Origin of the sequence: Pseudomonas sp. Pseusp3 (genome assembly GCF_047304225.1) — a bacterium.
Lineage (GTDB): Bacteria > Pseudomonadota > Gammaproteobacteria > Pseudomonadales > Pseudomonadaceae > Aquipseudomonas > Aquipseudomonas fluorescens_CD.
This window is the reverse complement of sequence record NZ_JBGLYV010000047.1, coordinates 1-50,332: the sequence shown is the minus strand read 5'-3', so window position 1 is coordinate 50,332 and position 50,332 is coordinate 1. Positions and strand designations below refer to the sequence as shown.

The window sequence follows — 50,332 nt, the reverse complement described above, 5'->3', positions numbered from 1 at the left end:
GGGGTATAGCGCAGTCCGGTAGCGCGCCTGCTTTGGGAGCAGGATGTCAGGAGTTCGAATCCCCTTACCCCGACCATATTAAAAATCCTCGTATCGAAAGATACGGGGATTTTTTTTGCCTGCGAGAAACTCAGGGTGTCGCAAAACCAGTGTGGGAGCGGGCTTGCTCGCGAAAGCAGTGTGTCAGTCGACATAAATGCTGAATGACATGGCCTCTTCGCGAGCAAGCCCGCTCCCACAAGGGGGGGTTAGTGCAGCTTGAGCCTTGGCTCGGTGCCACGTCCGATCTTGCTACCGAGCATCAGCATCGCCGTGCGGAACGGTCCGTACAACGCCATCTGGTGCATGCGGTACAGCGACACGTAGAACATCCGCGCCAGCCAGCCTTCGAGCATCACGCTGCCGGTGAGGTTGCCCATCAAGTTACCCACAGCCGAAAAACGCGACAGCGAGATCAGCGAGCCGTAGTCGGTGTACTTGTACTCCGGCAGTGCCTTGCCTTCGATGCGCAGTTTCAGCGATTTGGCCAGCAACGAAGCTTGTTGGTGAGCGGCCTGGGCACGTGGCGGCACATTGCGGTCGCTGCCTGGTTGAGGGCAGGCGGCGCAGTCACCGAACGCGAAGATGTTCTCGTCGCGGGTGGTTTGCAGGGTTGGCAGCACTTGCAGCTGATTGATGCGGTTGGTTTCCAGACCATCGATGTCCTTGAGGAAGCCCGGTGCGCGAATCCCCGCGGCCCAGACTTTCAGGCTGGCCTTGATTTCGTTGCCGTCGGCGGTGATCAGGCTGTCCGCCGTCACTTCGCTGACAGCGGCATTGGTCATGACGTTGACCCCGAGTTTCTCCAGGGTTTTATGCACAGGTCCGCCAATCCGCTCTGGCAGCGCCGGCAGGACTCGTGGTCCGGCTTCGATCAGGGTGATGTGCATGTTTTCCGGCTTGATCCGGTCCAGGCCATAGGCCGCCAGTTCATGGGCGGCGTTGTGCAGCTCGGCGGCCAGCTCGACCCCGGTGGCACCGGCACCGACGATGGCCACACTGATTTGCTCGACCGTGTCGGTCTGACCGGCGTGAGCCCGCAGGTAGTGGTTGAGCAGTTGCTGGTGGAAACGCTCGGCCTGTTTTCGGGTGTCGAGGAACAGGCAGTGTTGTGCGGCGCCCTGGGTACCGAAATCGTTGGTGGTGCTGCCGACGGAGATTACCAGCGAGTCGTAAGGCACTTCGCGGGCTGGCACCAGTTCCATACCGGTTTCGTCATAGGTGGCGGCCAGCTGGATTTTTTTCTTCGCGCGATCGAGTCCGCTCATGCGCCCCAGCTGGAACTCGAAGTGGTTCCATTTGGCCTGGGCGACATAGTTGAGTTCGTCTTCGGAAGAGTTCAGGGAACCGGCCGCCACTTCGTGCAACAACGGTTTCCAGATGTGGGTCAGGTTCGCGTCGACCAGCATCACACTGGCCGTGCCACGCTTGCCCAGAGTCTTACCCAGACGGGTAGCCAACTCCAGACCGCCGGCGCCGCCGCCAACGATGACAATACGATGAGTCATGGGGATATCTCGCAAGGCTAAAAGAAATCGGTGCAATTACCCGAGCGAGCGCAAGGCAGCTCATAGCGTCAGGTAACTGATAAGGCGGCTCAACAGGCCCAGACCAATGGTCACTGCCAATACCAGTACAAGGAGCATCCACGGCCGGAAAGGCCGGCGCTCGACTTGGTGCTGGGACAACAGCAGGTACTCTTCGACATGCTTTTGGTCGTCGGGGTTCAGGCGGCTGGTCATAAAGGCCTCGTCAGGTAGACGTAGCTAAATGTGTAGAAGCTACAGGCTGATTTAACGAACGTTGAACGGAGCATAGCCGCTGTCCGCAAGGGGCTCGACGCTCACCGTATCGTCCAGGCGAATGATTCCACTTTGTAACACTCGGGCAGTGATTCCGCCATGTCCGCGCACGGCCTGAAAGGTGCCGATGCCCAGGTTGCTTTCAAGACGCGCGCAGGGCTGGCACCAGCCGGTGGTTTCGAACGTTGCCTGGCCAATCCGGAAGCGGCGGCCCTTGAGGCTGAACAGATTGATGCCACTGATAACGAGATTGCGCCGTAGATCTTCAGGCCTGACCGGATGATCGTGCGCACGCCCCATCAACGAACTGATCACCGCCAGGTGCTCCCACTGAATCAGCGTGACCTGCCGCGCATTGCGCACGCCGGGGCGGGCGTGGTCGCCGGTCAGGCCGGCCTCGAGGCGCGCTTCCACGGCCTCGAGTGCAAGCATCGGCGAATGTGATTGCGGGCGCACGCCGATCCAGCGTACGCGTCCTTGTTGCGGCACCTCGGCGATCAGTTCCTGCAACGGGCTCACAGGCTGATCCCGACGTCAAAAACAATGCTGCGCCCCAGGTTGCTGCGCAAGAAGTCCGGGGCATCCGGGTGAGCGAACAGAACGCGGGCAAATGTCGGCCCGACCAATGACAGCGAGCGCCAGCCCTGGCGCAGGTATTCGGTCGGCGGCGGGAAATGGCTGTTGAGATCCAGCACTTCGCGTTTGAGGCTGGCGAAGGCAATGATGTCCAGTTCACCCAGATCCATGCCGCGTTCTTTGTAGTTGTGCGCTTTTTTGCGCAAGGTCGGCGCCAATCGCAGCAAGAATTCGTTGGCGGGGATGCGTCGTGGCTTGGCCTCGCGGCGCACCAGTTGGCTCAGGGAAAACGCGCTGCGCCGGCGTTGCAGTTCGTCGCGCCATTCATCGTTGAGGCGCCGGCCTTCGTCGAGCACGAAGAACACCTCGAAACTGGCATCGCGAAACAACACATCCGGTGGCTCCCCGGCGGGGGTGAATTCATCGGCACGATAGGGAATGTTCAAGCCTTGCAGCAGGCGCTGGCAAACCCAACGCTCACGCTCCCATTTGCGGGCGTTGGACAGGAACGCGTTGGCTTGCTCGGCCGCGATGGTCAGCAGGCGTAAATAATCTGAGTCATCCATAGGCCCAAGCTTAGCGTTCAAATGTGATCGCAAAGAAGACAATTTGTCGGAGAGGCTCTTAGCCTTCCGTTCCCATGCCCGTTCCAGGGCCCTGCACAAAACGGATAGTGATCTGCGCTCACTGGCTATTGCCACGTATCGGGCGGCTCTACCCTCGGCTGTACGGACGTAAGCCGTGTTACCGCCGCTCTAAAAAAACAACAACAAGAGATATATGCCATGCGCAAGATCGACGTACATGAGGTTATCGACAACGCTCGCTTCAACCGCTTTCACTGGATGGTGCTGTTCTGGTGTGCCCTGATCATCATCTTTGACGGTTACGATCTGGTGATCTACGGCGTGGTCTTGCCGATGCTGATGAAAGAGTGGGGGCTCAGTCCTTTGCAAGCCGGTGCACTGGGCAGCTATGCACTGTTCGGCATGATGTTCGGCGCGCTGTTCTTTGGCCCGTTGTCGGACAGGATCGGCCGCAAGAAGGCCATCACGATCTGCGTGATGCTCTTCAGTGGCTTCACCGTGCTCAATGGTTTCGCACGAAACCCCACCGAGTTCGGCCTCTGTCGCTTCATTGCCGGGCTCGGCATTGGCGGTGTGATGCCTAACGTCGTGGCACTGATGAACGAGTACGCGCCGAAAAAAATCCGCAGCACGCTGGTCGCGATCATGTTCAGCGGTTACTCGGTGGGCGGCATGCTGTCCGCCGGACTGGGCATTGTGCTGATCCCGGGTTTCGGCTGGCAGTCGGTGTTTTACGTGGCGGTCCTGCCGTTGCTGTTGTTGCCGCTGATCATGTATTTCCTGCCCGAATCGGTGGGCTTCATGTTGCGTCAGGGGCGTAATGAAGAGGCGCGCAATATTCTTGAGCGGATTGATCCGGCCTACGTCGCGCAAACGTCTGACCAATTGCACATGGCCGAAGTGAAAGGCTCGGGCACTCCTGTGTTGCAGTTGTTCCGTGAAGGCCGTGCGCTACGCACGCTGATGCTGTGGCTGGCGTTTTTCTGCTGCCTGTTGATGGTGTACGCGCTGAGTTCCTGGCTGCCAAAACTGATGGCCAACGCCGGTTACAGCCTGGGCTCGAGCCTGTCGTTCCTGCTGGTGTTGAACTTCGGGGCGATCTTCGGCGCGGTCGGTGGCGGGGTGCTGGGCGACAAACTCAATCTGCCGAAAGTGCTGGCGGTGTTTTTCGCCATGGCGGCGGTGTCGATCACTCTGCTGGGCTTCAACAGCCCGATGCCGGTGTTGTACCTGCTGATCGCCGTTGCGGGTGCCACCACCATTGGCTCGCAGATTCTTTTGTACGCCTGCGCCGCGCAGTTTTACTCCATGACGATTCGCTCTACCGGTCTGGGCTGGGCGTCGGGCATTGGGCGCAACGGGGCCATCGTCGGTCCGCTGCTGGGTGGTGCATTGCTCGGGATCAGCTTGCCCCTGCAACTGAACTTCATGGCGTTTGCCTTGCCTGGCGCGGTGGCGGCCCTGGCCATGACCGTGTTCGCCGTCAGCAGCCGACGCAGCGCTGCTGGCGTCAGCCCAGCGTTGTCAACGACCGGTGCCTGAATCATGAAAGCGTTTTTCCAGGACTTCTCGTTGTCAGCCGCCGTGGCCGGATTCATTGCCACGGTGATTTCCTATGCCGGCCCGCTGGTGATCATCTTTCAGGCGGCAGAAGCGGCACATCTTTCGCGGGAAGTGCTGTCGTCCTGGATCTGGGCGATCTCCATTGGCAGCGCTGTGCTCGGTATCGCTTTGAGCCTGCGCTACCGCGTTCCGGTGATCATCGCCTGGTCGGCGCCGGGCTCGGCGTTGCTGGTGACGCTGTTGCCGGAAATTTCCATGGCAGAGGCGGTGGGGGCTTATCTGGTCAGCAGCCTGATCATTTTCGTGGTCGGCATCTCGGGCGCTTTCGACCGGATCATCGACAAGCTGCCCGCAGCCATCGCGGCGGCGATGCTGGCGGGGATCCTGTTCAGTTTCGGCACCGGGTTGTTTGTGTCGATGCAGCACAAGCCGTTGCTGGTCCTGGCGATGTTTGCCTGCTACCTGATCTGCAAGCGTGCGATGCCGCGTTATGCGGTGATGATGGTGCTGCTGGTGGGTTGTTCGATTGCCGCGTTCACCGGTGAATTGCATCGTGAAGCACTGGTGATCGGCCTGGCCACGCCGGTGTGGATCACGCCCGAGTTCAGCCTGGGCGCGATCCTGAACATCGCCTTGCCGCTGGTGATGGTGGCGCTGACCGGTCAGTTCGTGCCCGGCATGGCGGTGCTGCGCGCCAGTGGGTATCCAGTGCCGGCGAGCCCGATCATCGCCAGCAGTGCGCTGGGCACGGCACTGTTGGCGCCGTTTGGTTGCCATGGACTGAATCTGGCGGCGATAACCGCGGCGATCTGCACCGGTCGCGAATCCCACGAAGATCCTCGCAAACGCTACGTGGCCGGGGTCGTCGGCGGCCTGTGCTACCTGATGCTGGGGATCTTCGGCGCCACGTTGGTCTCGCTGTTTTCAGCGTTCCCCAAAGAGTTGATCGCGGCGCTGGCCGGGCTGGCCTTGTTCGCCGCCATAGCCGGAGCATTGACGGGAGCGATGGCGGTGCCGAGCGATCGCGAAGCCGCGCTGGTGACCTTTCTGGTCACGGCTTCGGGCATGTCGTTGTTCGGGTTGTCCGCGGCGTTCTGGGGGCTGATTTTCGGCATGGTCACCCATGTGCTGTTGAGCGCCCGTCGTTCCGTTTCCCGTCGCAAATCCACTGCAACTGAAGCCCTTCATCCAGTCGATCAATAACAATAAGAGAAAAACGATGAAACAGATTCTCCCAACAACCGGTTCGGCGTTGTCCCTAGCTGTCGTCTCGGGTTTTTCCACAGGCACGATGGCCGCTGAAAAAGGCTTTATCGAAGACACCACCGCGACGTTGCAGGCGCGCAATTACTACTTCAGCCGTGACTATTCCGACATCGTCGGCGCGAACCGGCAATCGAAGGCCGAAGAGTGGGCCCAGGGTTTCATCCTCAACGTGAAGTCCGGATACACCCAGGGCACCGTCGGGTTTGGGGTGGATGTCATCGGCCTGCTCGGCCTCAAGCTCGACAGCGCTCCGGACCGGACCAATACCGGTTTGCTGCCGGTGCAGGATGACGGCCGCGCGCCGAACGACTACAGCCGCCTGGAGGGCGCGTTGAAGATGCGCTACTCCAGAACCGAGCTGAAAGTCGGTGAGCTGCAGCCCAATCTGCCGGTGTTGGCATTCAGCGATATTCGCCTGCTGCCACCGAGTTATCAGGGCGCAAGCATCACCTCCAACGAGATCAATGGCCTGACGGTGCAGGGTGGTCACTTGAGTTCAACCAGCCTGCGCAACGAAGCCGGCGACGAAAAGATGCAAGCGATGCTGGGTCACGTGCCGCAGCGTCAGGTCAGCAGTGACGGTTTCAATTTTGCCGGCGCTGATTATGCGTTCAATGACAAGCGCAGCTCGGTCAGCGCCTGGTACGGGCAACTGGAAGATATCTACAACCAGCGTTTTCTGGGTTTAAAACACAGTGAGCCAGTGGGCAACTGGATCCTTGGCGCCAACCTCGGTTACTACGATTCGCGCGAGGACGGCAAAAAACTGCTGGGCAATATCGACAACCAGGCGTTCTTCTCGTTGCTGTCGGCCAAGCGTGGCGGCCATACGTTTTACGTCGGCTATCAGGGCATGTTCGGCGACAGTGCATTTCCACGGGTATTTGCCAACATCTCGCCTCTGGGCAACGAAGTGCCGACCTATGAGTTCGCCTTCACCGATGAACGATCCTGGCAGGCGCGCTACGACTACGACTTCGCAGCGCTAGGCGTACCGGGGCTGACCAGTACCGTGCGCTATATCAGCGGCAACAATGTTGATACCGGAAAGGGTTTCGAAGGCAAGGATCGCGAGCGTGACCTGGACATCGGCTATGTGTTGCAGAGCGGCAGCTTCAAAGGTCTGGGCATTCGCGTGCGCAATGCGATGGCGCGTTCCAACTACCGCAGTGACATCGACGAGAACCGCTTGATCCTCAGCTACACGTGGACCTTGCTGTGAGCCCATCGATCACAGGTTGCTGGTGCAATCACCCATGACGTCGTAGGTCACGCGGTGGGTCTGGCCCTGATGATCGACATACACCATGGTCGCCGGTACGACCCCGCACGCGGTCGCGGTGTCCGACACAGAAACCACGCTGGCGATGTCCAGTGGCTGCGCCGGGTTGTACAGGACCGCGAGGGGCTCGTTGTCGGCGGCCATGGCCGAGGTGGCGATGACGGTCAGCAACAGGCTGATCAACGTTTTCATGTTGGCGTGCTCCGTGTCGGTTCTGATGTCTGAATTTTAGTCTTTGCCACCGACGGATAAAGGGGCGAACGGCGGATGCAGCCTTACATAAAACGTAACAGTCATCGCCCGAGGAGGGCTTATGGACGTGCTTAACAACTTGCGTGTGTTCATCCGGGTGGTGGACTGCGCCAGTTTCACCGGGGCTGCCGATGCGCTGGATCTGTCGACCGCGCAGGTATCCCGATTGGTGGCGGATCTGGAGGAACATGTACAGGCGCGTCTGCTGCAACGCACCACGCGGCGCTTGAGCCTGACCGATGCCGGCGAACGCTTCCTGCTGCGCAGCCGGCAAATCGTCGAAGCCATGGATGAGGCGACGGCTGAGGCTCGTGGCGCTCATATCAATCCGGCCGGGCGCCTGCGGGTGCACAGCATGAACGGCCTGGGTGTGCTGCTCACGCCGTTGATCGCCCGCTACAGCGAGCTTTATCCCGATGTGGTGTTCGAGCTGACCTTGTCGCAGCGCAATCCCGATCCGCTGGAGGAGGGGCACGATGTGGTGATTTCGATAGCTCCGGAACTTGCCGACTCGCAAATGGTTGCGCAGGCCGTCGGGCAAATCTACAGCGTACCCTGTGCCTCCCCGGACTATCTGCACCACCGGGGCGTGCCGCAGCATCCGCAGGCGCTGAGCGATCATCAATGCCTGCGCATGCTCGACCCGTTGTACAGCGATCAATGGCTTTTCCAGGACGAGCACGGCGAGCACGCCGTCAGCCCGGCCAAGACCTTTCAGTGCAATGTTGCCGAGTCGATGGTCAAGGCTTCGGAGGCGAGCATGGGCATCAGCCTGCTGCCGTTCTACACCGCGACGGGGCCCTTGAGCGACGGTACTTTGCTGCGCGTGCTACCTGCATGGCGCCTGCGCGAACGCCATGTGTATGCGCTGTATCCTTCGCGACGCTTTCTCGATGCCAAGGTGCGCACCTGGGTGGACTTTCTCAAGTCTGAACTGCCGAAGCTGTTCGCCGAGCATGACTCGGTGATGAACGATCCGCGGCATTGGGCTTGAAGTCGAAGGGCCTGCGAGCGGCGGTGTAGACTGAGTGTCTGTTGTCTTTCGCCAAGGAGTCGCGCGTAGATATGCACACCAGGGTCAGCGGGCATCGTGCCATGGCGCACACGGGAGTGTGTTGAACCATGATCGGTGCGCAGTTGCTGTCATCGGAAACCCTTGCGGCCGGCTGGCTGATCTATGTGCCGGTGTTGGTCTGGGCGGTTTGTCGTGCGCCGTGGGTTGAACTGTTCACCGACAGCCGTCGTCAGCATCTGCTGTTTGGAACGGTGTTTGCGCTGTTTCTGCTGTGGCTGGTGCGGCAGGATTTCGATACCGGCGTGTCTTATCACCTCATCGGCATGACAGCGGTGACGCTACTGCTGGACTGGCCGCTGGCGCTGGTCGGCGGGTTGGTTGCCCAAACGGGGCTGGTGTTGCTCGGTCGACAGGATTTGGCGGCGGTCGGGGTCAATGGTGCGCTGTTGATTGCGCTGCCGGTGCTGGTCACCGAGTGCTGCGCCATTCTGGTGGAGCGTGCGCAGCCACGAAATCTATTCGTGTATATCTTCGTTTCCGGATTCTTTGCCGCCGCGCTGTCGGCGTTGCTGTGTCTGCTGCTGGGACTGTGGTTGCTGTGGTTCGATGAGCGTTTCGAAATGCCATATTGGCTCGAGGACTTTGTCGGTTACCTGTGGCTGATCATTTTTCCCGAGGCGTTTATCAACGGCATGATCGTCAGTGCGCTGGTGGTGTTTTGTCCGGAGTGGCTTGAGACGTTCAACCGCACACGCTACCTCTCGGCTCCCTGGAAGGACGACGATCCCAAGTCCTGATCCCCATCAAAACCTGGAATCGCCCACTCGAAGGATCAGTGACGCGGGTCGAAATCACCGCTGAACAACTCGTCCTCGGCATCGGGAGCCACTGGAATCTTGTGTTCTTCGGACGCCCAGGCGCCCAGGTCGATCAGTTTGCAGCGGTCGGAGCAAAATGGCCGGAATTTGCTCTCTGCGCTCCATTCCACGGGGGCGCCACAGGTTGGGCATTCGACGGTTGTTGGTTGGCTCATGACTGGCCTCCACGCAAAGTAAGATAAAAGTGATGCAGGCGTTCGACCTCGCTGTGCAGCCAGGCAAGGTCGCGGTCATTGATCACGACGTCGTCGGCATGGCTCACGCGATCCTGGCGGCTGGCCTGGGCCTTGAGGATTGCCTGGACTTGCTGTTCGCTGGTCTGGTCACGTTGCAAGGTGCGTTCAACCTGCAATTGTTCCGGGGCATCGATCACCAGCACGCGTTGGGTCATGGTGTATTGCCCGGACTCGATCAGCAGTGGCGAAACCAGAATCGCATAAGGCGATTTTGCCAGCGCCAGGTGGTGAGCGATTTCCTCGCCGATCAGTGGATGCAGGAGGGCCTCCAGCCAGCGGCGTTCTTCAGGCACTTCGAAGATCAATTTGCGCAGCGCTGCGCGGTCCAGTTGTCCGTCGCTCTGCAACACGCCGGGGCCGAAGTGCCCGGCGATCAGTGCCAGTGCCGGGCGGCCAGGCTCAACGACCCAGCGAGCGGCATGATCGGCGTCGACCACATGCACACCCAGATCGATGAAGTGCTGGGCGGCCGCGCTCTTGCCACTGCCGATGCCGCCGGTCAGGCCGAGAATCCAGGGTTTTTCCACAGGGCTATTCATTTCAAACCGACAAACTGCCAATAGAGGTCGGTTATTTGACCACCCCAGAGCAACGCAATCCAGCCGGCAATGGCCAGATAGGGACCGAAAGGGATCGGCGTCGAGGTTTTTGCATTGCGCCAGCGCAGCAGCATCATCCCGATAATGGCACCCACCAGCGAGGACAGCAGGATAGTCAGTGGCAAAATCTGCCAGCCACCCCAGGCTCCCAGCATCGCCAGCAGCTTGAAATCACCGTAGCCCATGCCGTCCTTGCCCGTGATCAGCTTGAACAGCCAGAACACCGCCCACAGCACGCTGTAGCCGGCTATTGCACCCCAAAGCGCCTCGTGTAACGACACGAACAGGCCGAAACTGTTGACGATCAACCCCAGCCATATCAACGGCAGCACCAGTACGTCCGGCAATATCTGATGTTCGGCGTCGATCAGGCTCATCGCCAGTAACCCCCAACTCAGGATCAGCATCAGGCAGGCTGGCCAACCGAAGCCGAAATGCCAGGCCACAAACGCCGACAGCGCACCACAGGCCAGTTCGATCAACGGATAGCGCGGGCTGATCGCTGCTGCGCAGGCTGAACAGCGCCCGCGCAACAACACATAACTGAGCAGCGGAATGTTTTCCCAGGCGCGGATCCGGTGACCGCAATGCGGGCACTGGGAATGGGGCAGCAGCAGGTTGTAGGTCGGCACCGGCGTTTCGCCGGGCAGCCCGAGAATGTCATGGGCCTGCACACGCCACTCGCGTTCGAGCATTTTCGGCAGGCGCCAGATCACCACATTGAGGAAACTGCCGACCAGCAGGCCGGTGATTCCCGCGAGAAGGACAAAGGCCAGCGGATAGTGAATCAGGATTTCATTCAAGGGCATGTCAGATCGCTGAGCCGAGTTGGAAAATGGGCAGGTACATGGCAACTACCAGTCCACCGACGATAACACCCAGCACCACCATGATGAACGGCTCCATCAGGCTGGTGAGGTTATCGACCATGTTATCGACGTCGTTTTCGTAGAAATCCGCGACTTTTTCGAGCATACCGTCCAGGGCGCCGGACTCTTCGCCGATGGCGGTCATCTGTATGGCCATGTTCGGAAACACGCCAGAGGTACGCATGGCGAAATTCAATTGCATGCCGGTTGAAACGTCTTGCCGGATGCGCAACACGGCGCGCTTGAACACGATATTGCCGGTCGCACCGGCCACTGATTCCAGGGCCTCCAGCAGTGGCACGCCGGCAGCGAATGTAGTCGACAGTGTACGGGCGAACCGGGCCACGGCGGACTTGTAAGTCAACGTGCCCACCAGCGGCAGTTTCAGCAGCCAGGTGTCCATCCGGTCGCGAAAGGCCGGGGATGTCCTGAGGGCGTGACGCACACCGAAGGCCATTGCGATCAGCGCGCCAAGGACCGTCCACCACCAGGCCTGCATGAATTGCGACAAGCCAATGACCATCACGGTGAAGGCCGGCAGTTCGGCGCCAAAGCTTTTGAACACCGATTCGAACTGCGGTACGACGTTGACCAGCAGAATCCCGGTGACAATCGCCGCGACGAACACCACCACCAGCGGGTAGGTCATGGCTTTCCTGATCCTGGCCTTGAGGCTTTCGCTTTTTTCCTTATAGGTCGCGACCCGCTCCAAAAGGGTGTCGAGGGCTCCGGCCTGCTCGCCGGCATCCACCAGGTTGCAATACAGTTCATCGAAATACCGGGGCTGCTTGCGCAGGGCGGTGGCGAAACTGTTGCCGGCCGCGACTTCCTGTTTCAGTTCGTCCACCAGCTGGCGCATGGCCGGATTGTCGAAGCCTTCGCCGATGATGTCGAACGACTGTAACAAGGGCACGCCGGCCCTCATCATCGTTGCCATTTGCCGGGTGAACAGGGCAATGTCCTGGGCCTTGATGCGCTTGCCCATGTTGAAAACCGCTTGGTTTTTCTTGCGAACCTTGCCCGGATTGATGCCTTGTTTGCGCAGTTTCGCCTTGAGCAGTGCCGGGTTTTGAGCGCTGAGCTCACCGGTTACCTTTGTGCCTTTGCGGTCGATGCCTTCCCATGCGTACACGCTGATTTTCGCTGCCTTGACCGCCATGTTCAGTCCTGGGTAATCCGCTTGAGTTGCTCTTATAGCCTAGTCAATCAACGGAGCCAAACCAGCAAGGGTGAGGTGACAAAAAACGTCAGATAGTACTGATCCTCGTCGTATGGAAGGACTTTGCCGCCGCCACGACCCCAGTCAACAGGGGGCTTTTGCCTTGGCACAGGCTGTGCTGCCAAGGGGCAGGTCATGAGCTTTCGACTCATGCATGGAGCCTGTATATGAATCAAAAAGGTTTTACCCTGATCGAGTTGCTCGTCGTGGTGGCGATCATCGGGATCCTGGCAACACTGGGTCTGCCGATGTATTCCAAATACCAGGCTCGGGCCAAAGTCACGGCGGCGCTGGCCGAACTGACTGCGATGAAAGTGCCGTTCGAGGATGTGATCAATCAGGGGGACACCCCGACAATTGCCAACGTGGCGCCCGCCGGCGCGTCATCGACTACCCACTGCGCCCTGGCGGTGACTGCTTCGACTCCGGAGGGGGCGGGATCGATCGTTTGTACATTGCAGAATGCCCCGGGGGTGGTCCTGGGCAAAACCGTTGTCCTGACACGGGATGAAACCAAAGGCTGGTCGTGTAAAAGCACCGTATCCCGGGATTACTTGCCGAAAGGGTGTTCCGCGACATGAATCGCTGAATCAAGTCCTGCCATTGCGGTGGTACTGTTCAGTCAAGGATTCTGTAGGAGCGAGCTTGCTCGCGATGGACTCAAGAGCGCTGCGTTCAGTCAGTAAACACGCGGCATCGTTAACGACCATCGCGAGCAAGCTCGCTCCTACAGCGGATCATTACCGCCATTGCGGGGTTCGACCCCTCGTCAAAAGCTTCAGAGAAAGCGTAGAAATTCAGGATCTTAGGAACTTTCCACAAACCCGCAACTTGCACGCAGCGTTTCGGCGTCTCGTGCATTTTGCATGATTCCGAAAAACGGCTAACTTTGTAAGTGATTGATCTATAAGGGTTTGTTATCTATTTCAAAATTGGCACAGCGTTCGCAATACCCTTGGTAACCCTGCCGACATGACACCCGGCAGACTTTTCAGAAAAACAGGAGTTACTCGTATGAAGAAGTTCGCTATCGCTGCCGCTACTGCTACCGTGCTGACTCTGACCATGGCAAATGCGGCATTCGCCCAGACCACTCAAGCCACCCAGTCTCCAATGACCCTGGCGGCGGGTGAAATGACCAAGGCTAAAGAAGCTACTTCCGATACCTGGATCACCACCAAAGTCAAAGCCGACCTGATGACCGAAAAAGGCATTCCAGGTACCGACATCAAGGTTGAAACCAACAAAGGCGTGGTATCGCTGTCGTCGACCGCTGCCGTGACCGATTCGCAAAAAGACATGGCTGTGGCCATCGCCAAGAAAATCAAAGGCGTCAAGGCAGTCTCCGCTGACGGCCTCAAAGCCGAATAAGGCAGGCTTCTCGCCTGGACCGGGAGAGGGCGCGACAGACGGGCCGAGTCATACGTCTGTTGCAACCTGAGAGTTCATGCGAGCGGCCAAACGGAGTTTGGCCACCACAGGCCCCGCGCATTTTTGCCGGGGCCTGTTTTATTTACAGCGGTGCCAATCAACGGTGGGGGCGTGCCTGATCAATTGCCGCGTTTGCTGGTGATCTGTTTCAGCCGATTACCTTCGAACCGCAAGTATTGATACATGCCGCCATTCGGTCCGTAGGTCCATTCCTCGACCTGAAACTCCTCGCGCCGGTCTGCACTGCGTTTGTAACCCAGCAAGTCGCGACTGACCGGCTCACCGCATTTCTGCAGAACCTCACTCGAACGATCACCGACGCTGATCAATTGGCTGCCACAGCGCAGGGTATCGGCTGCCCAGGCCTGACTGGCGGCTAGTGCCAGAATCAGGCCTTTCAGCATCTGTCGAATCATCACTCGGCATCCAGATGCATCGGTGTCACCACACGGCCGTCACTTTCTGCCTCGCCCAGATTGGCGTCGATGAAATACACCCGGTCATCTTCCAGCTGGGCCTTGTCGACCAGGTAATCCTTGATGCTGCTGGCGCGCTCCTGGCCCAGTTGGCGCAACAGCACGTCGCTGGAGCTCCAGAACTTGATCACCTCAGCACGCATTTTCGCGGTGCGCTCTTCCTTGCCCAGGTCTTTCCATTCGGCAGGGGGCTGGGTTTTCAGGCGGGTGCGGTAGATACCTTCGAGCAGCGGGCCTTTTTCCCCGTCCGGCACTTCCAGCAACGAAGCCTGGGCCGGGACCTTGTCACCGCGGCGCTGGAGCATTTTGTAGTAGTTGTACTGATACTCACGTTCCAGGCGTTGTTCGGCGATCAACGGGCCATCGCTGCTCTGGGCGGCGGTGCCTTCGATTTCCAGGCGCAGGGCCGGGCGTTCCTTGAGGGCCTTGGACAGTTTGTCCAAAGCGCCTTCGGCGTCCTTGCTCAGGTCGCTGGAACCCGCTGCGAACGACACACTGCCCAGATCTTCCGCGCCCCCACCGCTGACCAGCCCGCCAATGAGCTTGAACGGTGCTGCCGCCGCTTTGACGATCAGGTTGCGCAGGGTCTGCCAGATAATCGGCATGACACTGAACTGGGGGTTGTTCAGGTCGCCGGTCACCGGCAATTCGATGGAGATCTTGCCGTCGACGTCCTTGAGCAAGGCAATGGCCAGTTTCAGCGGCAGGCTCACGGCATCCGGGCTGTCGACTTTTTCACCCAGTTGCAGTTGTTCGACCACTACTTTGTTTTCAGCTTTGAGTTGGCCCTTGGTGATCTGGTAGTGCAGGTCGAGATTGAGCCGGCCCTTGCGGATACGGTAGCCGGCGAACTTGCCGGAGTAGGGCGTCAGTGTGGTCAGTTCCACGCGCTTGAAGCTGGTGGCGATGTCGAGGCTGGCCATCGGGTCGAACGGATTGACGGCGCCCTTGATGGTCACCGGCGCATAGCGATCGACCTTGCCCTTGACGTCGACAGCGGCCGGTTTCGGCTGGCGGCTGTCGATGGTGCCGATCTGCCCGTTGAGTTGCTGGATGGCGGTGGCGAAGTTCGGGGTCAGGCTGAAGTCGGCGAAGTTGGCCGATCCATCATTGATGAAAATGCCGCCAATGTGGATGCCCAACGGTTTTTCGTTGCTGGCCGGTTTGTTCGCTGCCGGTTTTGCCCCGGAGTCCGCCGGCTGCGGAATCAGCAGATCATCGATGTTGGTGGTGCGATCATCGTTGATCATGAAACGCGCATAGGGCTGGAACAGGTTGATCCTGTCGATCGAAAGGCTGTCCCCGTGCTGATAGTTCAGGCCTTCGACAACGACTTGTTGCCACTTGAGGAAGTCGCGGGTTTTCAGGGTGTCCAGGGTATGCAACTGATCGACCTGGGCGCGGCCGGTGATGCCGAAGGCCAGGGGCTCGGTGCTTTTCAGGTTGACTGCCAGATCACTGCCGAGCATGCCGCTGCGCAGTTCAAGGCGAATGAACGGCGTGATGTAGGACTGGGCAACCCGCAGGTCGATGTCCCTGGTCTGTACCTTCAGTTGGGCGCTGACCGGGGCCAGGTTGACCTCGCCGTCGGCGATGATCTTGCCTTGTTTGCCCACGCCGGTATCAAGCTTGAGGGTAAAGGGCGAGCCGTTGAGGCTGTCGAAGTTTTGCAGGTCGAGGTTCAGCGGGCTCAGGTCAAGGGCGACGGCGGGTTGTGCCTTGCGGTCAGCCAGATGCACCCGGTAATCGCGCAACTGTACATCCTTGAGCAGCACCTGCCAGGGTTTGTCGGGCGCGGCCGGATCGGTTTTCGGTGAGTCTGCCGCCGCCGGAGTGCTGGCCGGTTCGGCATCCGCCTTGGCTTTGGCGGTGGGTTTAGACGGTTGGCTGGCGAACAGCTTCTGCCAGTCGAGTTGGCCGTCCGACTCCAGCGCGGCCCAGGTTTCCAGTTTATTGCTGCGGATCTTGCCAACCACCACTTGCTGCCTGGCCAGGTCCACGGTGGTTTCGCTGACGTCCAGCCGTTCAAGCTTCACCAGCGGCCGTCCGTCCGGGGCCTTGATGGCGAAGGGGGCAATGTTGACCGCAACATTGCTCAGCAGCAGCTCGGTGTCCTTGGACAGGTTGAGTTTGTAGTCGGTACTGATACTCATGATGCCGCTTTCGAGGTCCAGTGGCACGGCATCGCGCACATAGGGCCAGAAGGCTTTCATCTTGCCATCGGTGATTTTCAGCTTACCTTCGGAGGCGATCGGGATCAGGCTGAAGTTACCCGTCCAGTCGATCTGTCCACCGTTTGGGCCGACAGCCACCAAGGTCATGTCGGCGCTATCTTCGGGCAAGGTGCTGAGGTTGTTCAGCTCGAAATCGAGCGAGTCGTAGAGAAACTCGATGGGCTCGCTGGGGCGGGCATCTTCAAAATGCACAGCGCCGCCCGCCAGTTTGATCCGCTCGATGCGCAGCGGAAACGGCTTGGCATTCGGGTCGGTGGGTGTGGGTTCGCTCGCTGGCAGTTTGAACAGTCCAAGCAGATTGAGTTTGCCGTCCTTGCTGAACAGGATTTCGGTCTTGGGCTTGTCCAGTTCGACATCGGACAGGTGCACGGCCTTGGTCCACAGGCTGTCGAATTGCAGGTTGGCGTACAGACGTTCGAAACCGACCTGCTCCTTGCCGGGCTCACCGATATTCAAGCCCCAAAGGGTCAGTTCAAGGCTGAACGGATTGAATTCGATCCGCTGGATCGCAGCGGGGGTGGTGGCGTAGTTGGCCAGTTGCTGGTTGGCAACGCGCAACGCGATCCCCGGTAAAATCAGAAAGCCCAGCAAGCTGTAGAGGGCCAGAGCAGTCAACAAGGCGCCGAGGGCGCGAATCAATCCTTTGTACATGTGCGGCTTCATCTGTCTGGATCGGAGTGCGTTGGAGTATGGCACGCGTTTCCGGTTCCGAAGTGATTGGCCTGTTCAGTAAATTTCAGATTTTTCCTGCAGCGCTCAGAGCTGCAGAATCAGGGTTTTCAGCGGTGGTTGCTGATCCATTGACGGGAAGTCGGCGCCTGGCTTCATCACGGTCCACTCACGTACAGGTCGCCCGGCCTTCTCTGCACAGCGCAAAACCTGCTCGCGCCAGTCGTCCATGCTGACTTTCGCCAGGTTGTTGCAGCAGATCAGCACGCCGTTGTCGGCGGTGGTCAGCAGGGCTGGTTTGAGCAGGCTCTGGTAGTCGCGCAGCAGGTCGACGGTGCCGAATGCGCTCTTGGCCCAGGCCGGCGGGTCCAGCAGCACCAAATCGTACTGGCGCTGTTCCAGGCGCTGATAGCTCGGCAGTTTTTGCCCGCGGCGCTGGCTGACCGGCAGGCCGGCCAGTTGGCGAATGGCCGGGAAGTAGTCGGACTGGATAAACTCCATGGTCGGCAACTGCGGATTGAGTAAACCGTTCTCCCGACCGACCGCCAGGTTGCCTTCGGCGAAGTCCAGGTTGCACACCTCGCGCGCGCCGCCGGCGGCAGCACTGAGGCCGACGCCACAGGTGTAGGCAAACAGGTTCAGTACGCTTTTGTTTTTACTGTGATCCTTGACCCAGCCACGGGTGTTGCGCAAGTCGAGGAACAGCAGCGGGTCTTGTCCGGCATGGCGGCCACGCACCCGATAGTTCAAGCCCCATTCGTGGCCAACCAGGTCTTGCAGGGCGGCTTCGTCGGCGCGGTAGACGGTGTCTTCGCGATCGATGCGCGAGTTGCCACGGGAGCGGTCGTTGTAGACCAGCAGGGTGGCAAATCCCAGGTGTTGATTGATCGTTTCGTGCAGTTGCAGCAGCGTCTCGCGCTCCAGCGGCTGGTGGAAACTTTGCACCAGCAATTGCGGGCCGTAGCGGTCGATGGTCAGGCCACCGGCGCCTTCCTGGCTGCCGTGGAACAGGCGATAGCAATCGGTACCTTGCTGGTGCAGTTCGGCGAGCAGGTCCTGGCGTTGATCGAGGGCGGCGCGCAGCGCCTGATTCAAGGAAGACATGCTGGGCGCCTTGCAGGAGGAATTGGGCGCGGGAGTTTAACAGCTTGGAGCACAACCTGGAGCTCGCTCACGATGGTCGACAACGATAACGTGTGCTGTCTGAATGATCGCGTGTTCCAGGCGTTTTTCGCGAGCAAGCTCGCTCCTACAGGCCCATCCGGCGTTTAGCGCGTTGAACCGATCCATTACGCACCGCCCAGCGCAGCATCGGTGCGCTGCGGTTGACGCTGGCGCGGATCAGCTTGCGTTGTAGCGGGTTCTGGCTGACGCAGAGCATGTCACTGGCCCAGTCCGGCAGCAGATCGATCCCGGCCTGCATCATCAAACTGCCGAAAGGCTTGGCCAGGCGACTGGGGGACGGGGCGTTCAGCAGCAGGCGCAGGACCTCACGACTGCGTTCGTCGCACAGCAGTTGTGGACGGATGCGCTTGAGGTAGCCGGCAATTTCCCGCCGAGAACGGGGCACATCGCGGGCGCCCAGGCGTTCGGCGACCAAGGCGATTTCCGCGTAATAGCGATCCTGGTCGGCTGGTGAAAGATGCGGGTTGCGATAGCGCAAATGCGCGGCGAGGAAGTTGCTGACTTCCGCCACGTGCACCCACGTCAGCAATTCGGGATCGCTGGCGGCGTAGGGGCGTCCATCCGGCGCCGTGCCGGTAATCTGCAAATGGATGGTGCGGACTTTTTCGATCAGCCACTCGGCATCCTGTCGAGAGCCGAAGGTGGTGCCGGAGATGAACTGCCCGGTGCGGCGCAAGCGGCCGAGCATGTCTTCACGAAAATTCGAATGGTCCCAGACCCCGGCCAGTGCCAGCGGGTGCAGGGCCTGCAGCATCAGGGCGGCGATGCCACCGATCAGCATGCTGCTGAAATCACCATGGACTTGCCAGCTCACCGAATCTGGCCCGAACAGCCCGGGGTCGCCCTTGGGGTTTTCCAGGTCGAGTTTGCCCAGGGACAAACCGCTCAGGCTCATGATCTGGGTTTCGATGCGGGTGCGGATGAATTCCATGGCCACTCTGTAAATCTGTAGGAGCGAGCAAGCTCGCGATGGACGCTAACGATAACGCATGCTTCCTGAATATACGCGGCGCGTCTGAGTTCATCGCGAGCGAGCTCGCTCCTACAGGGCACAGTCCGTTATTGATTCAGACGTTTGTCGATCAGGCCCTGCACCACGCTTGGATCGGCCAGTGTCGAAGTGTCGCCCAGGCTGTCCAGCTCGTTGCAGGCAATCTTGCGCAGAATGCGCCGCATGATCTTGCCTGAGCGGGTTTTCGGCAAGGCCGGCGCCCACTGGATCAAATCCGGTTTGGCGAAACTGCCGATTTCCTGGCTGACGAGGGCCAGCAGTTGTTTCTTCAGTTCATCGTTGGTCTCGACGCCGTTCATGGGCGTGACGAAGACATAGATGCCCTGGCCCTTGATGTCGTGGGGGTAACCGACTGCAGCGGCCTCGGCGATGCTCTCGTGCAGCACCAGGGCGCTTTCCACTTCGGCAGTGCCGATACGGTGGCCGGACACGTTGATCACATCGTCGATGCGCCCGGTGATCCAGTAATCGCCATCTTCATCGCGCCGCGCGCCATCGCCGGTGAAGTAGTAACCGGGATACGGCTTGAAGTAGGTGTCGACCATGCGTTGCGGGTCGCGATAGACGCTGCGGATCTGCGCCGGCCAGCTGGACTTAATGGCGAGTACGCCGCTGCCGGCGCCTTTGATTTCCTTGCCCTGCTCGTCGAGCAGCACCGGTTGCACACCGAACATCGGATGCGTGGCGCAACCGGGTTTTATCCGCTGTGCGCTGACCAGGGGACTGAGCATGATGCCGCCGGTTTCGGTCTGCCACCAGGTATCGACGATCGGGCAGCGCTCTTCGCCGACCTCATGGAAGTACCATTCCCACGCTTCCGGGTTGATCGGCTCGCCGACGGTACCGAGCAATCTGATGCTTTGGCGCGACGTTTCCTTCAACGGCTCGGGACCTTCGCGCATCAGGGCGCGCAGGGCGGTGGGGGCGGTGTAGAAGATGTTCACCTTGTGCTTGTCGATCACTTGCCAGAAACGCGACGTGCTCGGGTAGCTCGGCACGCCTTCGAAGATCAGCGTGGTCGCACCGTTGGCCAGCGGGCCGTACACGATGTAGCTGTGGCCGGTGACCCAGCCGACATCGGCGGTGCACCAGAACACTTCGCCGTCGCGGTAATCCAGCACGTATTTGAAGGTCATCGCCGCTTGTAGCAGGTAACCGCCAGTGGTGTGCAACACGCCTTTGGGTTTGCCGGTGCTGCCTGAGGTATAGAGGATGAACAGCGGGTCTTCGGCGTCCATTGGTTCGGGCGGGCAATCGTCACTGACGTCGCGCAGCGCCTGGTGATACCAGAGGTCGCGGCCTTCAACCCAATTCACCTGGTTTTGGGTGCGCTCGACCACGATCACGCTGCTGACATCGGGACAGCTTTGCAGGGCCTTGTCGACGTTGTGTTTGAGCGGCACGAATTTACCGCCGCGCACGCCTTCGTCGGCGGTGATCACGGTGCGGCAGTCGGCATCGAGGATCCGGTCGCGCAGGGAGTCCGGGGAAAAGCCGCCGAAGACCACCGAATGCACGGCGCCGATGCGCGTACAGGCGAGCATGGCGTAGGCCGCTTCGGGGATCATCGGCATGTAGATGCACACCCGATCGCCTTTCTTCACGCCACGGCTTTTGAGCACGTTGGCCAGGCGGCAGACGTGGTGATGCAGTTTTTTGTAGGTGATTTGCGTGGATTCGGCAGGCTCGTCGCCTTCCCAGATGATGGCGACCTGATCGCCGCGTTTTTCCAGGTGACGGTCAATGCAGTTGTAGCTGACGTTCAATTGCGCTCCGGCAAACCAGCTGGCCTCACCGGTTTTCAGGTTGTAGCGCTGGACGGTGTCCCAGGGTTTGCTCCAGTCGAGAAAACGCGTGGCCTGTTCGGCCCAGAACGTACTGGGGTGTTCAACGGATTCGCGGTACAGGCGGTGGTAGTCGTCTTGACTCAATTGTGCGGCCCGGCGGACGGCATCGGCTTTGGGGAACGTGCTGATATCGAACATGACGGTTCCTTATGCTTGTTTTGCGACAAGGATAAAGATGCGCCGAGAGATCAATGGGTTCAAGTCAGATGCAAAACAACTGTGGGAGCGGGCTTGCTCGCGAAGACGGCGGTTCAGTCAACAAGGATGTTGAATGTACCGGCCTCTTCGCGAGCAAGCCCGCTCCCACACCGGATGTTTATTGCCCACAGAATTCGGGTTTGATCCAAAGTCTGCGGGCTGTGCCGTCAAATCAACCGCGGTGACGACCGCGGAAGTAGTTGATCAGCCCTTGGGTCGAGGCGTCCTCGGCCGGGGTTTCTTCGCTGCCGACCAGGCGGTTGTAGACGCCTTTGCCCAGCTCTTTGCCCAGTTCCACACCCCACTGGTCGAAGGCGTTGATGCCCCAGATCACGCTTTGCACGAAGACCTTGTGTTCGTACATCGCCACCAGAGCGCCGAGGCGACGCGGGCTGATGCGCTCGACCACCAGAGTATTGCTCGGACGGTTGCCCGGGATCACCTTGTGCGGTGCAAGCTTTTGCACTTCGGCTTCGCTCATGCCTTTGTCACGCAGCTCGGTTTCGGCCTCGGCAAGGGTCTTGCCGAGCATCAGCGCCTGGCTCTGGGACAGGCAGTTGGCGTACAGCCACTGGTGGTGGTCGGACACCGGGTTGAAGCTGACGATCGGCACGATGAAGTCGGCCGGGATCAGTTGGGTGCCCTGGTGCAGCAACTGGTGGTAGGCGTGCTGACCGTTGCAGCCAACGCCGCCCCAGATCACCGGTCCGGTGTCGGTGGACACGGGCTTGCCGTCCTGGCGCACGCTCTTGCCGTTGGATTCCATGTCCAGCTGTTGCAGGTGCTTGGTGATGTTACGCAGGTAGTGATCGTACGGCAGGATCGCATGGCTTTGCGCACCCCAGAAGTTGCCGTACCACACGCCGAGCAAGGCCAGCAGCACCGGCATGTTCTGTTCGAACGGTGCGCTCTGGAAGTGCTGGTCCATGGTGTAGGCACCGGACAGCAATTCCTTGAAGTTGGACATGCCGATGGCCAGGGCAATCGGCAAACCGATGGCCGACCACAGCGAGTAGCGCCCGCCGACCCAGTCCCACATCGGGAAGATGTTCTCTTCGCGGATGCCGAACGCCACCGCGGCGGCGTTGTTGCTCGATACCGCGATGAAGTGGCGATACAGCTCGGCTTCCGAACCACCCTGGGCCAGATACCAGGCACGGGCGGCCTGGGCGTTCTTCAGGGTTTCGAGGGTGTTGAAGGATTTCGACGAGACGATGAACAGCGTGGTCTCGGCGCGCAGCTTCATGGTCAGTTCATGGAACTCGCTGCCGTCGATGTTTGCCAGGTAATGGCAGCGCACGCCTTTCTGGGCGTAGGACAGCAAGGCTTCGGATACCAGCTCCGGGCCGAGGAAGGAGCCGCCGATGCCGATGTTGACCACGTCGGTGATTGGTTTTTCGGTGTAACCACGCCACAGACCATCGTGGATACGGCCGACGAGGTCGGTGATCTGGTTCAGTACCTTGTGCACTTCCGGCATCACGTTGACGCCATTGACCGACAGCTTGTCGCCAACCGGGCGGCGCAGGGCAGTGTGCAGGGCTGGACGGCCTTCGGAAGAGTTGACGATTTCGCCGTCGAACAACGACTTGATCGCACCCTTGAGGTCGACTTCGTTGGCCAGGCCCACCAGCAAGTTGCGGGTCTCGGCGTTGATCAGGTTTTTCGAGTAGTCGAGAAACAGGCCGCAACTGCTGAGGGTGAATTGAGTAAAACGCTGCGGATCGGCATTGAAGGCTTCGCGCATGCTGAAATCCTGCATGGCTTGGCGGTGGTCATTCAACGCTTGCCAGGCAGGCAGAGCGGTAACGTCGTGAGGAGTGCGGTAATACGCCATCGCTGCGGGTTTCCTTATTACTTGAACGGCCTTTTGAACACTAAAAATCCCGGAGCGCTGTGGGTGGGCGTTCCGGTCAACTGCGTCGACACGATTTCATGGCGCAGGGCGAATACAGTAAACCCCGCGCAATGATCTGTCTTGACTTTGTCTGACCTGTTTCCGGTACTTTTTTAACATCAAGTCAGGAATAGTCCGACAAACGGAAGAGACAGGGCTCGGATCAGGCGACCTGGACCGGAATGGCGTTGCTGGTGTGGCTCAGTTCATTGCCCGGTGCCATGTAGAGCATGCGCGGCTTGAAGTTGAGCAGTTCGGCTTCGCTGTAGTGGGCATACGCGCAGATGATCACGCGATCGCCGACCTTGGCCTTGTGCGCTGCGGCGCCATTGACCGAGATCATGCGCGAACCCTCTTCGCCACGGATGGCGTAGGTGGTGAAGCGTTCGCCGTTGTCGACGTTGTAGATCTGGATCTGTTCGTACTCGCGGATGCCGGACAGGTCCAGCCATTCACCGTCGATGGCGCAGGAGCCTTCGTAATCGAGTACAGCGTGGGTGACTTCGGCGCGATGCAGCTTGGCTTTGAGCATGATGGCGTGCATGAGTGTTTCCCAGGTCGGAATCGAACGGCGGGCAGTTTGCCCGAAGGGTTTGTGGGCGGCAATACAGTCTGTTTGGGCACAGATGCCCCTGTAGGAGAGAGCTTGCTCGCGATGGACGTTAACGATTACGCGTATTTCCTGAATGTACGCGGCGCGTCGGAGTTCATCGCGAGCAGGCTCGCTCCTACAGGGGAATTTCGGTGATTAGATCGGCGCGTCGAGGTTCAGGTGCAGGTTGTCGATCAACCGCGTCGTCCCCAGGAACGCCGCCACCAGAATCACCAGGTCCCGATCTTCCGGCGTCGCCGGACGCAAGGTCAGGGCGTGGCGAATTTCCAGGTAATCCGGGCGCAGGCCGGCAGCTTCGAGCTGTTGCAATTTCACGCGGATCAACGCCGGGAAGTCGCGCTCACCTTGCTTGATCGCCCCGGCGATCTCGCTCAACGTGCGGTACACCGCCGGCGCCACAGCCCGCTGCTCTTCGTTGAGGAAACCGTTGCGCGACGACAGCGCCAGGCCATCGGCCGCCCTTACGGTCGGCTCACCGATGATCTGGATCGGCATGTTCAGGTCATGTACCAGTGCGCGAATCACCGCCAGTTGCTGGAAGTCTTTCTCGCCGAAAATCGCCAGGTCCGGCTGGACCATGTTGAACAGCTTGCTGACCACCGTCGCCACGCCTTCGAAATGCCCCGGCCGGCTGGCTCCGCACAGTCCTTCGGACAATTGCGGGACACTGACGCGGGTCTGGCCGGTCATGCCGTCGGGATACATCTCTTCAACAGTGGGGGCAAACAGCAGGTGGCAACCGGCCTGGAGCAGTTTTTCCTGGTCGGCGGCGAGGGTGCGCGGGTACTTGTCGAGGTCTTCGCCAGCACCGAATTGCAGCGGATTGACGAAAACGCTCGCCACCACGAAGTCCGCCCGTTGAGAGGCTTTGGTGACCAGCGCAACGTGACCGCTGTGCAGGTTGCCCATGGTCGGCACAAAGGCGATGCGCTTGCCTTCGCTACGGGCACGGGCCACGGCGGCCCGCAGTTCGCGTACGGTTTTTACGGTGTTCATGCAGAGAATCCGTGTTCGATCCCAGGGAAAGTTGCCGCTTTGACTTCAGTCACGTAGGCATTCAGTGCAGCTTCGATGCTGGTCTGGCCAGTCATGAAGTTTTTCACGAATTTTGGCATGCGGCCGGAAATGGACAGCCCCAGCATGTCGTGCAGAACCAGCACCTGGCCATCGGTGCCATTGCCGGCGCCAATACCAATCACCGGGATCTTCACCGCCTGGGTGATTTCTTCTGCCAGTTCGCTCGGGACGCACTCGAGCAGCAGCATTGCCGCGCCGGCCTGTTCCAGGGAGATCGCGTCGGCACGCATCTGCCGCGCCTGGTTTTCGTTGCGGCCCTGGACCTTGTAGCCGCCAAGGATGTTCACCGATTGCGGCGTCAGGCCCATGTGCGCGCATACAGGGATGCCGCGCTCGGCCAGCAGGCGGATCGAGTCGGCCAGCCACAAGGCCCCTTCAACCTTGACCATGTGCGCACCGGCCTGCATCAACAGCGCGCTGTTGGCCATGGCTTGCTCGGTGGTGGCGTAGGCCATGAAAGGCAGGTCGGCGAGGATCAGGGCGTCGCTGTTACCGCGTTTGACGGCAGCCACGTGGTAAGCCATTTCGGCAGTGGTGACAGGCAAGGTGCTGTCGTGGCCCTGCAAAACCATGCCGAGGGAGTCGCCCACCAGCAGCACTTCGACGCCGGCCTGATTGCAGGCATGGGCGAAGGTCGCGTCGTAGCAGGTCAGCATGGTGATCTTTTCACCTTTTTGCTTCAGACCTTGCAGGGTGGTCAGGGTAATGGCTGGCATGAAAAGTTCCTCATTCAGGCGCTGTGGAAACTACTGCGAGTAACGCGCGTGATTCTTCGTTAAATACAGGCGCACGCTCTTTTTGTCGTGCTTTTAAGGCCTGGATTGCGCCCTTGAACGCCGTGTTGGCGGCAGCGGGACGCCTATAGTCGTGAGGAGAACGAGGGAAGTCAATTGCGTGTGTTACCGCATTGTTACGGGTGGGGTGTTACCGGGGTAACTGATGCGATTCAGCAGTAGATCTTGTGCGCGACACAAAACCAATGTGGGATTTTGGTCAGTTCAGGGGAAGGCGTTCCAGGCCGACGAACGGGCATGCCATGAGCAGTTGGGCCAAAGTCCGGCCATCGGCCAGTTGCAGATCCGCAGGTGCCAATTCCGCCAGCGGATAAAGCACGAAGGCCCGTTCCTGCATGTGGTAATGGGGAACCTTGAGGCGCGGTTCGTCGATCAGGCGATCACCGAACAGCAGGATGTCGAGGTCCAGCGTGCGTGGCCCCCAGCGCTCGAGGCGCTCGCGACCCTGGCCGTTTTCAATGGCTTGCAAGGCATCCAGCAGTTCCAGCGGCGCCAGCGTGCTCTCAAGAGCAGCCACCGCATTGGTGTAGCGCGGTTGTCCGGGAAGCAGCGAGTCGCTTTGATAAAACGCAGAAACCCCGACCAGCTCCGATTGCGGCAAGTCCGCCAGCGCCTCGACGGCGCTGCGCAGTTGTTCGGCAGGGTCAGCCAGATTGCTGCCCATGCCGATGTAGATGCGTTCCATGGATTACTCGCCCGTAGTGCTCGAAGCACCGGCGGCGCGTTTGCGTTTGGATCCACCGCTGCGACGACGCTTGCGCGGGGCGCCGGTGCCTTCGTCCTTGCCGCTGAGGTCGCGAATCATGTCGCGGCGCTCACTGTCGTTGGCGTCCTGGTAGTCCGTCCACCATTCGCCCAGGCCGTCGGTCTGCTCGCCAGCGCTTTCGCGTAGCAACAGGAAGTCGTAGCCGGCGCGGAAGCGCGGATTGTCCAGCAACAGATCGGCACGCTTGCCGCTGCGGCGCGGCAGGCGTTCCTGCATATCCCAGATCTCGCGGATCGGCATGGTGAAGCGTTTCGGAATCGCGATCCGCTGGCACTGTTCGGCAATCAACTCGTGCGCCGCTTCCTGCATGGCTGGAATCGGTGGCATGCCACGCTCCTGCAGACGCAGGACCCGCGCCGGCAGGGCAGGCCAGAGCAGGGCAGCAAACAGGAACGCCGGGGTAACCGGTTTGTTCTGCTTGATCCGCAGGTCGGTATTGATCAGGGCTTCGCTGATCAGGGTGTGGGTGTACGTCGGGTTGTATTCCAGTGCTTCGGCGCTGGCCGGGAACAGTGGATCGAACAATTGCAGGTCGACCAGCATTTCAAACGTATCGGCGGCATGGCCGGAGAGGAACAGCTTGAGTACTTCTTCGAACAGGCGCGCCGACGGGATCTCGCGCAGCATCGGCGCCAGGTCGCGGATCGGTAGGGCGCTGTGTTTTTCGATGCCGAAGTTCAGCTTGGCGGCGAAACGCACGGCCCGCAGCATGCGTACCGGGTCTTCCTGATAGCGTTGCTTCGGATCGCCGATCAGGCGGATCAGGTGATTGCGGATGTCGTGTACGCCATTGGCGTAGTCAAGGATGCGTTCACTGACCGGATCGTAATACAGGGCATTGATGGTGAAGTCGCGACGTTGCGCGTCTTCTTCCAGGGTGCCATAGACGTTATCGCGCAAGATGCGCCCGCTTTCGTTGCGGGAGGACTGGTTGCTGTCTTCCTCGTCTTCGTTTTGCGGGTGATTGGCGCGGAAGGTCGCGACTTCGATGATTTCGCGGCCGAAGTGGATATGCACCAGTTTGAATCGGCGCCCGATGATTCGCGCGTTACGGAATTCGGCCCGTACCTGCTCGGGGGTGGCGCTGGTGGCGACGTCGAAATCTTTCGGTGTGATACCCAGCAGCATGTCGCGCACGCAACCGCCAACCAGGTAAGCCTGATAACCGGCGCTCTGCAGGCGTTCAACGATATTCACCGCGTAGCGGCTGAATTGCGCCTTCTGCAGCGAGTGTTGGCCGCTGTTGAGCACTTCAGGCGTGCTGCGAATGTGTTGCGTAGGACGCTTGGGAGAACGGAATGACTGGAACAGCTTCTTCAGCATGGGATGCACTGTTTGAAGGAATATTCGGCCATAACAGAAGAATGACCGCATGATGGGCGGGGATTCTAGCATTTAGTCGGGGGATGGTGTAGGACACTGTAGGAGCGAGCTTGCTCGCGATGGTCGTGAACGATTACGCGGAAAACCAGATGCCCAGTGTTGCCTGTGGGTTTTTCGCGAGCAAGCTCGCTCCTACAGGTACGGGTACAGGAAGCGGGTAGGGGGGAATCACAGAAACCACAAGGGGAGCCGAAGCTCCCCAAGAAGTAGTTGCATGCTCTATTTTTATTTTTGGTTTTGGGCTTCTTGTTTTTGTTGAGCGCCCTCGCCATGAAGTTTTCCTTCATGACCCTCCCAATCGGGAGCCAAGAGCAAACGGATTGCTTTGGTCGCTGAATTGCAGTGATCTTTCGATCCAACCAGTACAGGCTCTGTCTTGGGACAGTTTTTTGTTGTTCTCGGCCTGGTCGTGGGGCAAGCCCCAAATACAACGCCTCTCCAAAAGAATCAGTTAGCTGCGCCTCTCGCCGTCTTGTTTTTATTGTGCGTGAGTCGATACGTCTTATTTTTATTGTCTTGTGCATTGCTTGTTATTGTTCTTGTACCAAACATATAGCAGGGTGCGTGCCAACTTTTGCGAAACCCAATAAAACAAGGGGTTAGGCCGGTTTGAAGGTATTTCGAAGGCCAAAAAAAACCGGGGCTTCGTTACCGTAAGCCCCGGCTTCTGTTACGTGAAAAAGCTGAGGTAACAGTTTTTTCCACAAAGTCACGTGTTACCCGCACATCAGACAGGCGCGGTTCAGCTCTCGCTGGCCACCCCGGTCTTGCGCCGTGGAATGCCCAGGCGTTGACGGCGCTCCCACAGGCATTTGCGACTGACCCCGAGCTTGCGAGCCAGCTCGGTTTCGGTCATGTGGTCCTGATGCTCGAGAACGAAATGCTGGAAGTAATCTTCCAGGGAGAGGTCTTCGGTCGGCTCGTGGTTGTTGTTGCTGGCATTGCCGTTGCCCTGTTGTGGGGGCAGGCCAATGAACTCGTCGTCTTCCAGGTCACCCAGTTCGATGTCGATGCCCAGCAGTTCGGCAGAAATCTCCGGGCTTTCGCACAGGATAACGGCGCGCTCGACGGCGTTCTCCAGTTCACGAACGTTGCCCGGCCAGGAATAGTGACGAATGGCTTGCTCGGCATCTGCGGCAAACTTCAGGTCGGTGCGGTTGATTCGCGCGCTTTGCCGTGCGAGGAAGGCGTTGGCGATTTCGTTGACGTCGGCACCGCGTTCGCGCAGGGCTGGCAGCTTCAGCGCGATAACGTGGAGGCGATAATACAAGTCTTCGCGGAACTGGCCGATCTTCGCCAGGCTCTTGAGGTCGCGGTGAGTCGCTGCGATCAGGCGCACATCGACTTTTTGCGACTGCACCGAGCCCACGCGACGAATCTCGCCTTCCTGCAATACACGTAGCAGGCGAGCCTGGGCTTCCAGCGGCAGTTCGCCGATTTCATCGAGGAACAAGGTGCCGCCATCCGCCGCTTCCACCAGCCCGGCGCGCCCGGCGCTGGCGCCGGTGAATGCGCCCTTCTCGTGGCCGAACAGTTCGGATTCGATCAGGCTTTCCGGAATGGCCGCGCAGTTCACCGAAATCATCGGCGCCTTGGCGCGTTTGGACAGGTTGTGCAGGGCGCGCGCCACCAGCTCTTTACCGGTGCCCGATTCGCCCTGGATCAGAACGTTGGAATCGGTCGGCGCGACTTTGCGGATCTTGCCGTACAGGTCCTGCATCGGCGGGCACGAGCCGATAATGCCGATTTCACCGTTGCTGTTGTCGGTAGCGGATTTCACCGAACCGTTGGCAGCCTTGCCGGCAACCGCTTCACCACCGGCTTGTGCCGTTTGTCGGTCACGCAGGATTCGTGCGGCGGCTTGCAGCATTTCGTCGTGGTCGAATGGCTTGGCAATGTAATCCACTGCGCCCATTTTCATCGAGTCGACCGCCGAGCGCAGGCTGGCATAGCTGGTCATGATCAGCACTGGCGTGCCTTGGGCGAGCTTGATCAACTCCGTGCCAGGCGCACCCGGCAGGCGCAGGTCGCTGACGATCAGATCGAACGAGGGAATGGTGAAGCGTTCTTGTGCTTCCTGCACTGAACCGGCTTCGCTGACCTGGTACTGGTTACGTTCCAGCAGGCGGCGCAAGGCGGAGCGGATAATGGTTTCGTCTTCGACGATCAAAATGTGCGGCATTGATTCGATACTCTCGACGGTCTCAGTTCACAGCGGACGTCGCTTCGACATGACGCGGCAAGGTAACCCTGATTCGGGTGCCGCGTTGGCTTTGAACATCAGCCGGGCTGTCGATGGTGATTTGTCCATAATGCTCTTCAACGATGGAATAGACCAGTGCAAGGCCCAGACCGGTGCCTTCGCCAGGGTCCTTGGTGGTGAAGAAAGGTTCGAACAATCGGTCCATGATGCTCGAGGGAATACCGCTGCCTTCGTCCTCCACGATCAGATCGACCGTGTGTTCGCCGGCTTCGCTCTTGACCCGTACCGCACTGCCGGGAGGCGAGGCGTCACGGGCGTTTGAAAGCAGGTTGATCAATACCTGGGCCAGCCGTTGCGGGTCGCCTTCGACCCAGTGTTCGGGGTCGCACAGGTTGTAGAACTGCACTTCGAAATTGCGTCGGTTCAGGGCCAGCAGGCCGATGGCATCCTGAGCTACTTCGGCCAGACAGACGGGCTCGTCACTGTGTTGATGGCTGCCGGCATGGGCAAAGCTCATCAGCGACTGGACAATGCGCGATACGCGTTTGGTCTGTTCGAGGATCTGGCCGCTGATTTCCTTCAGCTCACCGTCTTCTTCCCGTTCTTCGCGCAGGTTCTGCGCCAGGCACGCGATACCGGTGATCGGGTTGCCGATTTCATGGGCTACGCCGGCCGCCAGTCGACCGATGCTGGCCAGGCGCTCGGAGTGCACCAGCTTATCCTCGAGCATCTGGGTTTCGGTCAGGTCCTCGACCAGCAATACCAGGCCGCTGTTGCCCGGTGCCAGTGGCTCATCGATGGCCGCTTTGTGCAGGTTCAGCCAGCGGGTCTGGCCATCGAGGGCCAGGTGCTGTTTGTGCAAGTGCTCGTCCGGCAGATTGATGAAACCTTGCAGCAGTTCTTTCCATGGGTCGGCAATGGTACTCAGGCGCGAACCGACCACGCGCTGCGCAGCGATGCCGGTGAGTTCCTCCATGGCCTTGTTCCACATGAGGATTTCCTGATCCTTGGCCAGCGAGCAAACGCCCATTGGCAATTCCTGCAGGGTCTGGCGGTGATAGCGGCGCAGGGCATCGAGTTCGGCGGCCAGGCCTGTCAGGCGCGAGTGGTAGTCCTCGAGACGGCTTTCGATGAAGTGAATGTCTTCGGTGACGTAGTTTTCGCCGCCGGCCTTGTATGGCAGGAACGTCTCGACCATGTCCTGGGCCACGCTCGGCCCCATCAGGCCGGAGAGGTTGGCTTCGATGCGGTCACGCAAGCGGCGCAGGGCATACGGCCGGCGTTCGTCGAAGGGCAGATAGAGGTCGCGCAGTGCTTGTTCCACTTCCTTCTGCGCCGCTTTTGCACCCAATGGTTTTGCGAGCTGTGTGGCGAATTCCTGGGGCGAGGCGGCGTGCAGTTCCCGGCGTTGCGGGCGGCGAACGTTATCCACGGCACAGGCTTCGGCAGCGCTGGCTTCTTCGGTGCTGGCGTTGGTGAATAGCGAGATCAGGGTGAACATCAGCACGTTGGCCGCCAGCGAGGCAATCGCTGCCATGTGCCAGCTGGTGTCATCCAGCACGTAGATCATGTTCAGCAGCGGAATGTAGAAGCCTTGCAGATTGCCGACCAGCGGCAGCAGCATGGTCACCAGCCACACCAGAATCCCCGCCAGCAAACCGGCAATGAAACCGCGGCGGTTGGCGGTCGGCCAATACAGGACCGAGAGCACACCCGGCAGGAACTGCAAGGTGGCGACGAACGCGACAATGCCGAGGTTGGCCAGGTCCTGTTCTGCACCGAGCATCAGGTAGAAGCCATAGCCGGCCATGATGATCGCGACAATCAGCGCCCGGCGGGTCCACTTCAGCCAGCGGTAGATGTTGCCTTCGGCCGGTGGCTGGTACAGCGGCAGCACCAGGTGGTTCAAGGCCATTCCGGACAGTGCCAGCGTAGTGACGATGATCAGGCCGCTGGCGGCGGAGAGCCCGCCGACGTACGCCAGCAACGCCAGTGCCTTGCTGTTGGCGGCAATGCCGATGCCCAGGGTGAAGTATTCCGGATTGGTGGTGGCGCCCAGTTTCAGGCCGGCCCAGAGAATCAGCGGCACCGCCAGGCTCATCAGCAGCAGGAACAGCGGCAGGCCCCAGCTCGCACTGACCAGCGAGCGCGGGTTGAGGTTCTCGGTAAAGGTCATGTGATACATGTGCGGCATCACGATCGCCGAGGCGAAGAACACCAGCAACAGCGTACGCCACGGGCCTTCCTGCAAAGGTGTGTGCAGGGCAGCGAGTGCGGTCTGGTTTTGCAGTAGCCAGAGCTCAAGTTGTTGCGGACCGTCGAACACGCCGTAAAGCGCATACAGCCCGACACCGCCGAGGGCGATCAGCTTGATCACCGACTCGAAGGCAATCGCAAACACCAGGCCTTCATGCTTCTCGCGGGTGGCGATGTGGCGGGAACCGAAGAAAATCGTGAACAGCGTAATCAATGCGCAGAAGCTCAGGGCCACGCGATTCTGCACCGGCTCGCGGGTGAGAATGCCGATGGAGTCGGCGACCGCCTGAATCTGCAAGGCCAGCAGCGGCAGTACGCCGACCAGCATGAAAATCGTGGTCAGCGCTCCGGCCCAGGTGCTGCGGAAGCGGAAGGCAAACAGGTCCGCCAAAGACGACAGTTGATAGGTGCGGGTGATCTTCAGGATCGGGTAGAGCAACACCGGCGCCAGCAGAAATGCCCCGGAGACACCCAGGTAACTGGACAGAAAACCGTAGCCATACTGATAGGCCAGGCCCACGGTGCCGTAAAACGCCCAGGCACTGGCGTAGACGCCCAGTGACAGGGTGTAGGTCAGCGGGTGGCGAATGATCGCCCGCGGGATCATGCCCCGTTCACTGATCCAGGCCACGCCGAACAGCACCGCCAGGTACGCGGCGCTGATCAGGATCATCTGGGTCAGGCTAAAGCTCATCGGCATCTTTTTGGCTCTGCAGGATGAAGGTCACGACGATCAGAATCAGCCAGAGCAGATAAGGGCGATACCAGGCGCCAGTGGCGTCGATCCACCAATCCATGATGGCCGGGGAAAACAGGTAAATCCCCACTACCAAAAGCAGGACCAAGCGATAGATGTACATCCCGGCCTCTCTTTTTTATGCGCGTGCCCGAAAACGTGCGGCGATGGTAACGGATGGGCGCGCCACTGCAAGTGCGATCACAATAGCTGTGCCTCGGGCAGGTTCAGTGTGCGCGGGATCAATGAAGCATCCCAGTGGGCAATGCCCCAGTTCAACACTTCCCGTGGCGTGGCGTAAGCCAGTTCGGTTCCCGGGTTCTGTCCCAGTGCCCGCAGCGCCCGCAGCAACAGCGGCGTTGCCTGATCCTCGGTCAACGGCGGCGAACGGTAGGATTTACCCAGTTTATTGCCATCAGGCTGAGTAATCAGCGGGATATGCAGATAACGCGGTTGAGGCAGGCCGAGCAGTTCCTGCAGGTAGAGCTGGCGGGGCGTGGAGTCCAGCAGGTCGGCACCCCGAACGATATCGGTGATGCCCTGCCAGGCATCGTCCAGGACCACGGCCAATTGGTAGGCGTAGAGCCCGTCGCGGCGGCGGATCACGAAGTCGCCGACTTCCCGGCCCAGGTGTTGGCGGTATTCGCCCTGCACCCGGTCGAGGAAGTGGTATTCCAGTTCCGGAACGCGCAGGCGGATGGCAGCATCGTCAGTGCCATGGCCGGCATTGCGGCACAGCCCCGGATAAATCCCGTTATACGGTTCCAGCTGTTTGCGTGAACAGGTGCAGGCGTAGGCCAGGCCGTGATTGAACAGGCGATCGATCACCTCGGCGTAGGCATCGTGCCGTTCGCTTTGGCGGACCAGGTCACCATCCCACTCGAAGCCATAGCTTTCCAGAGCCTTGAGAATGGCCGTCTGGGCGCCGGGTTCTTCACGGGGCGGATCAAGGTCTTCCATGCGCATCAGCCAGCGTCCGCCCACCGAGCGCGCGTCAAGGTAGGAGGCCAGCGCGGCGACCAGTGAACCAAAATGCAGGTGGCCGCTGGGCGTCGGGGCGAAACGCCCGATGTAGGTGGGGGAGGTGGTGGCGGTCATCAGGGCAAGGCTACTTATTCCAGGCGGTCGTCAGATTCCTGTAGGAGCGAGCTTGCTCGCGATTGCCGTCAACGATAACGCTGGGAGCCTGGTACCCCGCGGCGTTCTCAGGTTCATCGCGAGCAAGCTCGCTCCTACAGTGATGGCGATTTTAATCGCAACGGGCATCAGCGAATTTTGGAAACAAAAACGGAGCGTTCGCACGCTCCGTTCTTCGTTCAAGTCGCAATTATTTGCCGACTTGCTTTTCCTTGATTTCCGCCAGGGTCTTGCAGTCGATGCACAGGTCGGCGGTAGGGCGTGCTTCGAGGCGCTTGACACCAATTTCGATGCCGCAGGATTCACACCAGCCGTACTCTTCGTCTTCGATCAGCTGAAGGGTCTTGTCGATCTTCTTGATCAACTTGCGTTCACGATCGCGGGCACGCAGTTCGAGGGCGAATTCCTCTTCCTGGCTGGCACGGTCTGCCGGATCAGGAAAGTTGGCCGCTTCGTCCTTCATGTGGTCCACGGTCTTGTCGACACCTTCCATCAGCTCTTTTTTCCACTGATTCAGAACCTTGGTGAAGTGCTTGCGCATGGGCTCGCCCATGTACTCTTCGCCGGCTTTCTGAACATAGGGCTCGAAGCCGCTGATCGTCTGGTTTTGCTGCTTTGCTTGGGTGGACATGAAATAGACCGCCTCTACTCTTGTAATCCATCTGCGCAGGATTGCTCCATCACCGACACCTGCCGGCCCCGCGGCTGCAAGCGGGCGAACTTACCAGATCAACTCGGGCCGCGCTACTCCCGGATGTCGAGCTCGCGGCACATGGTGCTTGCCAATGATGACAAACCGTTGTCTGGTGGCTCTGGAACCCTGCTCAATTATTGATTTTAGTCAAACCTTGCGTAAGCGCTTGAGTCGTTTGTGGTCGGGGTTATAAGGCCTCTGACCGCTTTAGGTTCTCGCTCGTTCCTGCGCTTGGGTAGAATCGGCTTTTTTCCCCTGTTGAAGGAAGGCCAATGGCTCAGCCCTACAGTGCCCGCAGTCGCGCGATCGAACCTTTCCATGTCATGGCGCTGTTGGCGCGGGCCAATGAATTGCAGGCAGCCGGTCATGATGTGATCCACCTGGAAATCGGCGAGCCGGACTTCACCACCGCCGAACCGATCATCCAGGCCGGCCAGGCTGCGCTGGCGGCAGGGCGGACCCGTTATACCGCCGCGCGCGGTATTCCGGAGCTGCGCGAGGCCATCTCGGGCTTTTATCAGCAGCGTTATGGTTTGAACATCGACCCTCGGCGCATCCTCATCACCCCCGGCGGATCCGGCGCGTTGCTGCTGGCCAGCGCTTTGCTGGTAGACCCCGGTAAGCACTGGCTGCTGGCGGACCCGGGCTACCCGTGTAACCGGCATTTCCTGCGACTGGTGGAAGGCGCGGCACAACTGGTACCGGTCGGTCCCGATGTGCGTTATCAATTGACGCCCGGCCTGATCGAGCGTCATTGGGACCACGACAGCGTTGGCGCATTGGTGGCGTCACCGGCCAATCCGACCGGCACGATCCTGACCCGCGACGAGCTGGCGAAGCTGTCTGTCGCAATCAAGGAGCGTCACGGTCATCTGGTGGTCGACGAGATTTATCATGGCCTGACCTATGGCACCGATGCGGCCAGCGTGCTGGAAGTCGACGACAGTGCGTTCGTTCTGAATAGTTTTTCGAAGTATTTCGGGATGACCGGTTGGCGGCTGGGATGGCTGGTAGCCCCCGACGCTGCCGTCGGTGAGTTGGAAAAGCTCGCCCAGAATCTCTATATCAGTGCCCCAAGCATGGCGCAGTACGCTGCACTGGCGTGTTTCGAGCCAGCAACCATCAGCATTCTCGAAGAGCGTCGCGCCGAATTTGGCCGGCGTCGGGATTATCTGCTGCCGGCCTTGCGGGAAATGGGCTTCGGCATTGCGGTGGAGCCGGAGGGTGCTTTCTATTTGTACGCCGATATCAGCAAGTTCGGCGGCGATGCCTTCGCGTTCTGCAAACACTTTCTCGAAACCGAGCATGTGGCATTCACCCCGGGGCTGGATTTCGGGCGTTACCAGGCCGGGCATCATGTGCGGTTCGCCTATACGCAAAATCTCGAGCGTTTGCAGGAGGCGGTCGAGCGCATTGCCCGTGGGTTGCGGAGCTGGCAAGGCTGATGCGATTTCATCCTCCACTCGAAGAAGGTCGCCTGATTCGTCGTTACAAGCGTTTTCTCGCCGATATCGAAACCGTTGGCGGCGAGTTGTTGACCATTCACTGCCCGAATACCGGCTCGATGCTCAATTGTCAGGTCGAGGGCGGGCAGGTCTGGTTCAGCCGCTCCAACGACCCGAAACGAAAGTTGCCCGGCACTTGGGAGATCGGTGAAACCCCGCAAGGGCGGCTGTTTTGCGTGAACACCGCCCGGGCCAATGGTTTGGTCGAAGAGGCGCTACGCGCGGGCGTCATCACTGAGCTTAACGGCTTTACCGGGCTCAAGCGTGAAGTGGCTTATGGTCAGGAAAACAGTCGCATCGATTTTCGCCTTGATTACCCCGACGGGCCGGCCTACGTCGAAGTCAAAAGCGTGACCCTGGGCTTCGACGGTACGGCGGTGGCGGCGTTTCCCGATGCGGTCACCCAGCGTGGCGCCAAGCATCTGCGGGAGCTGGCCCATTTGGCCAGGGACGGTATTCGCGCGGTGCAGTTGTACTGCGTTTGCCTGACCGACATCGAGGCCGTTCGTCCGGCGCAGGAAATCGATGCGGCTTATGCGCAGGCCTTGCGTGAGGCGGTGGCCTGTGGGGTCGAAGTGCTGGCCTATGGCGTGCGCCTGACCCATGAAGAGATGGTGGTGGATCGACGTCTGGAAGTGTTGCCCGGCGGCTAAAGGCTGATCCAGATCCCTTGTTCATCTTCGCGACAGGCCACGGCGGTCAAGGCTTGCCCCGCGCAAGGGCCGGCGACGCATTCACCGTCTTCGATCAGGAACAGTGCGCCATGGGTGGCGCACTGGATCAGGCTGTTGCTGGGGTCGAGAAACTGGTCGGGATGCCACTCCAGACCGACTCCCCGGTGTGGGCAGCGATTGATGTAGACAAAAACCTGCCCGCTGCGACGCACCGCAAAAAGCTTTTGACCATCGATGTCGAACCCGCGGCTGCTGTCGTTGACCAGCACGGCGCCTGCGCAAAGCAACTTCATGTCTATCCTCGGTCCCGCAGCTCGTGACCGGAGATGTCCGAGCTTGATGGTTAAATGCTACAAATTATCAAATGACCGTCTTGCCCGCTGGGTACAAGTGTCTGTCGTCGAGGATACTTGGCCTGCTCCTTCGATGCCCGGGAAACCTTTAAAGGGAAGCTGTTTATGGGCTTGATCACCCGCGTCGCCGTGATCTGCATGGGGCATCCGTCACCTGATCCGGTAAGTACTTTTCCACAGGCAAAAAAAGACCCGGCAAGAGCCGGGTCAAATAACCGTGATTAGCCTGATGAGGAGATAATCTGAGAGTCCGAACCAAGGGCTTTTCAGAAAATCGACCAGTCTCGCGACCAGTTGTGATAATCATATCGATTCTCATTACCAAGTCAACCGCTGTTTCCCGAATTCTTTTCGAATTGCCGGATTTTCGACTGCAGGCCCCGTAATCATTGGGTGTCAGCTTGCAAGGCTTCAGTAAATTTTGTCGTATCAGTTCTTGTGGCGTGAAGAGATGGCTTCCAGTTGTCTGTTCAACGCCTCCTTGCGCTCAGCAGGTATGTCATTCCAGTGAACGTCCATCAGGGCGCCTTCGATTGCGTACAACAACACCTTGGACGCTCGAAAGCCGCGCGTACGCACGGCCCGATAAGCATCCACCGCCCCGAGGCGACGCAAGTCCGAAGCGCTATGGATGCCCACGGCATGCAGCCATTGCGCTGACGTCTTGCCAAGATTCTTCAGGTGTTGCAGTTCATCATTCATCAAGCCTCCTTGCGATGGCCGAATGGAGATCGTGGGCAATCTTCTGAGGAGTGTAGCCATCAGCAGGAAAAGCGTGATTGTTTGCTCGTTTTCGACGCAAATGCTTCTAAGAGGCGAGTATTGGCAGTGTGTGAAAAGTCTGCGAACGCGGGAGGAAGAGGCGGGGAACAATCAGGAATTACGGGTGAATATGCCCCGCAGTCCAGCGCAATGTGGGCGCTGGACGTGTCAGTCAGCGACGTTGATCAGCGGGTGCGATAGCGCAATCGCGTGCCGAAGTTCATCGACATCAGGATTTCGTCGGCACTGAGTTCCACTGGAAAGTAGGCGCCGGAGATTTGCGCGTGGGCCAGGCTCGCGCCTTCCAGATTCGCCTTGCGAAAATCGATGCCGCGCAAGTCGGCGGAACGGAAGTAGGCGTCGCTGAAGTCCACGCCGTCAGCATTCAGCTCGCGCAGGTCCAGCCCCCGGAAGTCTCCACCCACCATATCGATGGGGCCATCCTTGGGGCGTTCACTGTTGAAGCCTCTGATGTCGTCTTTGTGCAGCAGGGCATAAAGCGGAGTGTCGAGAAGTTTCGGCTGGCTCATGTCGCATCACCTGATGGTTTTATGACGCCAGTATAGTGCCACTATTTGACAGTCGTGAAGCCAGTGCCGGCCTCACGACTGAAATAGTTTCCTACAGGCCTGGCAGGCGCTGGCGAATCTGTGCCACAACGGTATCGAGAGTCCCGCTTTCATTGGTCTGCACACGCTTGCTGCAGAGGATTTCCGCGGGCGTCAGCGCTTCACGGCTGGCTTGCTGGGCTGCGATAACAGCCAGGGTGGCGTCGGACGGGTCTTTTTTGTCTGCCTGGCGCACAGCCAGCCAGCTTTCGATCACGGCCTGTGGCGCATTGCAGTCGAGAATCAGGAACGGTGCGCCGGTGGCCTCGGCCACCTTCGCGGCGCTGTCACGCTGATCACGCTTGAGGTAAGTGGCATCGACCACCACCGGGAAGCCCGCACGCAGAATGACGTCGGCAATTTCGTGCAGGCGGGCATAGGTCGCTGCGCTGGCGTCGGCACTATAGATGCCGGCCTGTACGTCATTCTCGACGGTTTGCTCGCCGAACAGACGCTTGCGCTCGACATCGGAGCGCAGGCGAATCGCGCCCAGGGCTTCGACCAGGCGCATGGCGACATGGCTCTTGCCGACGGCGGAAACGCCGTGGGTAATGGCCATGAAGCGCGAAGGAATGGTGCTGTAGCTTTCCGCCAGGTTGGCGTAGTTGCGGTACTGGCGCAGGGTTGTGGCGCGCTGCACGGCAGTCGCTTCTGCCGGCATGCTGAACAGGGCGACTTTGGCGCGAACCAGTGCGCGGTAGGCTTTGTAGAAGTTCAGCAGTTCAAGGCCGCGATAGTCGCCGGTCAGCTCCAGGTACTGGCTGATGAAACGACGCGCGAGGCACTTCAGGCCGCGATCTTCCAGGTCCATGGCCAGGAAGCCGGTGTCGGCATAAACGTCGGTAAAGCGAAACGGTTCGTTGAATTCGATGCAGTCGAAGATCACGACCTTGCCATCGATCACGGTCGCGTTGCCCAAGTGGATATCACCGTGGCATTCACGAATGAAACCTTCGGCCTTGCGCTGGGCGAACAGTGGTTTGAGGCGCTCGAAGCTGCTTTCGGCCCAGGCTTGCAGGGCGTCGAGTTGCAGCAGGTCGGTTTTGTCGCTGAGGAACGGACGAATCTGTTCGAAGTTCTGCCGCACCGGCGCCATGACGCTGTCCGGGGTGCCGGCTTCATGCTCGGCTGGCACTTTCGGTGCGCTGAGGTGGAAGCGGGCAATTTGTTCGGCCATCTCGTCGATGTGTGCGGTGGTCAGTTCACCATTGGCCTGAAGGGTGCTCAGCAATCCGTTTTGCGGGAACTGGCGCATCTTCAGGACATATTCGATGGCCGGGCCTTCGCCGCCCAGTTGCGGAGCCTCGGCGCTACCGGTGACGGGCAGCACTTCGAGGTACAGATCGTCAGTCAGGCGCTGGTTCAGGCGCAGCTCTTCAGTGCAAAAGTGTTCGCGAGCTTCAAGGCTGGTGAAGTCGAGAAATCCGAAATTGACCGGTTTCTTCACTTTATAAGCGAAGGGGCCTGTGAGAACGACCCAGGAAATATGGGTTTCGATGACCTGGAATCCGTCTACGGGATGCGGGTAGAGGGCAGGGTTTTGCAGGGCAGCGATCAGGGACTGGCTCACAGGCGATCCTTCAGAGTCTGGAAAATCAAGGCGGCCATTATGGCCGTAACTCCGCTTGGCGCAAACCTCGGAGCGCTCCTGTCGGGTATGAATAAAGTGCGTATAATCCGCCGCCATGACTCGTACTCGAACTCCCCGCACCCAAAAAAAACCACCCTCCAGAGGCCTGCGCCCATGGTTGGGCTGGGCCATTAAACTCAGTCTGGTCGGCCTGGTAGTGCTGGCCGGATTCGCCGTTTACCTTGATGCAATTGTCCAGGAGAAGTTCTCCGGCAAGCGCTGGACCATTCCGGCCAAGGTTTACGCGCGCCCGCTCGAGCTGTTCGTCGGACAAAAGCTGAGCAGGGACGATTTCCTCACCGAGCTCGATGCCCTGGGCTATCGCCGTGAAAGTGTGGCTAACGGTCCGGGTGCGGCGTCGGTCAACGGTAATACCGTTGACCTGAACACCCGTGGTTTCCAGTTCTATGAAGGCATGGAGCAAGCGCAGCCGGTGCGCGTGCGTTTCTCTGGCGATTACGTGGCGGAACTGTCGGGAGCAAAGGACTCGAAGCTTTCCGTGGTGCGCCTGGAACCGCTGTTGATCGGCGGTCTGTACCCGAAAAACCTCGAAGACCGGATCCTGATCAAGATCGATCAAGTGCCGCCGTACTTGCTTGAAACGCTGGTGGCTGTCGAGGACCGCGATTTTTATCATCACTTTGGTGTTTCGCCGAAGTCGATCGCCCGTGCAATCTGGGTCAACGGTGCGGCCGGCCGCATGCGTCAGGGCGGCAGTACGCTGACTCAGCAGTTGGTCAAAAACTTCTACCTGACCAACGAGCGCAGCCTGAGCCGAAAACTCACCGAAGCGATGATGGCGCTGCTGCTTGAGCTGCATTACGACAAGCGCGAAATCCTCGAGGCTTACCTCAACGAGGTGTTTATCGGGCAGGACGGTCAGCGCGCGGTGCACGGTTTCGGTCTGGCCAGCCAGTTCTTCTTCAGCCAGCCACTGGCCGAACTCAAGCTGCATCAGGTCGCACTGCTGGTGGGCATGGTCAAAGGGCCTTCTTCCTATAACCCGCGTCGTAATCCAGAGCGTGCCCTTGAGCGGCGCAATCTGGTGCTCGATGTCCTGCAAGAGCAGGGCGTCGCGACTGCCGAGCAGGTTGAGGCCGCGAAGAAAATGCCGCTGGGGGTGACCACGCGCGGCAGTCTGGCGGACAGCTCGTTCCCCGGCTTCCTCGATCTGGTCAAGCGTCAATTGCGCGAAGACTATCGCGACGAAGACTTGACCGAGGAAGGTCTGCGGATCTTCACCAGTTTCGACCCGATCCTGCAGATGAAGGCCGAGGCGTCGGTCAACGACACCTTCAAGCGCCTGGCCGGGCGCAAGGGTTCCGATGACGTCGAAGCGGCAATGGTGGTGACCAACCCGGAGACCGGCGAAGTACAGGCCATGATCGGCAGTCGCCAGGCCAGCTTTGCCGGGTTCAACCGGGCGCTGGATGCGGTACGGCCGATCGGCTCGCTGATCAAGCCTGCGGTTTATCTGACTGCGCTGGAGAAGCCTAGCCAGTACACATTGACCAGTTGGCTGTCGGACGAATCCTTCTCGGTCAAGGGCGCCGACGGCCAGGTCTGGAAACCGCAGAACTACGATCGTCGTTCTCACGGTACCGTCTTCCTTTATCAAGGCCTGGCGCATTCCTACAACCTGTCGACCGCGCGTCTCGGTCTGGCGGTCGGCGTGCCGAACGTCCTGAAGACGCTGGCGCGCCTGGGTGTGACTCGTGAGTTCCCGGCCTTCCCGTCGATGTTGCTCGGCGCTGGCGGCATGACGCCTATCGAAGTCGCGACCATGTACCAGACCCTCGCCAATGGAGGCTTCAATACGCCGATGCGCGGGATCCGTAGCGTGCTGACTGCCGAGGGCGAGCCGCTCAAGCGTTATCCGTTCCAGATTCAGCAGCGTTTCGATCCGGCCTCCATTTACCTGATCCAGAGCGCCATGCAGCGTGTGATGCGTGAAGGTACTGGCAGCTCGGTTTATAACGTGTTGCCAAGGACTCTGACCCTGGCGGGTAAAACCGGTACCAGTAACGACTCGCGGGACAGTTGGTTTGCCGGTTTCAGCCAGGACTTGCTGGCGGTGGTCTGGCTGGGTCGCGACGACAACGGCAAGACGCCATTCACTGGCGCCACCGGGGCCTTGCAGGTCTGGACCAGCTTCATGCGCAAGGCCGATCCACTTCCCCTGGACATGCCACAGCCGGACAATATCGTTCAGGCCTGGGTTGATTCGCGAACCGGGCAAGGTTCTGATGCCGGTTGCCCCGGTGCCGTGCAGATGCCGTATATTCGCGGCAGCGAACCGCCTCCCGGCGCCGCCTGCGGTGGTGAAAACCCTGCCGAGACGGTGATGGATTGGGTCAAGGGCTGGATGAATTAAGCAAAGAGGGCTTCAAGTGAACAAGTGGTTGATTCCAGCGGTTGCCGCCGTAGCTTTGCTCAGCGGTTGCTCCACCGTACAACGTGGCTCGATTCCGGTTGTGGATTCCGGCACCGCCGTGTCCAACAGTGAGCGGATCTCGGCCAATGGCGGCTTCCGCCAGACGACCGTCAAGCGCCCTGCACAAGGTCAGGCGCGGGCCCAGGCGATTCCGCAAGGTGACAGCGGCGTCGTGGTGATGGTGCCAGGGGCTGCAACGACTTCAACGCCGATCAGCACCACGCCGATCACCCCGGGTCCGATCACGCCGGGGCCGATTGACACGTCGCCGATCCAGTCGGCGCCGCTCAATCAGGGCAGCTACATCATGCCGTCGTCGCCAAGCGGTATTCCGTCAGCCAGTTCGGGTGGGCTGTCTGCCGACGAGCAACTCGACGGCCCGGTATTGGCTCTGCTGACCACGGCTCAACAGCAGCAGGTGAGCGGTGATCTCAATGGTGCCTCCTCCAGTCTCGAGCGCGCCCAGCGCGTTGCTCCGCGTGAACCGCAGGTGCTTTACCGTCTGGCGCAGGTGCGGATGGCTCAAGGCGATGCGGCCCAGGCCGAGCAGTTCGCTCGCCGCGGGCTGACCTTTGCCAATGGTCGTCCAGCCCTTCAGGCGAACTTGTGGGAACTGATTGGCCAGTCGCGTGAAAAACAGGGTGACTCCCAGGGCGCGGCATTGGCTCGTCAGAAGGCCAAGGTAACGCTGTGATGGATACGCGCTTTCTGAAAATCGCCGATCAACTGCTGTTGATCGAGCGCGAATTGCGCGTGCAAGGATGGTGGGATGAAGTCTCGCCATCTGCTGAAGCGCTTTCCAGCGTCGAACCGTTTTCGGTCGATACACTGGATTTCGAGCAATGGCTGCAATGGATCTTCCTGCCACGCATGAAGATGATCCTCGAGCAGAATTTGCCGCTACCCAATGCTTCGGGCATTCAGGAAATGGCCGAAATGGTCTTTGCCGGACGCAATGTCCAGGGCAAGGATTGGCAGTTGCAGGAATTGCTCAAACAGTTTGATCAACTGATCACAGCGTCTCGCTGAGCCAGAAGCTGCCAGCGTCCGCTGGCAGTTGTCCACAATCTCTCGCTATTTTGTCGGCCGTTGCAGCCTAAGTGCATGCGCGTGCCAATTTTTTGCCAAAACTTGCGCAATTGAAGCTAACACACAGCGGATTTACAGGTTTTTTCTTGCGTTCTCATGTGCTTACTAGAATAAAGCTCATAGACGACTTGACTTGCGAAGGGCGAAACAGAAGAATCCAAAGTCCGCTGTACAGGGACTGCCAGAAGCAGACCCTCTCAGCAGATCATGAGGCGCATATCCGCGTCGACCTGTTACACCCGCAACGCGTTACCTCGCGCTGGGTGGGAAAGGCCCGCAACACTTGGGACGATCCCAATACTTGCTCAGTCAGTGCTGACGTAGTCGGCGACCACCGTCGCTCATGCTCTGCTGAGAAGTAAACCTATTAAGACCCGTCCCATTTTTCGTGGGCGGTATTCTGGCGTTTTAGAGGTGAGCAACGTGGAGCTTTTATCTGGCGGTGAGATGCTCGTCCGCTTTTTGCGCGACGAAGGCGTCAAATATATCTACGGGTACCCGGGTGGTGCTCTTCTTCATGTCTACGATGCCCTGTTCAAAGAACCGGAAGTGACCCACATCCTGGTTCGTCACGAGCAAGCGGCTACCCATATGGCTGACGGCTACGCCCGTGCCACCGGTAAAGCCGGCGTGGTGCTGGTGACTTCCGGTCCGGGTGCAACCAACGCCATCACCGGTATCGCCACGGCCTACATGGACTCCATTCCGATGGTGATCATTTCCGGCCAGGTTCCGAGCACCATGGTCGGCACCGATGCTTTCCAGGAAACCGACATGATCGGTATCTCCCGGCCAATCGTGAAGCACAGCTTCATGATCAAGCATGCGTCGGAAATCCCGGAAGTCATGAAGAAGGCGTTCTACCTGGCGCAATCCGGTCGTCCTGGCCCGGTCGTTGTCGATATCCCGAAAGACATGACCAACCCGGCCGAGAAGTTCGAATACGTCTTCCCGAAAAAGGCCAAGCTGCGTTCCTACAGCCCGGCTGTTCGCGGTCACTCCGGTCAAATCCGCAAGGCGGCAGAAATGCTTCTGGCGGCCAAGCGTCCTGTGTTGTACTCGGGCGGCGGCGTGATCCTCGGCGGTGGTTCCGCACCACTGACCGAACTGGCGAAGATGCTTAACCTGCCAGTGACCAATACCCTGATGGGCCTCGGTGGCTACCCTGGCACCGACCGTCAGTTCATCGGCATGCTCGGCATGCACGGCAGCTACACCGCCAACCTGGCGATGCACCATGCTGACGTGATCCTCGCTGTCGGTGCGCGTTTCGACGACCGTGTCATCAATGGCGCGTCGAAGTTCTGCCCGAACGCCAAGATCATCCACATCGACATCGACCCGGCTTCGATCTCCAAGACCATCAAGGCCGACGTGCCAATCGTTGGTCCGGTTGAGAGTGTCCTGACCGAAATGGTCGCGATCCTCAAGGAAATCGGCGAGACCCCGAACAAGGAGTCCGTGGCCAGCTGGTGGAAGCAGGTTGATGAGTGGCGTGGTGACGGCGATCTGTTCCCGTACGACAAGGGCGACGGCAGCAAGATCAAGCCGCAAACCGTGATCGAAACCCTGTGCGAAGTGACCAAGGGCGATGCCTTTGTGACCTCCGACGTGGGCCAGCACCAGATGTTCGCTGCGCAGTACTACAAGTTCAACAAGCCGAACCGCTGGATCAACTCCGGTGGCCTGGGCACCATGGGCTTCGGTCTGCCGGCGGCCATGGGCATCGCCTTGAGCTTCCCTGACGCTGACGTTGCATGCGTCACCGGCGAGGGCAGTATCCAGATGAACATCCAGGAGCTGTCGACCTGCCTGCAATACGGTTTGCCGGTGAAGATCGTCATCCTCAACAACGGTGTGCTGGGGATGGTTCGCCAGTGGCAGGACATGAGCTACGGCAGCCGTCACTCGCATTCCTACATGGAATCGCTGCCTGATTTCGTCAAGCTGGCAGAGGCCTACGGCCACGTCGGCGTACGCATCACCGAATCGAAAGACTTGAAGTCGAAGATGGAAGAGGCGTTCGCCATGAAGGATCGCCTGGTGGTGATCGATATTTCGGTCGACACCAGCGAGCACGTCTACCCGATGCAGATCAAAGACGGCTCCATGCGCGATATGTGGCTGAGCAAGACGGAGCGTACCTAATCATGCGGCACATTATTTCCTTGCTTCTGGAAAACGAACCCGGTGCTCTGTCTCGTGTGGTTGGTCTGTTCTCGCAGCGCAACTACAACATCGAAAGCCTGACCGTGGCCCCAACCGAAGACCCGACCCTGTCGCGTCTGACGCTGACCACTGTCGGTCACGATGAGATCATCGAACAGATCACCAAGAACCTGAACAAGCTGATCGAAGTGGTAAAACTGGTCGACCTGTCGGAGAGTGCTCACATCGAGCGTGAACTGATGCTGGTCAAGGTCAAGGCCACCGGCGCCCAGCGCGCCGAGATCAAGCGCACTACCGATATTTACCGTGGACAGATCGTCGATGTCAGCGCCAGCGTGTATACCGTTCAACTGACCGGTACCAGCGACAAGCTCGACAGCTTCATTCAGTCCATTGGCACCGCCTCGATTCTGGAAACCGTCCGTAGTGGCGTGACCGGCATTGCCCGCGGCGACAAAGTACTCAGCATCTAAACCAAATTAGCGAACGGCCTGAACGGCCTGATATAGGGGAAATTCATGAAAGTTTTCTACGATAAAGACTGCGACCTGTCGATCATCCAGGGCAAGAAAGTTGCCATCATCGGTTACGGTTCCCAGGGTCACGCTCAAGCGTGCAACCTGAAAGATTCCGGCGTTGACGTGACTGTCGGCCTGCGTAAAGGTTCGGCTACCGTTGCCAAGGCAGAAGCCCACGGCCTGAAAGTGACCGACGTTGCTTCCGCTGTTGCAGCTGCCGACCTGGTCATGATCCTGACCCCGGACGAATTCCAGTCCTCCCTGTACAAGAACGAAATCGAGCCGAACATCAAGAAAGGTGCCACCCTGGCCTTCTCCCACGGCTTCGCGATCCACTACAACCAGGTTGTGCCGCGCGCTGACCTCGACGTGATCATGATCGCGCCGAAGGCTCCGGGCCACACCGTGCGTTCCGAGTTCGTGAAGGGCGGCGGTATCCCTGACCTGATCGCTATCTACCAGGACGCCTCGGGCAACGCCAAGAACGTCGCTCTGTCCTACGCTGCCGGCGTTGGCGGCGGTCGTACCGGCATCATCGAAACCACTTTCAAGGACGAGACTGAAACCGACCTGTTCGGCGAACAAGCCGTTCTGTGCGGCGGTACCGTTGAACTGGTCAAAGCCGGTTTCGAAACCCTGGTTGAAGCTGGCTACGCGCCGGAAATGGCCTACTTCGAGTGCCTGCACGAACTGAAGCTGATCGTTGACCTCATGTACGAAGGCGGTATCGCCAACATGAACTACTCGATCTCCAACAACGCCGAATACGGCGAGTACGTGACCGGCCCTGAAGTCATCAACGCCGAATCCCGTCAGGCCATGCGCAACGCCCTGAAACGTATTCAGGACGGCGAATACGCCAAGATGTTCATCAGCGAAGGCGCTACCGGCTATCCTTCGATGACCGCCAAGCGTCGTAACAACGCCGCTCACGGTATCGAAATCATCGGCGAGCAACTGCGCTCCATGATGCCGTGGATCGGTGCCAACAAGATCGTCGACAAAGCCAAAAACTAAGTCACGCGCTTGTACGGAAAACGCGGCTTAGGCCGCGTTTTTTCGTTTGGGAGGCCGGTTCTGGTATAAAGCTGCATCGTTTGTGGCCGAACCGTCGTCCCAGACACCTGTCCAAACTCTCCACCCCGTTGCAAGGTAATGTCCATGAGCGAACGCCCCGAAGAGCCAAACCAGGCTTCTGACGCCGAAAGCCTGCTGCCCATCGATGAACATGTCGAGGAAGGGCATGACGCTGAAGGTCGTAAAGTCCGGCATCGTGGTATCTATCTTCTGCCGAATCTGTTCACCACTGCGAACCTGTTCGCAGGGTTCTACTCCATCATCAACTCGATGAGCGCCCAGGCTGCCTTGAGCGCCGGCGACTCGGTGAATGCGAGCAAGTACTTTGCGTTTGCCGCCATCGCCATTTTCGTCGCGATGGTGCTCGACGGCCTTGATGGCCGGGTCGCGCGCATGACCAATACCCAGAGCGCCTTTGGTGCCGAGTACGACTCGCTGTCGGACATGGTCGCCTTTGGTGTTGCGCCGGCATTGCTGGCCTTCGGTTGGGCCTTGGGTGATATGGGCAAGGTTGGCTGGATGGTCGCCTTCGTTTATGTCGCGGGTGCGGCGTTGCGTCTCGCGCGTTTCAATACTCAGGTTGGTACGGCGGACAAACGTTACTTCATCGGCCTGGCCAGCCCGGCAGCGGCGGGTGTTGTTGCGGGCATCGTCTGGGCGTTCAGCGATTACGGTATCCAGGGCTCCAAGATGTCTTTCCTGGTGGCGCTGATGGTTGCTGCGGCCGGCATGCTGATGGTCAGCAACATCAAGTACAACAGCTTCAAGGAGCTGGACCTGAAGGGACGAGTGCCTTTCGTGGCGATTCTCGCTGTGGTGCTGGTCTTCGCAGTGGTGTTCAGTGATCCGCCGCGCATCCTGCTGCTGGTGTTTCTCGCCTACGCCGCCTCCGGTCCGGTTCAATACCTGTTACGCCTTCGCCGTAACAAGAGCGCGTAATTTCCCTCATACTCCGCAGTCTATGGGTGCATCTGTCCTCCAAAGCTGCGGAGTAACCATGCTGATCAAAGTCTCCAAAGCGTCCGACTGCCATGAGTCGGACGTCACGCCTGAATCCCTCTATCTGTCTCGACGCAAAGTGCTCGGTGCCACGGTTGCCGGCTTCGCTCTGGGCAGCCTGCCTCGGTGGGGTGTTGCCGGTGAGGCGGCGCGTTATCCGGATGTAGAGCCCGGCAAGGCGCCTGCCTGGTTCAGCGAAAAGCTTACGGCTACCCAGTGGGGCGCGGTCAACGTCAAGGATGAGGCGATCACGCCGTTCAAGGACGCGACCCACTACAACAACTTCTACGAGTTCGGCACCGACAAAGGTGATCCGGCCGCCAATGCCGGCGCGCTGAAGACGGAACCGTGGTCGGTGGTGGTGGACGGGGAGGTGGGCAAGCCTGGGCGTTATGCGCTGGAAGACTTCATGAAACCATATCAGCTGGAGGAGCGAATCTACCGACTGCGTTGCGTGGAGGCCTGGTCGATGGTCATTCCCTGGATCGGTTTTCCCCTCTCGGCTTTGCTCAAGGAGGTCGAGCCGACCTCGAAAGCCAGATTCATCCGCTTCGAAACCCTGCAGGATCCCAAGAGCATGCCGGGTCAGCGCTCCGGTTTTGCCTTGATCGACTGGCCGTATATAGAAGGGCTGCGTCTGGATGAGGCGATGAACCCGTTGGCGATTCTCGCGGTAGGCATGTACGGGCGTGAGTTGCCTAATCAAAACGGTGCGCCGCTGCGTCTGGTGGTACCTTGGAAATACGGTTTCAAGAGCATCAAGTCCATTGTGCGCATCAGTCTGGTCGACGAGCAGCCGAAAACCACCTGGCAGAGCATTGCGCCGGATGAATATGGCTTTTATGCGAACGTGAATCCCACCGTTGATCATCCTCGTTGGACTCAGGCTCGTGAACGCCGCCTGCCCAGTGGGTTGCTCAAACCCAATGTGCGCGACACGCAAATGTTCAACGGCTATTCAGAGGAAGTCGCCTCTCTATATACGGGGCTCGACCTGAGGGTGAATTACTGATGCGCTATCCGTTTTGGCGTATCGGCGTCTTTATCGTGGTGTTGGTGTGGCCGCTGCTGTGGTTGTACCAGGCCTGGGAAGATGTGCTTGGGCCGGATCCGGGTAAGGTGCTGGTCGATCGCTTGGGTTTGGGGGCGCTTGTTCTGCTGCTTGTAACGTTGAGCATGGCGCCTTTGCAGAAGCTCACCGGTTGGGCGGGGTGGAACTCCGTGCGGCGACAGCTGGGGTTGTGGTGTTTTGCCTATGTGCTGCTCCACCTCATTAGTTATTGCGCATTCATTCTTGGTTTTGACTGGTCACAGCTGGGTGTCGAGTTGCGCAAGCGGCCTTACATTATTGTCGGGGCGCTGGGTTTTGTTGGTTTGCTGGCATTGGCGGTGACGTCGAATCGATACAGTCAGCGGCGATTGGGTGCTCGCTGGAAGCAGTTGCATCGCCTGGCTTATGTGATTCTCGGGCTTGGATTGCTGCATATGCTCTGGATTGTGCGCGCCGACCTGAAGGAGTGGGCGATCTATGCCTCTATAGGTGCATTGCTGTTAGTGCTGCGGCTGCCGCCTTTAGCCCGTCGAATCCCGCGTTTAATGGCTAAAAAGGGCTCTTCTGCCAAAAAGGCGTAAATAGTGGTTGACGACAGATTCTGGAGGCCTATAATTCGCCCCACTTCCGGCGCAGTCGAAACGGAAAACTCCTTGGAAAACAAAGAGTTAC

At 59.4% G+C, this 50,332-nt stretch carries 47 protein-coding genes; 18 read left to right on the top strand and 29 right to left on the bottom strand.

Annotated elements, in window-relative coordinates; genetic code table 11:
- Positions 1-248 precede the first annotated feature (248 nt).
- Genes ACCD00_RS17350 through ACCD00_RS17335 form a run of 4 tightly spaced genes read right to left on the bottom strand, consistent with a single transcriptional unit; the run spans position 249 to position 2,983 of the window.
- Entirely contained in the window at positions 249-1,547 is a 1,299-nt protein-coding gene (locus ACCD00_RS17350; RefSeq protein ID WP_413426347.1) for an NAD(P)/FAD-dependent oxidoreductase, read from the bottom strand.
- A 60-nt stretch (positions 1,548-1,607) separates the two neighbouring features.
- Positions 1,608-1,781: a DUF3094 domain-containing protein gene (locus tag ACCD00_RS17345; protein ID WP_413426345.1), complete on the bottom strand. Its 174-nt coding sequence runs from the start codon at positions 1,779-1,781 to the stop codon at positions 1,608-1,610.
- 51 nt (positions 1,782-1,832) lie between these two features.
- Entirely contained in the window at positions 1,833-2,360 is a 528-nt protein-coding gene (locus ACCD00_RS17340; protein ID WP_413426343.1) for an MOSC domain-containing protein, read from the bottom strand.
- Positions 2,357-2,983 (bottom strand): DUF1780 domain-containing protein, encoded by a 627-nt coding sequence (locus ACCD00_RS17335; RefSeq protein WP_057400461.1) that lies wholly within the window; start codon positions 2,981-2,983, stop codon positions 2,357-2,359. Before ACCD00_RS17335 ends, ACCD00_RS17340 begins: the two co-directional genes overlap by 4 nt.
- 219 nt (positions 2,984-3,202) lie before the next feature.
- Here ACCD00_RS17335 and ACCD00_RS17330 point away from each other — a divergent pair, with 219 nt between their 5' ends.
- Genes ACCD00_RS17330 through ACCD00_RS17320 form a run of 3 tightly spaced genes read left to right on the top strand, consistent with a single transcriptional unit; the run spans position 3,203 to position 7,055 of the window.
- Positions 3,203-4,546 carry an aromatic acid/H+ symport family MFS transporter gene (locus ACCD00_RS17330; protein WP_413426341.1) on the top strand — a complete coding sequence of 448 codons (1,344 nt, stop codon included), beginning with the start codon at positions 3,203-3,205 and terminating at the stop codon, positions 4,544-4,546.
- A gap of 3 nt (positions 4,547-4,549) precedes the next feature.
- The gene (locus ACCD00_RS17325; RefSeq protein WP_413426339.1) at positions 4,550-5,770 is read left to right on the top strand and encodes a benzoate/H(+) symporter BenE family transporter; all 1,221 of its coding nucleotides are present in this window, start codon (positions 4,550-4,552) and stop codon (positions 5,768-5,770) included.
- Positions 5,771-5,786: 16 nt separating this feature from the next.
- Positions 5,787-7,055 (top strand): OprD family porin, encoded by a 1,269-nt coding sequence (locus tag ACCD00_RS17320; RefSeq protein WP_413426337.1) that lies wholly within the window; start codon positions 5,787-5,789, stop codon positions 7,053-7,055.
- Between the two features lie 9 nt (positions 7,056-7,064).
- Here ACCD00_RS17320 and ACCD00_RS17315 read toward each other — a convergent pair whose 3' ends face one another.
- Positions 7,065-7,307, bottom strand: coding sequence for a DUF2790 domain-containing protein (locus ACCD00_RS17315; protein ID WP_413426335.1), 243 nt, complete (start codon positions 7,305-7,307; stop codon positions 7,065-7,067).
- A 121-nt stretch (positions 7,308-7,428) separates the two neighbouring features.
- Here ACCD00_RS17315 and ACCD00_RS17310 point away from each other — a divergent pair, with 121 nt between their 5' ends.
- Positions 7,429-8,361 carry a LysR family transcriptional regulator gene (locus tag ACCD00_RS17310; RefSeq protein WP_413426333.1) on the top strand — a complete coding sequence of 311 codons (933 nt, stop codon included), beginning with the start codon at positions 7,429-7,431 and terminating at the stop codon, positions 8,359-8,361.
- A 128-nt stretch (positions 8,362-8,489) separates the two neighbouring features.
- A complete protein-coding gene (locus ACCD00_RS17305; RefSeq protein WP_413426331.1) occupies positions 8,490-9,179 on the top strand; it encodes an energy-coupling factor ABC transporter permease in 690 nt (229 codons plus the stop codon).
- Between the two features lie 35 nt (positions 9,180-9,214).
- Here ACCD00_RS17305 and yacG read toward each other — a convergent pair whose 3' ends face one another.
- Genes yacG through ACCD00_RS17285 form a run of 4 tightly spaced genes read right to left on the bottom strand, consistent with a single transcriptional unit; the run spans position 9,215 to position 12,123 of the window.
- A complete protein-coding gene (gene yacG / locus ACCD00_RS17300) occupies positions 9,215-9,415 on the bottom strand; it encodes a DNA gyrase inhibitor YacG (protein ID WP_413426329.1) in 201 nt (66 codons plus the stop codon).
- Positions 9,412-10,035 carry a dephospho-CoA kinase gene (coaE, locus tag ACCD00_RS17295; RefSeq protein ID WP_413426327.1) on the bottom strand — a complete coding sequence of 208 codons (624 nt, stop codon included), beginning with the start codon at positions 10,033-10,035 and terminating at the stop codon, positions 9,412-9,414. The genes yacG and coaE overlap by 4 nt, the downstream gene beginning before the upstream one ends.
- Positions 10,032-10,904, bottom strand: coding sequence for a prepilin peptidase (locus tag ACCD00_RS17290; protein WP_413426325.1), 873 nt, complete (start codon positions 10,902-10,904; stop codon positions 10,032-10,034). Before ACCD00_RS17290 ends, coaE begins: the two co-directional genes overlap by 4 nt.
- A 1-nt stretch (position 10,905) precedes the next feature.
- Positions 10,906-12,123, bottom strand: coding sequence for a type II secretion system F family protein (locus ACCD00_RS17285; RefSeq protein WP_413426323.1), 1,218 nt, complete (start codon positions 12,121-12,123; stop codon positions 10,906-10,908).
- Positions 12,124-12,350: 227 nt separating this feature from the next.
- Between ACCD00_RS17285 and ACCD00_RS17280 the strand changes: the two genes are divergently transcribed.
- Both ACCD00_RS17280 and ACCD00_RS17275 read left to right on the top strand, forming a co-directional pair.
- Positions 12,351-12,764: a pilin gene (locus tag ACCD00_RS17280; protein ID WP_413426321.1), complete on the top strand. Its 414-nt coding sequence runs from the start codon at positions 12,351-12,353 to the stop codon at positions 12,762-12,764.
- A 433-nt stretch (positions 12,765-13,197) separates the two neighbouring features.
- Positions 13,198-13,554 carry a BON domain-containing protein gene (locus ACCD00_RS17275; protein ID WP_413426319.1) on the top strand — a complete coding sequence of 119 codons (357 nt, stop codon included), beginning with the start codon at positions 13,198-13,200 and terminating at the stop codon, positions 13,552-13,554.
- 179 nt (positions 13,555-13,733) lie between these two features.
- Here the strand turns inward: ACCD00_RS17275 and ACCD00_RS17270 are convergent, their stop codons facing one another.
- From ACCD00_RS17270 to dksA, 16 genes are all read right to left on the bottom strand, one after another.
- A complete protein-coding gene (locus ACCD00_RS17270) occupies positions 13,734-14,030 on the bottom strand; it encodes a DUF2845 domain-containing protein (protein WP_413426317.1) in 297 nt (98 codons plus the stop codon).
- The gene (locus tag ACCD00_RS17265; RefSeq protein WP_413426315.1) at positions 14,030-16,987 is read right to left on the bottom strand and encodes a DUF748 domain-containing protein; all 2,958 of its coding nucleotides are present in this window, start codon (positions 16,985-16,987) and stop codon (positions 14,030-14,032) included. Before ACCD00_RS17265 ends, ACCD00_RS17270 begins: the two co-directional genes overlap by 1 nt.
- 93 nt (positions 16,988-17,080) lie before the next feature.
- Positions 17,081-18,097, bottom strand: coding sequence for a class I SAM-dependent rRNA methyltransferase (locus ACCD00_RS17260; RefSeq protein ID WP_413426313.1), 1,017 nt, complete (start codon positions 18,095-18,097; stop codon positions 17,081-17,083).
- 145 nt (positions 18,098-18,242) lie between these two features.
- Positions 18,243-19,109, bottom strand: coding sequence for an oxygenase MpaB family protein (locus ACCD00_RS17255; RefSeq protein ID WP_413426311.1), 867 nt, complete (start codon positions 19,107-19,109; stop codon positions 18,243-18,245).
- A 128-nt stretch (positions 19,110-19,237) separates the two neighbouring features.
- A complete protein-coding gene (gene acs / locus ACCD00_RS17250) occupies positions 19,238-21,175 on the bottom strand; it encodes an acetate--CoA ligase (RefSeq protein ID WP_413426309.1) in 1,938 nt (645 codons plus the stop codon).
- A 232-nt stretch (positions 21,176-21,407) separates the two neighbouring features.
- A complete protein-coding gene (gene pgi / locus ACCD00_RS17245) occupies positions 21,408-23,072 on the bottom strand; it encodes a glucose-6-phosphate isomerase (protein ID WP_223500462.1) in 1,665 nt (554 codons plus the stop codon).
- A gap of 223 nt (positions 23,073-23,295) precedes the next feature.
- Positions 23,296-23,676, bottom strand: coding sequence for an aspartate 1-decarboxylase (panD, locus tag ACCD00_RS17240; protein WP_003228271.1), 381 nt, complete (start codon positions 23,674-23,676; stop codon positions 23,296-23,298).
- Positions 23,677-23,880: 204 nt separating this feature from the next.
- A complete protein-coding gene (panC, locus tag ACCD00_RS17235; RefSeq protein ID WP_413426307.1) occupies positions 23,881-24,741 on the bottom strand; it encodes a pantoate--beta-alanine ligase in 861 nt (286 codons plus the stop codon).
- Entirely contained in the window at positions 24,738-25,538 is an 801-nt protein-coding gene (panB, locus tag ACCD00_RS17230) for a 3-methyl-2-oxobutanoate hydroxymethyltransferase (protein ID WP_413426305.1), read from the bottom strand. Before panB ends, panC begins: the two co-directional genes overlap by 4 nt.
- A gap of 277 nt (positions 25,539-25,815) precedes the next feature.
- A complete protein-coding gene (gene folK / locus ACCD00_RS17225; protein ID WP_413426303.1) occupies positions 25,816-26,301 on the bottom strand; it encodes a 2-amino-4-hydroxy-6-hydroxymethyldihydropteridine diphosphokinase in 486 nt (161 codons plus the stop codon).
- Positions 26,302-26,304: 3 nt separating this feature from the next.
- Complete coding sequence (locus tag ACCD00_RS17220; protein WP_007990946.1) at positions 26,305-27,705, bottom strand: polynucleotide adenylyltransferase PcnB; 1,401 nt, start codon at positions 27,703-27,705, stop codon at positions 26,305-26,307.
- Positions 27,706-28,507: 802 nt separating this feature from the next.
- Positions 28,508-29,947: a sigma-54-dependent transcriptional regulator gene (locus tag ACCD00_RS17215; RefSeq protein WP_413426301.1), complete on the bottom strand. Its 1,440-nt coding sequence runs from the start codon at positions 29,945-29,947 to the stop codon at positions 28,508-28,510.
- A 22-nt stretch (positions 29,948-29,969) separates the two neighbouring features.
- Positions 29,970-32,924, bottom strand: a complete 2,955-nt coding sequence (locus tag ACCD00_RS17210) for a sensor histidine kinase (RefSeq protein ID WP_007971103.1) — start codon at positions 32,922-32,924, stop codon at positions 29,970-29,972.
- Positions 32,908-33,084 carry a hypothetical protein gene (locus ACCD00_RS17205; RefSeq protein ID WP_003176118.1) on the bottom strand — a complete coding sequence of 59 codons (177 nt, stop codon included), beginning with the start codon at positions 33,082-33,084 and terminating at the stop codon, positions 32,908-32,910. The genes ACCD00_RS17210 and ACCD00_RS17205 overlap by 17 nt, the downstream gene beginning before the upstream one ends.
- Before the next feature lie 77 nt (positions 33,085-33,161).
- On the bottom strand, positions 33,162-34,058 hold the full coding sequence (gluQRS, locus tag ACCD00_RS17200) for a tRNA glutamyl-Q(34) synthetase GluQRS (RefSeq protein WP_413426298.1): 897 nt from the start codon (positions 34,056-34,058) through the stop codon (positions 33,162-33,164).
- Between the two features lie 229 nt (positions 34,059-34,287).
- On the bottom strand, positions 34,288-34,728 hold the full coding sequence (gene dksA, locus ACCD00_RS17195; protein ID WP_007995322.1) for an RNA polymerase-binding protein DksA: 441 nt from the start codon (positions 34,726-34,728) through the stop codon (positions 34,288-34,290).
- Positions 34,729-35,063: 335 nt separating this feature from the next.
- Here dksA and ACCD00_RS17190 point away from each other — a divergent pair, with 335 nt between their 5' ends.
- On the top strand, positions 35,064-36,236 hold the full coding sequence (locus tag ACCD00_RS17190; RefSeq protein ID WP_413426296.1) for a pyridoxal phosphate-dependent aminotransferase: 1,173 nt from the start codon (positions 35,064-35,066) through the stop codon (positions 36,234-36,236).
- On the top strand, positions 36,236-36,949 hold the full coding sequence (gene sfsA, locus ACCD00_RS17185; protein ID WP_413426294.1) for a DNA/RNA nuclease SfsA: 714 nt from the start codon (positions 36,236-36,238) through the stop codon (positions 36,947-36,949). The genes ACCD00_RS17190 and sfsA overlap by 1 nt, the downstream gene beginning before the upstream one ends.
- On the opposite strand, the gene ACCD00_RS17180 is transcribed toward sfsA, so the two are convergent.
- The 4 genes from ACCD00_RS17180 to ACCD00_RS17165 form a co-directional block, all read right to left on the bottom strand.
- Positions 36,946-37,263, bottom strand: a complete 318-nt coding sequence (locus ACCD00_RS17180; RefSeq protein ID WP_008020493.1) for a Rieske (2Fe-2S) protein — start codon at positions 37,261-37,263, stop codon at positions 36,946-36,948. The two genes, sfsA and ACCD00_RS17180, sit on opposite strands and share 4 nt — an antisense overlap.
- Positions 37,264-37,752: 489 nt before the next feature.
- Entirely contained in the window at positions 37,753-38,025 is a 273-nt protein-coding gene (locus tag ACCD00_RS17175) for a TfoX/Sxy family protein (RefSeq protein ID WP_008020494.1), read from the bottom strand.
- A gap of 245 nt (positions 38,026-38,270) precedes the next feature.
- A complete protein-coding gene (locus tag ACCD00_RS17170; RefSeq protein WP_008020496.1) occupies positions 38,271-38,615 on the bottom strand; it encodes a pentapeptide repeat-containing protein in 345 nt (114 codons plus the stop codon).
- Positions 38,616-38,706: 91 nt separating this feature from the next.
- Positions 38,707-40,263, bottom strand: coding sequence for an AAA family ATPase (locus ACCD00_RS17165; RefSeq protein ID WP_413426291.1), 1,557 nt, complete (start codon positions 40,261-40,263; stop codon positions 38,707-38,709).
- A gap of 115 nt (positions 40,264-40,378) precedes the next feature.
- Here ACCD00_RS17165 and mrcB point away from each other — a divergent pair, with 115 nt between their 5' ends.
- From mrcB to msrQ, 9 genes are all read left to right on the top strand, one after another.
- Positions 40,379-42,697: a penicillin-binding protein 1B gene (mrcB, locus tag ACCD00_RS17160; RefSeq protein ID WP_413426289.1), complete on the top strand. Its 2,319-nt coding sequence runs from the start codon at positions 40,379-40,381 to the stop codon at positions 42,695-42,697.
- A 16-nt stretch (positions 42,698-42,713) separates the two neighbouring features.
- Entirely contained in the window at positions 42,714-43,451 is a 738-nt protein-coding gene (locus ACCD00_RS17155; protein ID WP_413426287.1) for a tetratricopeptide repeat protein, read from the top strand.
- Entirely contained in the window at positions 43,451-43,786 is a 336-nt protein-coding gene (locus ACCD00_RS17150; RefSeq protein ID WP_413426285.1) for a YqcC family protein, read from the top strand. Before ACCD00_RS17155 ends, ACCD00_RS17150 begins: the two co-directional genes overlap by 1 nt.
- A gap of 483 nt (positions 43,787-44,269) precedes the next feature.
- On the top strand, positions 44,270-45,994 hold the full coding sequence (locus ACCD00_RS17145; RefSeq protein ID WP_413426283.1) for an acetolactate synthase 3 large subunit: 1,725 nt from the start codon (positions 44,270-44,272) through the stop codon (positions 45,992-45,994).
- A gap of 2 nt (positions 45,995-45,996) precedes the next feature.
- Positions 45,997-46,488 carry an acetolactate synthase small subunit gene (gene ilvN / locus ACCD00_RS17140; protein ID WP_003205610.1) on the top strand — a complete coding sequence of 164 codons (492 nt, stop codon included), beginning with the start codon at positions 45,997-45,999 and terminating at the stop codon, positions 46,486-46,488.
- 45 nt (positions 46,489-46,533) lie between these two features.
- On the top strand, positions 46,534-47,550 hold the full coding sequence (gene ilvC / locus ACCD00_RS17135) for a ketol-acid reductoisomerase (RefSeq protein WP_003228216.1): 1,017 nt from the start codon (positions 46,534-46,536) through the stop codon (positions 47,548-47,550).
- A 144-nt stretch (positions 47,551-47,694) separates the two neighbouring features.
- Positions 47,695-48,549: a CDP-diacylglycerol--serine O-phosphatidyltransferase gene (pssA, locus tag ACCD00_RS17130; protein ID WP_057400427.1), complete on the top strand. Its 855-nt coding sequence runs from the start codon at positions 47,695-47,697 to the stop codon at positions 48,547-48,549.
- Positions 48,550-48,607: 58 nt separating this feature from the next.
- The gene (gene msrP, locus ACCD00_RS17125) at positions 48,608-49,621 is read left to right on the top strand and encodes a protein-methionine-sulfoxide reductase catalytic subunit MsrP (RefSeq protein ID WP_413426281.1); all 1,014 of its coding nucleotides are present in this window, start codon (positions 48,608-48,610) and stop codon (positions 49,619-49,621) included.
- A complete protein-coding gene (gene msrQ / locus ACCD00_RS17120) occupies positions 49,621-50,241 on the top strand; it encodes a protein-methionine-sulfoxide reductase heme-binding subunit MsrQ (RefSeq protein WP_413426279.1) in 621 nt (206 codons plus the stop codon). The genes msrP and msrQ overlap by 1 nt, the downstream gene beginning before the upstream one ends.
- Positions 50,242-50,332 lie beyond the last annotated feature (91 nt).

Coding starts and splice junctions, on each gene's coding strand:
- ACCD00_RS17265 (WP_413426315.1), bottom strand. CDS start 16,987: ATGAAGCCGCACATGTACAAAGGATTGATTCGCGCCCTCGGCGCCTTG.
- ACCD00_RS17350 (WP_413426347.1), bottom strand. CDS start 1,547: ATGACTCATCGTATTGTCATCGTTGGCGGCGGCGCCGGCGGTCTGGAG.
- ACCD00_RS17330 (WP_413426341.1), top strand. CDS start 3,203: ATGCGCAAGATCGACGTACATGAGGTTATCGACAACGCTCGCTTCAAC.
- ACCD00_RS17285 (WP_413426323.1), bottom strand. CDS start 12,123: ATGGCGGTCAAGGCAGCGAAAATCAGCGTGTACGCATGGGAAGGCATC.
- ACCD00_RS17180 (WP_008020493.1), bottom strand. CDS start 37,263: ATGAAGTTGCTTTGCGCAGGCGCCGTGCTGGTCAACGACAGCAGCCGC.
- ilvN (WP_003205610.1), top strand. CDS start 45,997: ATGCGGCACATTATTTCCTTGCTTCTGGAAAACGAACCCGGTGCTCTG.
- mrcB (WP_413426289.1), top strand. CDS start 40,379: ATGACTCGTACTCGAACTCCCCGCACCCAAAAAAAACCACCCTCCAGA.
- ACCD00_RS17290 (WP_413426325.1), bottom strand. CDS start 10,904: ATGCCCTTGAATGAAATCCTGATTCACTATCCGCTGGCCTTTGTCCTT.
- ilvC (WP_003228216.1), top strand. CDS start 46,534: ATGAAAGTTTTCTACGATAAAGACTGCGACCTGTCGATCATCCAGGGC.
- ACCD00_RS17220 (WP_007990946.1), bottom strand. CDS start 27,705: ATGCTGAAGAAGCTGTTCCAGTCATTCCGTTCTCCCAAGCGTCCTACG.
- ACCD00_RS17270 (WP_413426317.1), bottom strand. CDS start 14,030: ATGATTCGACAGATGCTGAAAGGCCTGATTCTGGCACTAGCCGCCAGT.
- ACCD00_RS17280 (WP_413426321.1), top strand. CDS start 12,351: ATGAATCAAAAAGGTTTTACCCTGATCGAGTTGCTCGTCGTGGTGGCG.
- coaE (WP_413426327.1), bottom strand. CDS start 10,035: ATGAATAGCCCTGTGGAAAAACCCTGGATTCTCGGCCTGACCGGCGGC.
- pgi (WP_223500462.1), bottom strand. CDS start 23,072: ATGGCGTATTACCGCACTCCTCACGACGTTACCGCTCTGCCTGCCTGG.
- ACCD00_RS17325 (WP_413426339.1), top strand. CDS start 4,550: ATGAAAGCGTTTTTCCAGGACTTCTCGTTGTCAGCCGCCGTGGCCGGA.
- ACCD00_RS17175 (WP_008020494.1), bottom strand. CDS start 38,025: ATGAATGATGAACTGCAACACCTGAAGAATCTTGGCAAGACGTCAGCG.
- msrQ (WP_413426279.1), top strand. CDS start 49,621: ATGCGCTATCCGTTTTGGCGTATCGGCGTCTTTATCGTGGTGTTGGTG.
- pssA (WP_057400427.1), top strand. CDS start 47,695: ATGAGCGAACGCCCCGAAGAGCCAAACCAGGCTTCTGACGCCGAAAGC.
- ACCD00_RS17215 (WP_413426301.1), bottom strand. CDS start 29,947: ATGCCGCACATTTTGATCGTCGAAGACGAAACCATTATCCGCTCCGCC.
- ACCD00_RS17305 (WP_413426331.1), top strand. CDS start 8,490: ATGATCGGTGCGCAGTTGCTGTCATCGGAAACCCTTGCGGCCGGCTGG.
- gluQRS (WP_413426298.1), bottom strand. CDS start 34,058: ATGACCGCCACCACCTCCCCCACCTACATCGGGCGTTTCGCCCCGACG.
- ACCD00_RS17345 (WP_413426345.1), bottom strand. CDS start 1,781: ATGACCAGCCGCCTGAACCCCGACGACCAAAAGCATGTCGAAGAGTAC.
- ACCD00_RS17275 (WP_413426319.1), top strand. CDS start 13,198: ATGAAGAAGTTCGCTATCGCTGCCGCTACTGCTACCGTGCTGACTCTG.
- ACCD00_RS17210 (WP_007971103.1), bottom strand. CDS start 32,924: ATGCCGATGAGCTTTAGCCTGACCCAGATGATCCTGATCAGCGCCGCG.
- panB (WP_413426305.1), bottom strand. CDS start 25,538: ATGCCAGCCATTACCCTGACCACCCTGCAAGGTCTGAAGCAAAAAGGT.
- ACCD00_RS17315 (WP_413426335.1), bottom strand. CDS start 7,307: ATGAAAACGTTGATCAGCCTGTTGCTGACCGTCATCGCCACCTCGGCC.
- ACCD00_RS17170 (WP_008020496.1), bottom strand. CDS start 38,615: ATGAGCCAGCCGAAACTTCTCGACACTCCGCTTTATGCCCTGCTGCAC.
- panC (WP_413426307.1), bottom strand. CDS start 24,741: ATGAACACCGTAAAAACCGTACGCGAACTGCGGGCCGCCGTGGCCCGT.
- msrP (WP_413426281.1), top strand. CDS start 48,608: ATGCTGATCAAAGTCTCCAAAGCGTCCGACTGCCATGAGTCGGACGTC.
- ACCD00_RS17335 (WP_057400461.1), bottom strand. CDS start 2,983: ATGGATGACTCAGATTATTTACGCCTGCTGACCATCGCGGCCGAGCAA.
- ACCD00_RS17205 (WP_003176118.1), bottom strand. CDS start 33,084: ATGTACATCTATCGCTTGGTCCTGCTTTTGGTAGTGGGGATTTACCTG.
- dksA (WP_007995322.1), bottom strand. CDS start 34,728: ATGTCCACCCAAGCAAAGCAGCAAAACCAGACGATCAGCGGCTTCGAG.
- ACCD00_RS17310 (WP_413426333.1), top strand. CDS start 7,429: ATGGACGTGCTTAACAACTTGCGTGTGTTCATCCGGGTGGTGGACTGC.
- ACCD00_RS17150 (WP_413426285.1), top strand. CDS start 43,451: ATGGATACGCGCTTTCTGAAAATCGCCGATCAACTGCTGTTGATCGAG.
- ACCD00_RS17260 (WP_413426313.1), bottom strand. CDS start 18,097: ATGTCTTCCTTGAATCAGGCGCTGCGCGCCGCCCTCGATCAACGCCAG.
- acs (WP_413426309.1), bottom strand. CDS start 21,175: ATGTTCGATATCAGCACGTTCCCCAAAGCCGATGCCGTCCGCCGGGCC.
- sfsA (WP_413426294.1), top strand. CDS start 36,236: ATGCGATTTCATCCTCCACTCGAAGAAGGTCGCCTGATTCGTCGTTAC.
- ACCD00_RS17255 (WP_413426311.1), bottom strand. CDS start 19,109: ATGGAATTCATCCGCACCCGCATCGAAACCCAGATCATGAGCCTGAGC.
- ACCD00_RS17320 (WP_413426337.1), top strand. CDS start 5,787: ATGAAACAGATTCTCCCAACAACCGGTTCGGCGTTGTCCCTAGCTGTC.
- yacG (WP_413426329.1), bottom strand. CDS start 9,415: ATGAGCCAACCAACAACCGTCGAATGCCCAACCTGTGGCGCCCCCGTG.
- folK (WP_413426303.1), bottom strand. CDS start 26,301: ATGGAACGCATCTACATCGGCATGGGCAGCAATCTGGCTGACCCTGCC.
- ACCD00_RS17190 (WP_413426296.1), top strand. CDS start 35,064: ATGGCTCAGCCCTACAGTGCCCGCAGTCGCGCGATCGAACCTTTCCAT.
- panD (WP_003228271.1), bottom strand. CDS start 23,676: ATGCACGCCATCATGCTCAAAGCCAAGCTGCATCGCGCCGAAGTCACC.